This is a genomic window from Prolixibacter sp. SD074, assembly GCF_009617895.1.
Classification (GTDB): Bacteria; Bacteroidota; Bacteroidia; order Bacteroidales; family Prolixibacteraceae; genus Prolixibacter.
This window is the reverse complement of sequence record NZ_BLAW01000001.1, coordinates 634043-691713: the sequence shown is the minus strand read 5'-3', so window position 1 is coordinate 691713 and position 57671 is coordinate 634043. Positions and strand designations below refer to the sequence as shown.

The window sequence follows — 57671 nt, the reverse complement described above, 5'->3', positions numbered from 1 at the left end:
CGCCAGGAAATATTCTTCCGAGTCCTTTCTCTTGGCTTTTTTGAGACCATAAATGATGATACCAACAATGTAAACGATGATGATACCAATATCAAGCGGGCTCAGACTTAAGTCTTTCATTACTTAGTTTTATATAAGGTCCAGATTTTGTTCTCCGTTGGGAGAGGAATAGTTGATTGACATTTGCATATTGTTCAGTTCGACCAATAATTGCGTGAAGTCGTCCCCTTTACTCCAGCGCAATTTCAATTCATCGTTTCCCCCTTCCACAATTTCAAATTCCCCATTGAAAGCAGGATGGGTATTGCGGAATTCAATCAGCTTCCTCAGATTTTTTACAATAGGTTTTTGCAACGACTCGTCCACTTCGTTCGCTGTGTAATAATGCCGGTTGATATCCCTGCCAACATTTGTTTTTTCAAGAAGTTTCATGTCGTTGCATCCCGCGAACAGTCCCATATAATAAACTTGTGGGATCCCGGGTGAAAAGAATTGAATGGCGCGGGCGATGAGGTAACTGTTTTCATCGCATCCCATCGCATTAAAGTAGGTACAGTTAACCTGGTATAAATCGAGATTGGAAGCAGCAGCGCCCGTGGCTTTTTTGCTTTGTTCCCCGGAATTCTCATGAATTTTCCGGACAATATGGTCAATGTCTTGGTCGTCAATCAGGCCTGGCTCTCCCTGTTCCGAGGCTACATCCACAATACCGATTCCGTCATGTGTGTCCAGCACGGTAAAAGCATTTCGCGGACTCATCCGCAACCACTTTTTCAGATTGGCTGCATTTTTATGAAACAGTGTATCGAGCACCAGCACCGGTAGGGCAAAGTCATAAATATAATCGACCTTCTCTGCTATACTGATTTGTGTTTTGTAATGGGAATGAATTTCCACCAATACGTTCATCCCCCGCTTACGCGCCTTCTGCGTCAGCGATTCGATAAACTCAAACGTTTTGTCAATCATAAAGCAGGATGTTCCCGGCAGCTTGATGGCATATCCTGCAGCATCGAGACGGATCATGCGGATACCTGCTTCCTGGAAGGTATCGAGAATACTTTCCAGATAAGCTTTGCCTGGCTCGCTGTTGACATCTATATCAATCTGGTTGCTGGTAAATGTTGTCCAGACAAACCGTTCGGCGCCATCTTTAAACTGAAAACGGGAGAATGGAAAACCAGGGCGTGGCCGGTAAATTTTCAATAAATCCTCATCGGTAGCCCCTTGTGGGAAAATCTTCCGGTAGGTAAGAAACATATCCGCATAAGGCGATTTCTCCCCTTTTTCCAAATAATCGAGAAACTGTTGCGATTCAGCGGAAACATGGTTCACAATTAAGTCGGCCATTACATCAACATCCCGGCTCAACGCTTTGATATCCTCCCAGGTTCCCAATCGGGGATCCACCTTTCGGTGATCGATGGGATCGAAGCCGGCATCTGCCCTATCGATGGGATAAAAAAACGGTAACAAATGAACTCCGCTGAATAGCGGCTTCAACTCTTCCCGAAGTAATTGTTGATGTAGTTCATTTATATTCCGGCAACTGAACCGGTCAATATACGTAATCAGCTGTACTTTGTTCTCCATATCAGGGTATTCAATCTCAATTCGCGTTGGTTTTGGAGGGAAGAAAAACAAACGCCATCCTTCCCTCCTTTCCAAACTTACCTATGCAATTTCAAGTAATCCCTCATTACATCAGAATGAATAGGTAACGGTCATTGTTGTTGCTCGTCCGGTAATCGGCCGCGCACGCATGTAATTGACTGAATTATTGGTAAAAGGATCCGCTTCCATTTCGGTAAAACCAAGTGTATTGGTTAAATTATTCACATTTACCCGCAACGATAATCCTTTCGTGATAGCGTAGTTTGCAAATGCATTCACATATGCAAACCCGGGTAACACAACAGAGTTATCATCTTGCGAATATACCTTGGTTGTTCCGACCAGGCTCATTCCCAGGGCACCTTTTCCGATGGTGTACGACGGACTGATGTTGTACATCAGAGTCGGAACACGGCGTGGTGTATTACCTACGTTATCAGCAGTAAGACTCTTCGTGATTTCTGCTTTGGTGAACGTACCACCTGAATTGATATTCAGGTTTCCGGTTCGGATAACCATTTCCAGTTCAGCGCCATAAGATTTGTACTTGTTATTGATAATCTTGTTGAATTCCGTATTTTGCTCATCCACGTGGTTATAAAATCCGGTCAGGAAGATACCGGCCACTGGTGAGTTGTATTTGAATCCTAATTCAGCTTGCTTGATAGCATCGTTACTCAAGCCTTTAACCGTTTTACCTGCAGCGGTAATAAACGGGGTGTACAACAACCGGTCGGCATTGGCGCGCCCTCCTTTGCTGTAACGGGCAAACACAGCCTTGTGTGCATCGAATTTATAGTTGGCACCAACCGAATAAGACACATAATCAAATGAATAATCTACCGGATGCGGATTCGAGTTGTCCAGAATGGTCACGCTCTGTTCTACCGGCGAAATATTACCGTCTTTGTTCACATCAACCTGTGCCTGCTCATTACCAAGGTAATAACCAAAGGCCTCGCCTATGTCGTAACGAACACTTGCATCAACATTCAACTTATCAGTTACGTCTACACCCATGTTGGCATACGGTGCATCGATGGTATAAGTCATATCGTATCCTTCAGTACAGCAGTTACCCCATGCCGGAACGCCATGTGCCGTTAGACCGCCCTCGCTGTAGTATGAATTATTAGCGCTGGCAACATTCATCAGTCGCGGCTGATTCTGAACATCGGTCAGATATGTTTGCCACAACCAGGTCATCGCAATACGCTGCGAAGCGTGATAATAACCAGCAGTTACGTGGAAGTTGTCCAGCTGTTTCGAGATATGTATATCGTTGGTGAAATTGTTCAGGTTGTTCATTTCCACATCGAACGTGTGCAACAGCATCAACAAGCCGTTTCCATTCAGATTGGAGAGCTGTGACTGTGTCAGGGGCGTACCGGCATTGGCACCGTTTGCATAACTCAATGTCGCGCCGGCACCTGCTAAACTGGTAGCCATTTCGTCAGCTGGCTTAATGCTTACCGGGAAAGGCGAGTTGAATGAACCATGGTTGAACGCCAACTGTCCTCTGTCGTGAACCATCCAACCGTTACCCAGATCGAAATTAAATTCAGCTCCTACAGCATCAGAAATTGGATGCATTCCATCGGCCATATTAAACGACTTACTGTTTCCGTTGGCATCAACAGACAACTGATGAAGGAAGTAAGGGCTTTGCAAGGCATCGTGTTTCACATCAAACCCGGGAATGGATTTGTAAGTAGGATTCGAACCGGTACCAGTTACCATTACCGGCATAGGCATGTACGAAATAGCACGATCGTTCAGGTGCTTCAGGTATAACCGAACAAAGCCTTTATCAAACTCCTTGGTGAAATTAGCTTTAATCTGACCACCTTTATTGGCTGTAAATCCAGCTTTACGCGGCCCTACACCTTCGCGGTAGAAACCACCAATATTAAAACGGAGCCCATCACCAATCGGTGCCCCGTAATCAAAATCGGTACGAAAAGATTGGTAATCAATGCCAACAGTTGTTCCGATGCTTCCACCCTTTTTTACACCAGTTTTGCTGATGAAGTTGATGATACCGGCTGGCGAATTGCTGGCAAGTGTCGATGCACTGCCGCCTTTCAGCGCCTCGATACGGGCAACAGTTTGATCGGCGCGCAGGAAAATGTCGGCGTTACCAAAAGAAATATCACCAAATTGCATCACCGGCATACCGTCTTCCTGAAGTTGCAGGAATTTTGCACCTCCGGTTGAAATCGGTACACCACGAACCGAAATGTTGGCGTTTCCTTCACCTCCGGTTGATTCGGAGTGCACACCCGGAATATTCTTGAATAATTCAGCAGTTGTGGTGGCGCTAAACTGCTCCATCGCCTTTGGTTTCAGACTCGTCAACGAAACACTTGAGTTGATGGCAGATTTAGGATTTACCACACCGGTTACAACCACCTGATCCAAGCCGATAAGGTCCTGCGATAAAGCAAAATCAACACTTGCCGTTTTTCCATCAGCAACAGTAATGCTCTTCTGCTCTTTGCTGTAACTGATAAACTGAGCCACGAGGTCATAACTTCCGGCCATTACTTTGGTAAGTTGGTATTCACCGTTCGCATCGGTAATTGTTCCGGTGTAAGTACCTTTAATTAAAACACTGGCGCCCACCAGCGGCTCACCGGTCTTTTTGTCGGTGATTTTCCCTTTAATGATTCCAGTTCCCTGTGCAAATGAGATAACAGGGACCATTAGCAGCATCAGGGTGAGCTGCATTAATTTCCGTTTCATAGTTTTTGGATTTATGTGATTTCAAATACAAATTTTCAATCCGAAATTTCTCGAAAACATGTTTCCATTTGCACCAATCATATAACAAATCTACATTCCCAATTTTCCAAAAACAATAGATTTACAGGTAGTTGAAGCCCGTTTTTCATTTCAACCGGTTTCGCAACCGGTTGCGGTTGATAACTTTTTTATTGTTCTTTAACATTTATGTTACAAAGAGTTAATACTGGAAGAAATTTCTACCTTTGGAATATCATCATCTAAACCAAGCATGAATCAGAGTATTACGATCAAAGACATCGCACAACTCCTGGGATTATCCAAATCAACGGTCAGCAGGGCACTGAAAGACCACCCTGACATTAGCCCTGAAACCAAACGAGCCGTTAAGGAAATCGCTGAAAGGCTGCACTACAAACCCAACCATGTGGCCATTTCGCTGCGCCACCACAAAAGCCGGATGATTGGTTTGCTGGTTCCCAATATCTCCTACTTCTTTTTCCCGTCGGTTATCGAGGGCATCGAAGAAATTGTGCATCAGCACGGCTACCAGCTGATGATTCTCCAATCAAATGAATCATACGATCGGGAAGTCAACAGCATTGATACCATGCTGGCCAATAACGTGGAAGGTATTCTGGCTTCGGTTTCCCGGAAAACGGAAGATTTCAGCCATTTCAAAAATGTGATTGGCCTTGATATCCCCATTGTATTCTTCGACCGTGTTCCCGAAGACATAAAAGCTGATATGGTTCTGGTGGATGACATCCGCGGAACCTACGACGGAGTAAAACACTTACTGAAAACCGGAAGAAAGCGTATTGCCATTTGTATTGGTCACCCCAATCTGCTAATCAGTAAAAACAGGCTGAAAGGATACAAGATGGCTTTGCATGAAGCCGGAATGGAAATTAACGACGAATACATTATTTCCGGACAGTCAATTGTTGAAGTGGAGAATGCAACCCATCAGTTATTGAATCAGGATACGCCACCCGATGGAATTTTTGCCATTAGTGATCTGACCATGACGGGCATAATGAAATCCATCTACGCAAACCAACTCCAAATCCCAAATGATATTGCCGTCATTGGCTTCTGTGAAGAACCATTTAGTACGATGTATAATCCGCCACTATCAACCATTCAACCAATGGGCTTTGAGATTGGTAAAATGGCCACTGAAGTGTTGTTTAGCCGTATCCAGGCGGAACATAGCTTGATGATAACGCCCGAAATTCACAACATTACCACTAAAATGGTCATCAGGGGGTCAACCTGATTTGATTTCACAATCGATTTTTCTTCACTTCTACTGAAATCCCCACTCTATTTGCCTTTTAACGCTGCCGGCGAGGTCGAAATGTTTATACATAACTTGAGGAAATCTTGTTTCATTCTTTCCAATTCGGCCAGCCAGTCTTCAATTTCCTGCTCGTGTTCCAATGCTTCATTCAGAATGGCACTCTTCACTCAATGCTTCGTTTAATGTGTCAATCAGTTTTTTTACATCCAGGCTTAGGATGTCAAAACAGTAATGTCTTCCGAGGGTTGTCAGCCCTTTTTTCTTTTTTGTTATTAATGTTACGCTCTTCGTTTTTATCCAAAAAGTCATCCAGCTTATAGCGTTTCCAATATTTTAACGTTTCACTTTTCAGGAATTCACTCTTGGCTTCGCCGTAATATTCGTTGAAATACTTAGCCGCCAGTTTAAGATTTCTCCGTGCAACATCGCCCAGCACATAATTCATAGCGATATAAAATTTGGCCACCACGTCTCCATTTTCACTGGCTTTCTTATAATAACTAAGCGCTCTTCTGTGATTCTTCTCCACGCCCTGCCCTTTTTCATACATGGTACCAATATTGTACAATGCAGCATGTTCATTTTGTGCAGCTGCTTTCTTGAACCAATCCATGGCCTGTCCATAGTCTTTTTCCCGACCGATACCCATCAGGTAGATATTTCCCATCTCAGTTTGCGCCAACCGATATCCAGCCTCAGCAGATTTCTCATACCAGTCATATGATTGGGTATCTGCGTCTTTCTCACCAAATTCCTTATCAGCATAAGCTTTGGCCAACAAATACATGTACACGCTGTCTCCGTTTTGGGCACATCTCCTCATCCAGTAAAGAGCAGCTTCTCTTTCAGGCTGTTCTTTGTCGAAATGATGATATAACTCCTTTTGTGCATCCAGGTTTCCGTCATATCCGGCCTTCTTTTGCCAGTATCGCGAACTATCAACATTTTGCGAAAGGCCCAGTTTTCCGAATTGATATAATTGACTTAACCGGTATTCTGCCTTTTCATATTCTCCCTCTGCCGATTTGAAATACCAATACCTCGCAGCTTTAGGGTTTCGGGTTATTCCATGGCCTGCTTCGTAGTACGTTGCCAGCGTAAATTGGGCTACCGGATCATTGGAAACAGCTTTATGCTGAAGTTGTGCAATATCGACATCCTGAGCTTCTACTAACCCACTTGCCCCAAGAAGTAAAATAATGAGACTTATTCTGAACTGATATTTTTTCATAATCACGCGGTTTTTCGGCGAAGAAGGAATTTCTTTTCTTTCAAAGATATTACGTTTATTTGAAAGTTTTATTGTTTAGTTTTCAGGTTTTTTTATTTATCCTAACTCATTCACTGACAACCAATGCTGCTTCTTCTGCAAATGGAAATAGAATAATATGGTATGATAGTTTATAAAAATAGAAAAAAAAAGTCCGAGTTAAACAACTCCGACTTTTCTGTGATCCAGGCGGGACTCGAACCCGCAACCGGCAGCTTAGAAGGCTGCTGCTCTATCCAGTTGAGCTACCAGACCATCCTTTATTTAGCGGTGCAAATATATAAAATATCCCCGTTTCCTAAACGAAAACGGGGCCTTTTTGCCTGATTTTATTCATTAAACCAATACAATATTATGCCCGGCACATTGCTGCACCATATCTTCCGGCCACAAACTGGCTTGCACCTCACCGATATGGGCTTTTCGGAGGAAATACATGCACAACCGTGATTGTCCGATGCCTCCACCAATGGAAAGTGGCAATTCCCCTTTTAGCAACTTCTTATGAAATAACAATTGTTTCCGCTCTTCCGTACCTGTCAGTTTCAGCTTCGGATAGTTTTCGTACACCATAAACTCGGTCCGCAACAATACAGAATAAATCTGCCGAACCACTTTTTTCAGAAAATTCAATGTACGCTGGCCGGAAGTGATTACCTTTTCCCAGTCCCACTGATCGACGTATAGCGAATGAATATTTGAAAGCTCTTCATCGGCCCGGATGGCATTCATATCGGTATAGATACCATACCCTACCGGAATGCCGTATTTAGCCAACATCATCCGTTTCCATTTGGCCAGCGACTGAACGACTTCAGCCTCTTGATCATCGAATTCCTTTACCGGAAAAGAAACAGGGCGTTCAACGCCGTTCAGGTCGTCATTCACACCAGTTCCTTTCAAAACGAAAAGCGGAGCAGTTACCCTTCTTAATCTCAGTTCTGCCGATAGGTTCTCCTGGAAAAAATCCTTCATAAACTTGATGGCCTTCTCCGTATTCTTCAAATCAAGAAGTGGCTTGTAATTCTCGGGCAAATAAAGATTCATACGGTTTTTATTTTATTATCAATCGACACACGAAAAGCAGGTACAGCGTTCCTGCTTCGGCTAAACATGTTTGGATTTATTAATTTTGTTTTGGCAAATGTAACAGATTTCAACATTCGGTCGGTTCAAAATATTAGTTTCAAAAACATATCCGGACATTTGCTTATTATCAGAAAACTTCTCCTGGAATAATCAGCCTAATCCTTATTTCCCATCGAATCGTACATGTAAACAGCAAAAGTGGCCAACCAGTGTGAACCAACATAGTTTTCCGACAACACATGTGGCAAGGCATCGGCAGCATGTTGGTGCGCCAATTGAATCAACTGCCTGGCCATTACACTTTCCGGAGGAAATGTTTTGGCAATATCGAACATGCACCATGCCCGGCTAAGGTTCAGTCCATCAAGATGAACACCTTTCGGATCCTGCCGATCACTCACAACTGCTGGTTTTTGCAGCGATTCCGGTATGCGTGGCATAAAATATCTGAACCAATCCTGAAATGCTTCCCTGTCGAGAACGCGCAACATCAAATCCGCTTCGATGAGCGATGGCGAAAGAAAATCGTCTCCTCCCGGCTCCCACCCTCCCGGAATGTTTTTATCGTCGCCATAATAAAACAGCGCTCTTTCTTTCAGTAAGTTCCCAAATGTCGAATCCCGGGTTACTTTGGCATAATCGAGTGCCAGCAGCAGCCCCAACGCTGTATTTTCATGGACACCCCTCCGGATGGGATAATACAATCCCGGCAGGTAAAAATAATATCGCTGAACGATTTCATCTGCCAGCGGAGCCAGTGCCTTCGCCCACTGTTTTCCGTTTGGCTCATCCCAGGTCAATAACTCTGCCTGAAGCTTGAGCAACCAGCCCCATCCGTAAGGCCGCTCGAAACTTTCGCGTCCGGGAGCCTGAAAATAGGCTATCTCGGTTTGTATATTTTCCGGGGTAAAATGCCGGCTCAGCACATCGATAACCTGTTTCCGCTGAGGTAAATTGGGATACATTTTCAACAAACGGACCAACAACCAATGTCCGTGCACGGCCGAGTGCCAGTCGAAACAACCGTAAAAAGCCGGATGCAACCGGTTAGGTGTTTGTGCATCCTGGGGCCCGTTCATGGTATGACTGATTTTATTCGGGTAAATTTTATCGGCATTCTTCAATACCAGGTCGGCAAATTGAGCGGCTTTTCCCGGGGTTAACTCCGGGATCACCGGCGTTTGTCCGCTTGCCGGGTAGATAAAACTTGCCGGAAACAGCAGGAGTAAAATTATTTTTCTCATAATCAATAGCTTTATGTCGGTTAAATAAATTGAATCGTCTGGCTATCGGACTTCCTTTTCACGAGAGAAGAGATAAAGATGCGGAAAAATTAAACTTTTTTATCACAGCGTTAAAGTAAAACACCATATTTAATCCAAAAAAAAGATTTATTTGCACCCGCTAATTTACCGTTACGAAACGGCTGTAAAAAACAAGTTATCAATCAGGTGAAGAGCGATATTTAACTACACTCAGATAAGAAGAATTGAATATCGCATGAATATTTAACATGATAAACGAAAACAAGATCATTGTCGGAAGCGAAGAGTGGTGTTCCCTTCCGGATTTAAACATTCCTGCTATTAAAGCCCGGGTTGATTCCGGTGCTAAAACTTCCTCCATTCACGCTATCAATATTCAGCCTTTCAAAAAAGAAGGTGTGCCGTGGGTCAATTTTGACATTCCCCCCATTCAGAATGATGGAAAAACGTCGGTGCATTGTGAAGCCGAAATTATTGACCGCCGGACCGTGAAGAGTTCGAGCGGTATAAGCGAACGACGCTATGTTATCAAGACAACGGTCGCTTTGGGCGAAGCTTCGTGGGAGATTGAACTGACGCTGGCCAACCGCGATTCGATGGGATATCGCATGTTGTTGGGACGGGAAGCTATGAGTGGCCGTATGCTCGTTGACCCGGAGGCTCGTTTTCTGTTCGGACAAAAATCGACAGCCCATTTGAATGAACTGTACCAGCCCAACCAACCAGCACGGCAGGGACTGAAAATCGGACTGCTGGCTTCCGACCCAAACCTGTACAGCAACCAGCGTATCCTGGAAGCGGGCGAATCACGCGGCCATGAAATGCACTTCCTGAATATCCGGCATTGTTATATGAAGCTGGATGCTACCAACCCGGAAATTCACTACCGCGGAGGACGGATTTTGAATGATTTGGATGCCGTTATTCCGCGTATCCGCCCCAGCCAGACTTTCTATGGATGTGCTTTGACGAGGCAGTTCGAAGCGTTGAAGATTTTTACGCTCAATTCGGCGTCAGCTATCAGCCAGTCGCGCGATAAGCTTTTCTCGCTGCAGTTGCTGTTGCAAAACGGTTTGGAGATTCCTACCACAGGTTTTGCCAATTCACCGCTCGACACATCCGATTTGATTAAAATGGTAGGCGGCTCGCCACTGATTGTGAAATTGCTGGAGGGAACGCAGGGCAAAGGAGTCGTTCTTACCGAGACGAAGAAGGCTGCCGAGAGCGTCATCAATGCATTCAAGAGCCTACATGCCAACATCCTCGTGCAGGAGTTTGTCAAGGAAGCCAATGGGAAAGATATCCGCTGCTTTGTGATCGATGGCAAAGTAGTGGCCTCCATTCAACGGGAAGCAGCGCCAGGCGAGTTCCGGGCCAACCTGCACCAGGGCGGAACAGCTTCAGTGGTAAAAGTAACGCCTGAAGAAAAGCGCATCGCCATCAAAGCAGCCAAAACCATGAACCTGAAAGTAGCAGGCGTGGATATCATTCGTTCGGCAAAGGGACCATTATTATTGGAAATCAATTCGTCGCCCGGACTGGAAGGTATCGAATCGGCAACCAACAAGGACGTGGCCGGGAAAATGATTGCCGCCATTGAAAAACACGTGGGCTGGAAAACGGAAAGGTAACCGTCCGGGTATAAACAGGAACGGATGCCATGCGGACGTGATATGACATCCCTTTATCATCTGTTTATCATCTCAGACACCTGACGTTGTCGAGTTGTTCAAAAAATAATTGTGATTTTTTAACAAATTTGAGTTCATATTATTCCTCTGTCAAAGAATGATAGCTTATTTTTGCGTTTTACATATTATATCATTAAAAATGACTAAATGGACTGATTGGACGCATTAAGATCACAAAGCCGTCGACAGTCAACTGTAAACAGCAGACATGAGACGGTGTATAACGCATAAAATAAACTGGTGGAAGAAAATAGCTCTCTCCGGCATCATTCTTTTCATTTCTGATGTTGTTTGGGCCGAAGGGGCAACCTACAATACCGTCCCGGCTTGCAAAGCCGATACGACCGCTCGCTTTCGCAACGTTCCCCAAAAACCACATAGCCTTCTCCACCAAATTGGCGTCGAAATTGATCCGAATTGCATTTTACCAACCAATTCTTTTCTGAATGGTGAAAATGTGAGCGGCCAACCCTACAAAAAATCGTTCTCGGCACATCTGAAATATTCATTCCGATTCGATCCCCGCTCGGCTTTCAGCCAGATTTACGGAAAACCCTACCAGGGAGTCGGACTCTCCTTGTACACCTTTGGCGATAAAACGTATTTGGGAAACCCGGCGGCACTATACCTGTTTCAGGGAGCGCAGATAAGCCAGTTCACCCGGAGGCTCTCGCTTAATTATGAATGGAATTTCGGATTATCGTTCGGGTGGCAACCTTACAACAGGGAAAACAATCCGTACAACACCGTGATTGGCTCAAAACTCAATGCTTACATCAATGGCGGCGTGTACTTAAACTGGATGCTTTCTCCAAAATTCGATCTGATCGGCGGGGTCTCATTCACTCATTTTTCCAACGCAAACACAAAGTATCCCAACGCCGGACTGAATACCACGGGATTGAAAACGGGACTGATCTATCGTGTAAACGGGGCTCATTCTCCTTCTCTTCCGGGAACATATCGACCGCTTGTTCCTTCATTTCCACGCCATGTTAGTTATGATTTGGTTTTTTTCGGCTCATGGCGCTGGAAAGGGGTGGCAGCCGGTGAGATACAGGTTCTCGCACCATATAAATACACTGTACTGGGCTTTAGTTTTGCCCCCATGTACAATTTCGGATACAAACTCAGGGCCGGGCTGTCGGTCGACGGTGTGTACGATGGCAGCGCCAATATCTATACTGTAGATGTCACCAACAACTCATGGTCCGGAGCTTCATTGTCCCGTCCCGAGCCGCCGTCTCAAGTGTTCGCATTCATCACTCCCCCCTTTGACCGGCAATGGTCGGTGGGAATTTCCGGACGGGTTGAGTATGTAATGCCCTACTTCTCCATTAACCTGGGTACAGGCGTGAATGTACTGAACAATGTGGGTGACCTCAAATCGTTTTACCAGTTGCTGGCACTAAAAATTGCTGTTACCCGCAGCTCATTTATTCATATTGGATACAATCTGAAAGACTTTCATGAGCCCAACTACCTGATGCTGGGCATTGGTTTCCGTTTTCATAACAAATATCCCCGCTTACACCGCTGATTTTTCCCTTAACGGGAAGAATAATACAGACAGGCAGGCTGATAGTCATACTTTGTTGGGGTATCGCCATCCTGGTGGTCTTCTACTTTGTGAGGGGAATTGCTACGCCAATTCTGAAGAATTATATCATCCGGATAAAGCGAACAAACAATCGATAACATCAATCGATTTCCAGCACCTCTCCGTCGAACCCCAGCTCCACTCCTTCCGGCAACTCTTTCTTCACTTCGCTGTGCAGGCCCATTTGGTGACTGATGTGTGTGATGTACGCTTTGCGCGGATGAATTTTCCCGACGATATCAATGGCTTCGCCCAGGCTCAGGTGCGAAATGTGCGGTTCTTTCCGCAAGGCATCTATGACCAGGACTTCTACCCCTTCCAGTTTTTCCAGTTCTTCGTCAGCAATCGTACTGAAATCAGTGAGGTAGGCAAATTTCCCCACACGAAAACCATAAACCGGCAACCGGTGATGAAAAACACGGACCGGAACGATATCCAAAGCCCCAATACTCAGAGCATCGCCATTGATAGGAACCAGGTTCATTTGCGGAATGCCAGGATATTTTTCTTCGCTGAAAACATAGTCAAAGATGATCCGTAAGTTCTTATCAACACGAGCTTCGCAATAAATATCCATCGGCGCTTTTCGAACCCAGTTGAAACTGCGAATATCATCCAGTCCGAAAATATGGTCGGCGTGTTCATGCGTCAGCAAAATAGCATCGATGTTATGGACCTTTTCACGTAGCATTTGCTGCCGGAAGTCGGGACCGGCATCAATTACCACACAAGTTCCCTTGTCTTCAATCATGACAGAACTCCTCAGTCGTTTATCCCGTGAATCAGTCGAACGGCACACTTCACAATTGCATGCAATCACCGGTACTCCCTGCGAAGTCCCGGTCCCAAGTAATGTTATTTTCATGTTGAGTTTTCTTTTTACGCTCCTTCCGGCTTTTCGCGGTAGCAGGATGACAGGTACATCAGGTACGGTACCATCATCATCCCCATCGCAGCCGGAGGGACTCCGCCCCGTGGCGGCAGCAATGTCAGGCTTACGGCTAGGGCAAATCCGTTAATCTTCAACAAAGCCGGCAACATGCCGCTTATTTGCCCGGGGGCATTCAATCCCTTTGCCCAGCCAGCGTTTTAGCGCCGAATCCGCCGCGATGCTGATTCCAAAAGTAGCAAAAAAAGTAACCACGGCGCAACATTGGGCCGGTAAGAAAAACATCCTGGTTGGAACCGATAACGGTATAAATAACCAAGGCGAATCCCCGGTTAGTCAAATTGCATCAAACCAGCCGGCAAAAATATTGTTTTTCGCTACCTTTGCTCAGATGGGAAAAATAGCAAATCTCTACCTCATACCAACGACGCTTGGCGACACCGGGCCCGGCAATGTCGTTCCCGCCACGCTCGTTGAAACCGTGCGGTCTCTTCGTTATTTTATCGTTGAAAACGTTCGTACGGCACGCCGCTATCTGAAAATGCTGGATCGCGATATCGACATTGATGCGCTGGAGTTTATGGAACTGAACAAACATACCGACCGGAAACAGTTAGAACGTTTCCTATATCCCGTTTTAAACGGAAACGATACCGGCATTATATCGGAAGCCGGTTGTCCCGGGGTGGCCGATCCCGGTGCTGAGGTAGTTAAACTGGCTCATGAGAAAGACATTCGCGTCATTCCCATGGTCGGGCCTTCATCTATCCTGCTTTCGCTGATGGCTTCCGGGATGAACGGGCAGAACTTCGCCTTTGTGGGTTATCTCCCCATCCCGAAAGGAGAACGGCAACGAGCCATTAAAGATTTAGAGCGCCGTTCGGCAAATGAACACCAAACACAGATTTTCATCGAGGCCCCTTACCGCAACATGAAACTGCTCGAAGATATTTTGCAGGCCTGCCACGACCAAACACGGCTTTGCATCGCTGCTGACATTACGCTGGAAAGTGAATACATCCGGACGCAAACCATTTCGGAATGGAAAAAAGGAGTGCCTGAATTGCACAAACGGCCAGCCATCTTTCTCCTTCATAAAGACTAATTTAGCCCGCTGTGGCCCGACAGATATTAACGACAATCGTTTCTCAATTTTATGAGCAAGATTTATCGCTACTCCATCGCATATGATTTCGTTCGCGCACTGGTAAAAACGTCACATCGGCTGTTTTACAGGAAAGCAACTGTAACCGGAAGGGAGAGGATTCCCAAATGCAGAGTTCGTTCTATTTTGTTTTGGGAATGCTGGCCTTTTCAGCCATGTATGTGGTAGGACAGTTGACGATGGGAAGACTATTTCCCGGCTGGTGGAAAGCGCTCTATCTTTTCGCTATGCCGGTGAGCGGTATATTTGCTTACCGATTGATTCGCAGCTGGAAAGTATCTCGAAACCGGCTTCGTCTGCGTTTTGGAGTATCGAAAGAACAAGAAAATCAGTTGCTCAACTCCAGGCAGGAAGTTATTTCCGCTTGTCAAAAAGCATTTTCTTTACCAGAAGAATAAAACTAAGCCAATGCGCTGTTTTGGTCACGCAATTGATTCATCATTTTAAACTCAAACTCGAAGTTAGGTGTAAATATATCTTTACCAAGATTCTTCTCAATCTGAGCGCGACTCCAGAATTTCCCTTCGGTGACTTCGTCTGAATGCAAATGGATTTTCTTGTAATCATATGAGAGGTAACTGTACACCAGCTCGGCTTCAACTTCGGTCTCCCATTTGTAACTGGCCACCGGGCGCGCCTGAAAACCGGTCAAACCAATTTCCTCATATGCCTCGCGCTTCAAGGCTGTTTCGACAGATTCACCGAAAGAAATATGACCGCCAACAGCGGTATCCCATTTACCGGGCTGTACCAATTTATTTTCCGGCCTTTTCTGCAGGTAAATATGCCCCTTCGGATTAACAACATGAAGATGAACAACCGGATGCAAAATCTTTTGACCGCTGTGACAAGCATGCCGGGGTGCTTTCCCAATCACTTTCCCTTCCTCATCAACCACCGGCAACCATTCCTCGTCTTCGGCAACAACCGGCGTTTCTCCCTGGTGGCGCTTGTTGCGAAACCATTCAATCACAAAATAGACAGCAAAAATAATGTAAAACAACCCGCCGCTAATGAACGCCCAGGCTGCTTCGCTCATGTAAAAGGCAGCGAAAACAATCAGTCCGGTATGCACCAGGAAAATCCAAAACATGTTCCGGAGATTCCGCTGCATCTGCACCTTTTGCTGCTCGTTAAACGAAACATCCTTCATGTAACGCCCGGCCATCATCTGAACGATATTCAATTTACCAAAGGCCGAAACACCCAAAACAGCACAAAGAATCAGTTCGATCAATGCGGGCTTCAGTTTGAAGAAGATATCGTTGTCGAGCAGAATGGAAATCAGCGAAAGGACCACCAGCAAAGCCGTATCAATAAGCACAAACTTTTCGAGCCGGCGCTCTTTGATTCCGGTTGCTATTAATTCGATAAGTCCGACGCCTACAGCTACTGCAATACCAACCTGCGTTCCCCAAATTTCATCCGCAAGGATAAAAACAAAAAGCGGGATAAAACCCGGCAACAGTTTTTTGATGAGCTCGGTGCGCGTCACGTCACTAATTTATTGATTGAAAAAAACCGCGGTGAAGTTCCGCGGTCCGTATTTAAAATTGTCGTTCGATTATCACCGGATCGGAACTGTTCTTTATCACTTTATGGACCGTGACATGGAACACAAGCGTCGAATAAGCGGGGACACCAGATTGAGGTGTTCCGCTATATCCCAGAGTTGATGGAATAATCCACACCGCTTTTTCCCCTTCTTTCATCTGCAGGATGGCTTCTTCCCAGCCTGAAATTACAGAGCCGGCGCCAACTGTAAAAGTGAATGGTTCAAAATTGCCAGAAGTATCAAATACATAACCATCATGAACTCCGGTTGAATCTGTACCTTCAATCAAATTTCCGGTATAAAATACCTTTACCTGATCACCATAAGCAATCGAATCGGCACCCGCCGGAGCATCTTGTTCTTTGATGACATAAAGTCCTGAGGGGGTTGGTTGTGCATCCGGATAATACTTAGCTATGTATTTATCCCGTAATTCCACTTCCAATTCCCTGGCTTTTTGGCGGCTTGTCTTACTGCAGGAAACAAACCCCACACCCAACACAACAACCAGTAATAGAAAATTTAATCCCCTACGTTTCATATATTTTATACGTTAACTATTCAAACTTACATGTGCCGGCCTTCAAATACCCTTATGCTCCGACGTTTTTGAAATTTCAGCGCTAATTTATTAAAATTCGGTTCACCTTGCCCATTCCTTTTCCGAATTCATTGTCTGAGTTTCCGGTGCTCATCTTTTAGTTTTGCAGAAAACTCAGGTAACAACTCTTCAAACTTCTTAATGGTTTCGGCGAGCGATAACCTTGATTCTCCCCCGGAAGCGTTTATATGACCTCCGCCGTTAAAATGCATATCGGAAAATTCGTTCGTTGGGAAACCTCCTTTTGAGCGGAAAGAGATTTTCACCAAATCGTCCTTTTCCATAAACAAGGCCGTAAATATCACATCACTTATCGAGAGCGGATAATTGACGAAACCTTCTGTATCACCCGGCTCAAAATGGTAGCGCTCCAGTTCTTCCCTGCTCAATGAGATATAGGCTGCATGGTATTCAGGAAGAACTTTCATTTTTTTATCCAGACTGTAACCTAAAAGCCGCATCCGTTGTGCTGAAAAGTTGTTGTAAACACGGTCATTAATTCGATCCTTATCGACTCCTTTCTCCAACAACCTGCTAACCACTTCGTACATATCGGGAGATGAAGCATTGTAACTAAAAGAGCCGGTGTCGGTAACCAATCCGGTGAACAATGCTTCGGCCGCATCCTTGTCGAGGTATTTATCCAGATCCAGACTTTCTACAAACCTGTATACCAATTCAGCGGTTGAGCTGGCCTCGGTATGCGAAAACATCAATTCTGTCACGTCAGCCGGATCGGGATGGTGATCAATCAGGATAATGGGTTTAGTTACCTTTTCAATAAGTGCTCCTAACTTATCACCAGCCCTGTCGGATGCGTTAAAGTCGAGCAAAAAAAACAAATCGGCATGATTGATAATTTTTTCACAAACGGCGGGTCCATGCTCGAACACCTTCACTTCATCCGTTCCGTTCACCCACTTCAAAAAGGCAGGATAATCTGTCGGCGAAATAACCGTTGGTGCATATCCGGCTTTCTTCAGCACCCGCCACAACCCCAAACTTGAACCAACAGCATCACCATCCGGATTCACATGTGGTATGATAACAATGTTCCGGACATTTTCACTCAGCGCTTCTTTTACTTTCGCTATAGTTTCGGGGGATAATTTTCTCAAAATTGATCGCTTTTTAAACGTAAGATGCAAAGATAGGAATATTGGTTGTTTCGCACCTGAACATTTTTAATTATTTCCCTGTCCCTTTACCGGAAGAAATTATAAAGCCTGAGACGGATCCAATTTCAGAAAAAACTGATACGATGTTTAACAGCAACTAATTATTAGCGGTCAGTCTATTCAATTTCCTAATTTTGATTGAAGAGAAATCTATGTGATTTTCGCACAAAAATACTGTTTGCCATCCGTTATAAACAAACAACCCCGATGAACTCATCGGTCCAACGGATGTTTCTGTTTGCAACTAAATTTATCAACATGGCTGGAAATACAACGCTAACGATGATTAAACCCGGAGCCGTTCGCCGTAACCTGATGGGGCCCATTCTCGGCATGATTACGGAACATGGTTTCAAAGTGGAAGCGCTTAAATTAACGAAATTATCGGCAAGGCAAGCCGCCAAATTTTATGAAGTCCACAGAGGAAAACCCTTTTACGATGGCCTAGTCAACTACATGTCTTCTGGTCCCATCGTGGCTGCCATCCTAAGGAAAGACAATGCTGTGGCTGAATTCCGGAAACTCATCGGCAACACCGATCCGGGAAAAGCCAGCGAAGGTACCATACGAAAATTATTTGCCGAGTCGCTTTCGCACAATGCTGTTCATGGTTCCGACAGTGACGAAAATGCGGTTAAAGAAGCTGCTTTTTTCTTCTCGGAAACGGAAAGATTTTGCCCGGAAGAATGGCATTGCGATGAAGAAGTGGAAGATTACCCGCAATAAAATAGTTAATCCTTTCGGATGAAATAAAACCTGCTTCAATTGAGGCAGGTTTTTCTTTTGCAATAATCATTCATCTGAAAATCAATCCCATCAAAGTGTTCTGCCCATTGTACAGAAAATCATTATATTGAGGCGCTTAATCAATAGATCTATCCGAATCATGAGAAATCACTTGTACTTCGTCACCTTTGTGGCAGCCCTGGGCGGACTGATGTTTGGATTCGAGACTGCCGTCATCAACGGAACAATTTTTTATGTGCAGCAGTTCTTTGGCTTTTCCGAAGCGATGAAAGGTGTGGTCGTGAGTATGGCCCTGGTTGGCTGTATCATTGGAGCACTTTTCGTTGGGAAACCCGGCGATATTTTTGGCCGTCGGCAGATGCTGAAACTAATGGCTGTTATGTTTCTCCTTTCGATGATTGGTGCCGGATTGGCTACCAACCTGACCGTTTTCATTACGGCCCGTTTAATTGGCGGAATTGCGGTAGGTGGCGCATCGGTGCTAACTCCCATGTATATCTCGGAAATTGCCCCGCCCAAACTGCGCGGACGTCTGGTTGCCACTAACCAGCTGGCAATTGTTTCCGGTATTTTGATGGCATTTTTCTCCAACTACATTATCGACAGCATTGGGCACAGCAACTGGCGTTGGATGTTTCTGGCCGGGACCATCCCTTCAGGCGTTTATTTCCTTCTACTATTCTTTATCGACAGGAGTCCGCGCTGGCTGGTTAAAATGAACCGAATCGAAGAAGCACTCACTGTTATCCGGAAAGTGAACCCTTACGAAAATGCTGAGGTTTTGATGCACCAAATCAAAGATTCGCTCAACCAGGAGGTAATGAAGAAATACTCTTTCATGTTCAAGCCACCCTATCTGAAACTGGTGCTGATTGGCATTGCCGTCGGGATGTTTAACCAAATGGCCGGAATCAATGTCATCATGTATTACTCGACAGATATCTTCCGGGTTGCCGGTTTCTCCGCCGAATCCGCCATGTACCAGTCGGTGTTGATTGGAGTAACTAACCTGGTCTTTACCATTGTTGCCATGATTTTTATCGATCGGTTCGGGCGTAAATTCCTGCTTTATGTGGGGGCTACCGGTATGTCTGTATTTCTCGGACTATTTGCCTGGTCGTACATTACCGGCAATTATGCAGGATACCAGTTGTTGGCATACCTTGTTGGGTACATTGCGTTTTTCGCGTTCTCACAAGGAGCCGTTATTTGGGTTATCCTGTCGGAAATGTTCCCCAACAATGTTCGTTCACGTGGAGCAGCCATCGGATCTTTCTCTCACTGGTTTTTCAACTTTGTGATTGCCCTGTTGTTTCCGGTGGTATCGGCAAAAATTGGCGTCGGATGGGTTTTTGCCTTCTTCTTCGCCGCGACATTGTTAAGTATCCTGTTTTATCACTTTGCATTAGTCGAAACAAAAGGCAAATCGTTGGAAGAATTGGAAATAGAAACCATTGGCCGAAAAGTTTCTTCCTGATTTCCCCGTAACAGATAATTTTTAAATTTTTCATATCCATGATACACGAAACCCTTAGGAAATACTTCGGTTACGAAACCTTCAGGCCTTTACAGGAAGAGATTATCCAGGCAATACTTGATGGTAGCGATTGTTTGGCCATTATGCCTACCGGCGGTGGAAAATCCCTTTGTTTTCAGCTTCCGGCTTTAGTACAGAAAGGAACAGCCATTGTCATTTCGCCGCTCATCTCCCTGATGAAAGACCAGGTAGATGCGCTACGTGCCAACGGAATCGGCGCAGCCTACCTGAATTCGACCATATCAGCTTCGGAATCGGTTCAGATCTTCCGGGATGTTATTTCAGCGAAAATCAAATTATTGTATGTTTCTCCTGAAAAACTGCTTTCACAGGATTTTTACCGCCAAATCAAAACCATCGATATCAGCCTGTTTGCCGTTGACGAAGCGCATTGTATTTCCCAGTGGGGGCACGATTTCAGGCCCGAATACACGCAGCTAAACTTTCTTTCGCGCGAATTCAAGGTTCCCATTATAGCACTGACAGCAACAGCCGACCGTATCACCCGGAACGATATTATACGGCAATTGGGTTTGCGGAAGCCTCAGACATTCATTAGTTCGTTCGACCGCGAAAACCTGAGCATCACCGTTCTTCCCGGAAGGGAAAAATATGAAAACATCAAACGGTTTGTTGGCAAACGAAAAAACCAGGCCGGCATCATTTACTGTCTGAGCCGAAAACAAACTGAGCAACTGGCCAACAATCTTAATAGCGAAGGGCTTGACGCCGTAAGTTATCATGCCGGCATGAAAGGTTCGGAACGGCAGGCTGCTCAGGATGATTTCATCAACGATCGTGTTCAGATTGTTTGCGCCACGGTAGCATTTGGGATGGGTATCGATAAGCCGAATGTCCGCTGGGTAATTCATTACAACCTGCCGAAAAACCTTGAAAGTTATTACCAGGAAATCGGACGGGCAGGCCGTGACGGACTTCCGGCTGATACCCTGCTTTTTTACTCCTACCGGGATGTACTAACACTGAAACGGTTTATTGAAGAAAGTAACCAGAAAGATTTGCTGACCCGGAAGCTGGAACGAATGCAGCAATTTGCCGATGCACGGACTTGCCGGCGAAGGGTTTTGCTCAACTATTTCAACGAAGGTTACGATAAGGATTGTGGAAATTGCGATGTTTGCCAGAATCCGCCGGAAGTTTTTGATGGCACCGTCATTGCACAGAAAGCGCTTTCTGCCATTGCGAGAGTAAAAGAACAGATATCTTCGGGATTGTTAATTGACATTCTGCGAGGTTCTGCCCGAAAGGAACTGGTTGATAATGGCTGGTCCGAAATCAAAACGTACGGTGCTGGTCGTGATATTTCTTACCGGGATTGGCAGGAGTACCTGTTACAGATGCTCAACATAGGGTTATTCGAAGTAGCTTATAACGACGGAAACAAACTGAAACTAACGTCGCTGAGCCGGGATGTCCTTTTTGATGGAAAGAAAATCAACCTGGTTTCACCCGAAGAAGCAGAAAATCGCTGGAAGCAGCAACAGGAAAAGAAGCAGCCACAAAGCAAGGTGGAAGAACTGGACAATGCGCTGTTCGAGCACCTCCGAAGTGTTCGGAAAAACCTGGCGACAGAACGGAATGTCCCACCCTACATCATCTTTTCCGATGCCACGTTGAAGCAAATGGCAACCACTAAACCAACCACCGAATTTGCCATGCGGCAGATTTCCGGTGTTGGCGAATTCAAGTATGAACAGTTTGGCATCATCTTCATACGGGCCATCATGGATTTCAACCAGTTTGGCAATACGAATGACAAGAAAGCAGCCAATCGGTATCAAACAACCTACAATTTCCTGAAAAAGGGATACACACCTGAAGAAATTGCCGAACGGTTAAACCTGAATATTGTTACGGTTTGCTCGCACCTGGCTTATTTGTACCAAAGCGATTACGACATCTCGTTGCAGGAATTTCTCGAAAAGGAAGAGCTACAAAAAATTGAAGAAGCGTTACGGACACCCGGTTTAAAACATGAGTTAAAACCAATTTACGAGCACCTGAACGGTAAAATTCCATACCATAAAATTCGGCTGGGATTGAGCATTGCGAAGAAGGAACAATATTAATTCGGTAGAATATGTTCGCGAACAAATTCCTTCCATTCGTCTAGTATGAGTGTGTTGGGGGCACCGTAAACAGCTTCGATATCAGTCGTACTGTTCTTTTCCGCCAGGTAACCACTCCAGCACATAAACCAACAATATTCCGGCTGATTTGCCAGCGTATCAGGTGGTGGCAATTTTCCCACTTCGCCCAAACCAATTGGTTTTCCATTGGCCAGCGTCAGTAAATCCTGATAATCGGAGCGCTGGAAATTTTCGCTGTATACGTCCGTTGCCAATACATCTACCACGTCGTCACCCGGATAAAAATCAGAATAAGGCTTTATGTTATTCCGGATTTCTGTTCCATTGAAAACCCAGATAAGGTTATTTAGGTGATGAAGATTAACGAAGCGGTCGAACAACATCCTGTAGAGCTTTTTGTACCGGTCCGGATTGCCACACCACCAAAACCAATCACCATTTGGTTCATGATAGGGGCGCCACAAAACAGGTACGCCGGCATCGCGCAGTTCGGCCAGATAACCGGCAATCACATCAACCTGATTGCACCAACGTTTATGAAGACGTGTTCCGGGCGTGAGCAGCTTGTTCCATTGCGCCCCGGTCAACCTGGCCATCACATTGTCGTCGAAGGTTCCCGGCTCATCATCAATCGGGCGGATGGCATGCCACATCAGGGTGATTACAAATCCCTGATGATATTTGCGAACCGCTTCTTCCATATTCCGCTGTCTGAAATTAATGCCATCGAGCGAATTGGCCAGGCTTTGACCAAATTCCTGTCCCCAAACAGCCGGATAATAGCCGGTCAGCTGTTTCGCCTCTTCGGTTCGTCCTGAAATAAAAACCGGTTGATTATGCTGCCCCGTTAAAGTATATTTTCCACTAACATCGTACAGCAATTGCAATAATTGCTTCGCCCCGGGTGAAGCATCCGGGTCCACCGTAAATGCACCGGGTGCCCACTCAAAAGAAAACTCCTCTCCCCTTTCACAACCTGAAATGAGACTCGTCAGCAAAAGCAAAAGAAATAACTTGCGCATACCCGTATAGAGTTTTGCACCATATTACCAAAAAGTCCTTATGGCCCAGGTGGTGCAGGTTTAGTTTCCTGTTAAGGTTACCATTTTACTATGGCCGGTGAAAGATAGGAAATTAATGCATTTCATTGAAGAGGCAGACTACTGCAGCAGTAAGTTCTCAGGAAAACTATCGGCATAATGTAAACCGATTCCCCGTGACCTTAATTCCTCCGTGACTTCATCAACAATCAGCTGATTTTGTTCACTCTCCACAACCCGGCGAATCACAATTTCGACAATCTGCTTAGGATAATCAGTAGCAGCCTGCATATAAATACTCAGGTCATTTTGTGTATTATCTCCGACCAACACAAAATTTTTAGCCGGGAAAAGCATAATAATTTCTTCGAGAATTTTCAGCTTATGTAAATCCTTACGTGGAAGCTTTCTTCCGGTTAATACATGGCGCATTTTCCGGAAGTGTTTCAGAAAGACCGGCCCGGGCGGTAAGTTATTCTGGCGAAGGAAACGGTAAATCAACGGGTAAAGGTTTTGTTCGCTGTTCGATAAGTAAAACAGTGCTGCCCCATCTTCGTGTAAACGGTTCACCAACCGGACCATGTTATCAACGGTTTTCCGCTTTTCAACACGGGTCAACATTAAGGTTTTAAATTTCAGAAGCTTTTTCGAAATAAACGAATGGAGTAACGTATCATCGATATCTGAAATGACCAGCGTATGTGCATCCAGATGACGGACCTGCCGGGTATACAAATTTTCCGGGATGTGTACTTCCTTATTTCCGAAAATGCGAACTTTCTTTAAGCAAACCGGTGTTTTCTTAAAATTTCGCTTACCGAAAAAAAGACCGTTCCCGTCTGTTTTCATTTCGATGGCGGCAGAGTCAAAAATCAACTCGACCCGGCAATTCCGACATCGGCTGGCCAGATACAAAGCGGATAATCGCCGGAAGGTTTCCATCCGGGAATAATCCGTGAATGAAAATTTCCGGTAACGGGTATAAATCAACTGCCCGAAAACCAATGTTGTACTGCCGTTTGAAATGGCATGAAAACTAAGCAATAACGGTTTCTTATTCCTCATCTTCACCTCCTGCCACAATGATCTTTACAGCCGATTCAACCATCGATATTGTCAGATGATCCAATTTGCCAATGTATTCACCGTCAATCTGAAAATCAACTTTCCGGTCGATGGTAATCTCAGCCTCCTTGCAGCTAATAACATCGGAATACATCTCTTCGTCGAGAAACAGTTCGAACTTGCTCAGCCCCAAATTGATCAAGTCCTCGGGCTCTATTTTCCGAAAATTGCATATTTCGAAAAGACCGTCCGACATGGAGCCATTCCGTGAGAGATAAATGCCGGTCCCAAATTTACGGGCATTGGCAAAAGCCAACATGTAACCTTCTTTTTGATACTCACCTTCGGGCGTTTTGATGGTATACCGCATCAGTTCACTTTCCTGAAATGCGCGAAACAGATGCCTGGCGTAACCAACCATTCGCCTATCGCCCGATTTGGCATAGTTTTTCACAATCAACGCATTGACACCAATGTCTCCCAAATGTATCCCCAGATATTTATGGTTAAATCGAAGCAAATCAATTGGCCGTGAAGTCTGTCCATTAACTGCCAACTCTACTGCTTCGGGCAAAGTACCTGGAATAGCCAGTTCGGTTGCCAAACCATTGGCCGATCCCAACGGCAAAATGCCTATCGGGATCTCTTCATTGAGCAGGTTTCGGGCTACCAGCAAAACAGTACCGTCCCCGCCACATGCAACCGCCCTGTCAGGACGGTACCAATCGATTTCATGACGCAAAGCTTCATCATCATTCACCCCGGTCGTATATCGAAATTTGAAATCAAATTTCTCTCTCACCGCGAGCCAGTGAATCCGGAGGACGGCTTCATCCTTATCAATGCCTCCGGAAACAGGATTTATGACAAACAGAATTTTTCCCATTCAGCCAGGTTCAATGATCTCTGATAACACTACATCTATCGATTATAAAGGGAAAATAAGGATTGTTTGCGATAAGAACAAATTTTTCATCTACAGCCGATTCTAATTCCCCGACCCCTGTTATTCTCTAAAATGAATATTTTCAATATCTGTGGCCCTTTTTACGGATACAACATCCTTGATGTCGTTCCATTCCCACGCAACAACCAGCAGAAATACAATCAGCACACCTGCCAGAAAAAACAATAGTTCACGTGGAGTTGCCCGTTGAATCTTCATGGTCGATTAATTTTTTAAATATCACTTCATATAAACACAAAAAGGAAAGCTTACCTAAATAACAGGTAGCTTCCCCTTTTCACGCCAATAGTAAGATAGGAACATAGTATGAACTGTACAAGAATTTTAAAAAGTTATGCCTATTATATGAACATATTTCTATTAGATGATGAAAACAGATAGAAAAGGGACGCCATTACACTATCTGTTACTTTTCACTTATTGCACAACGAAAACCAGTATTGAACAGCGACGTTTCAATCCGAGTAAATTTATTGACATAATAATGCAATATTCTTCTTCCAACTCCAAAAAGTAATGAACAATTTACCCCTTCATTATTCGCTGATTTCCTTATTATTAAACAATTTATTTACAAAAAACAGCCAAAATAGTTAATAACTGTTAATCCAATTCCTGGCATTGTCCCCCCCTTTAGCCGTAACTTTTTCGAAACCTAAGAAAACTAAGTGGCTATTATTAACTACGCTAATCATTCTAACGGGCATCTTTTAAAACCCCATTATGAAAAAAAGAGCCATATCCGGGATAATGATTTTTATATTTCTTTTTGCTTCCCCCGGGGGAGCAGGTATTGTGGATGACTATTCTTCCCCCGAAAAGCTGATCAAAATCGAGACATCCCTTAAAAACAGCCCTGCTACCCAGCAACTGGTCAAGCACTGGCTGATTGGAGGTACCGAAGGTTACATAACTGCCTGGTATTACCACGATAAACTGTTCCTCCTCGAGGAGTCCAGCTCTGAAGAAGGAGGCATGATGAAGCAGTCATATTTCATCGATGATCAGCAATTGCTGATGGCTTCTTTCATACGGATGGAATACGGATACAGCCCGCAGCCGGATGAAGTAAGGTTCATCGACATACGCCGTTGCTACGATGACGGAACATTGCAAACGATGTTCCGTCGATCTGACTTCCTCAAGCATCTAACCCGTAACTGGACAATGGCTCTTAACGAAGAAACGAATGTTCCTTTCGAGAAGGTCGATTTCCAGCAAGGCGCTTATTATGCAATGGATTTAAGACAATTGGAGTATTTGCGCCTCCGGTGGGAAAAGCAAGGAGTTCTTTTACTAATGGAGCACGCGTCTAACATGCAGCAGGACCAACCCCTGGAAGCTACGGCCCCTTTACTGGCGCAGAAGTGAACAAATTACAGTTCGCGCAAATAACGGCATAAATGATAAACCGAATAAAATGTCTCTTCACTGTCCGTTGTCCGGACCTGCCAACATGATGGTTCTGACCGGACGGTGATTTCAATATTGGTATCCGCTCCGTTTGTTACTTCCAGTCCGTTTCTCTCCAACGCTTTTTGTGTCCACAATAACCCTGAACCCGTTCCGGTCAATCGTACCGCTTGCTTTAGATGCCGTTTGATACGAAAATCACCCTTTTCCATATCGAAAGTCAGGTCGGACTTTTGGAACAGTAACGGAAATTGACCATTCAAAATCAGATCTTCCGGCGCCCCCTGAACCACATCATCCTGTAACATCAACCAAATCATATCGACTTCGCTGACAGCAATATTCAAATCGTGCGTGGAAAAAATGATGGTTTTATTTTTCTCACGTGCCAGATGATGGAGTATACTGACAATTTCATATTTATTCGGAACATCCAGAAAAGCGGTGGGTTCGTCGAGAACAATGATATCGGTGTCCTGGGCCAGTGTACGGGCAATCATGCCCCGCTGACGTTCGCCGTCGGAAATTTGGTTGATGGGCCGTGTTTGGTAACCGTCCAATCCCACCATCCGAATGGATTCATTGACAATCTGCAGATCTTCCTCCGTTAATTTGCCAAACCAGTTGGTATGCGGAAACCGTCCCAATGCCACCATCTCGAAAACGCTGAGATTCGCGACGCGGATAATTTCGGTTGAAACAAAGCTGAGCATCGTCGCTAATTCCTTTTCCCGGTAGGCACTGATGGACTTTCCGGAAACAGAAATATCGCCACTAAGGGGGGGCTGAAATCCGGCAAGCGTTCTCAGTAACGTACTTTTACCAATCCCGTTTCCACCAATAAGAGCAACGAGTTCTCCTTTTTCAGCGCCTAGCGAAATCCCGCTTTTTACAATACGCTCTTTGCCTCGCGAATCGCGGTAACCTACCGATACATGATCCAGTTTTATGGTCGTGCCCCCGCTCATATCAACTCAGGGCTCCTACTGTTTTCTTCCGCAAAATAATCCAGACAACCACCGGAATTCCCAGCAACGCAGTAACTGAATTAATCGGCAAAGTTGACTCTGAACCAGGAAGTTGTGAAATAATATCGCTGAAAAGCATGGTAACCGAACCAAGCAAAATGGAACCTGGAATCAAGCGTTGGTGACGTGCTGTTCTCAACGCCATCCGGACGATGTGCGGAACGGCAATGCCAATAAAACCAATGGGACCGCAAAATGCGGTTATACTACCAGCCAGGATACAGGTAGAAATAAAAATCAATACCCGGGCTAACTGCACATTCATTCCCATGCTTCGGGCATAATCTTCGCCCAACAAAAAGGCATCCAGTAACTTGGCAGAAATAATGGCCAAAAACAATCCCAACAAAACACCCGGCAACAGCACATGAAGTTGTGCATTGGTTACACTTCCCAAACTTCCCATGGTCCAGACCACAAATGACTTCAACATCGATTCGTTACTGAAATATTGCATGATATTAACAATGGCCGATGTGGCACTGGAAAAAAGAATGCCTAATATCAAAATGGTCATGATGTCTTTTACACGAGCTGAAACAGCAAGGATCAATAGAAGAATGATAGCTGCTCCAATCCAGGCTGCTCCGGCAACCGACCAGGCACCCATTATGTTGAATGCCCCGGCAGCAAATAAATTTCCAGTGCCTAACACCAGAAGTGCCACCCCCAAACTTGCCCCCGAACTAATGCCCAACACATAGGGTCCGGCTAATGGGTTGCGGAAGACAGTCTGCATTTGCAATCCGGCAACTGACAATGCTGCTCCGGCCAACAAAGCTGTTAACGCTTTAGGCAAACGGAATTGACGAACGATGGTCACCAATTGTGAATCGACCTGACCTGGAGCAAAAAGCGCTTTTAAAATATTACTGAGCGAAATATGATAGGAGCCAATAAACAGATCAAGTACGAAAAATATGACAACCAAAACAGCCAGCAGGAAAAGACTTCCTTCCGGACGATAACTTCGTTTTGATTTTGCTGGGCCCGTTTGATCCATCTGTTAGTTTAATTGCCGGTAAAAATACAATTTCCCATCGGTCACTTTATCGGAATGAAAGATGGTAACCAAATCTTTCAGAATCAAATCAGGCCGGACAACCCCTTTTTCCCAATAATCATTACCTCCTCCGGCACTCGTTCGGGCGTTATTGTTGTATACCGCATGCTTTTTCACGGGTGGCAAAGATGAAAAGCGCCCGTCGACTGACCGCAAATCTTTGATTGAAGCGGCCGTCCCACTGTTAATCCAGAAATCAGCTGATTTCGCTTTCATGAAAACATCTTCGATTGACACGACAAAAGCATCGCGGGAGGTGTTCCCATGCCAAAGATACTCACCACCAGCATCGCGAACCAGGTTAGCCAGGTTGGATTCTCCTCCGGCCATCCACCAACTGTCCTTCCAGGGTAAACCAGCTAATATTTTCGGACGATAATTCACATCTGCCACTTCATCCTTAATTTGACGGTAGCTGCTATCAATCCGGTTGAACCACTTCTTCGATGCCGCTTGCTTTCCATAGATAGCACCTACGAACTTTATCCATTCACATTTCGCCATTGGGGTACTTTCGAGGTATTCGCCCACCAGCATGACCGGAACGCCCAAATCGTGAAGTTTATTTAATTGAGCGCTTACCTCTCCGTCAACACCGTAGGTTAACACCAAATCCGGTTTCAAACTCAGTAACAATTCATAATTCAGGCTCTGCGCATATCCTACTTCCGATAATTTATTATCATGATATCGTTGAATTATTGATGAATCGGAAACGAGATTGATATCGGGAATTCCCACCAACGAAGAAGTTTCGTTTAATGCTTCCAGGAATCCAAGTTGTGTTGTGGAGAGACAAACGACCCGCCGGACAGGTATCCGCACAATGTTCTTCCCTTTCAGCAATGACGGGACCTTTTGATTTCGGGGCACCAGATAGTAACTGTAGGAGATACCGGACGACTTCTGCCATGGGTTGAGCACCGTCAGTTTTTTATACGTTTTAAAATCTTCGATGGTAAATCCCCGCGCATATTTCACTGAGGTTGATACAGATGTAGATTTCCCTTCAGGTGAAGAGTGTTTTTTCGATTTGCATCCAAACAAAAAAAGTAGAATGGATAAAGCCAGAAATAAGAGTTTACGAACCATCCGGTGAAAATTTTCTCAAAGGTAAGCCTAACTTTCGTTATCGAAAAATCAACGCCCGGTTCTTAACCGGACTTTCATCACTTCTCTGGCCTTATCGGTTTTTACCGCAATGAAATAGATTCCCGAATTGTGATTTCCAATGGATACCCTTACCGGTTCGTTCGTCAGGTAACGTACTTCCTGATGTAACGTCCTTCCCATTATATCCATAATAGATACCACGGCATTTGCCTCCGGTCCGTTGTTCAGCAAATACACATAGTTGTTCAACCCGCCGGTCGGGTAATAAACTTCAAACTGTTTATCATGAAGGTTGGTACCGACGACATCCATCCCCAACACATTGCAGGCGTGCGCTTTGATCAGCAACGACGTCTTAATACCAATATCAGGAATCTGATCGAACGGAACCCAGCCATTGTTATATAAGGCGTAGGCAGTGTTCACTGGATTGGTAACCGCATCCCGGGCGGGCGCATTAAAAACGGCAATACTGTCCTGAAGATTATTGTAATCGAGATCGTAACCGACGTAAAATGTACCGGCGGTTGTTATCGGATTTGTCAACGGAATGTAATTCATCGATGAATCCTGTAAAGTCTTTATCGAAACCGATTGTGTTGCAATGATATGTTTGGGCAAACCAGTCGCCGGATCGGCATCGTACACATTCAGATTGAAATATCGTCCCGCGGATATCGGACTGGTAGCCGCCTGACTGAAAGCGATGGCCACAGCCTGCAATTCCGTCTGAGCCGATTGATCGAACTTTTCAGCGTAAGCGGTGATACCCAACGAATTTTTCCCGGTTATATATCCGGAATTGTCAGACAGCTTTTGTTTCACGTACTTTTCGCCGTACTGCACATTCGAAAACAGCTCGCAGGGATTGGGATTTGTTACATACGGATCCAAGCCATTGACAAAGGTACTACCGGTATTGTTCGGGTCAAGCCAAACTGCCAGCTGCATGGTGTCGGCGCTATAATAACTCCACTGCCTGTTCAGCATGGCGAAGTAATCGTTGATCGGATCTTCACAAGTCGCTGCTCCACCGGTTAGTGTTCCGATAAACTGAAAACTATTGCTAATCAAACCACTTCCGGAAGAGCCTGCTTCGGTCGTTCCCACATCCCAACGATGGATGTGCCAAAAAGCATTGGAAATGTACTTGGTCGAAAAGGAACCGACGCCTGGTGAATCATAGTCACGCGATATCTTCTTCACATCTCCGTTAGGATGATGGATGGCAAAAGTTGATGCAGGAACGGAAGCGCTGTTATTCCAACCGGAAAGATACGGACGATATTCTGCAGGCGGTGGAGTATTCATGACAACCAAAGCAAAATCCAGCGAATCGGAACGTGCTTTCAGAATGGAACCCGAAACAGTTTGATCGACGTATCCGTCAATGCTCCCCAGGTTTTGACCGCAATCGGGACTTTCGTAATTGAAATAGAATACGGTTTGCTCGGCATCGGTTTTTGAGCCTATGCAATGTCCTGCGGTTATCAGATAAGGAGTTTTATCTTCAGTAACATTATTCACCATTGTTCCGGAGCAGAGTTCACTCCCTGATATAATTAAACGTACTTCAGATTGTTTTTGCACGGCCAAATCTTCTGCCGGGGTGCAATAGACGTCAACATTACACAAGCCGGCTTGCCCCAGCGGCCGGTCGCCAAATGCATTCTTGTAATCGTGATTGACCTTGGTGATATGCAGCTGTCCCGGAAATTCGGCATCTGCCGGCTCATCATACTCTACCACCATCTCGTCTCCGGCCAAAGGCCGAACGGCAAGAGTTCCATACCCCGACTCATTATTCGCCGTAAAGGCGCCCAACACTTTTTGATGATCAGGACTGTAGATAAAAAGTTTAGCGTGATCGGGCAGCTTGAATTGATCAAAAATGATATTGAGGGAATAAGCTCCCAGCGATAAAATCTTCACCCTCCAGATTTTCGTCCCATCATCAACCACCGTCCAGGTTCCCGAATTCTGCGGAGTAATATCGACGTTGAAGGTATGAGCAAACTTGTAGGGTTTAAGCCTTAAGCCACTTTGCGGCTCTGCTTTTATCAACTGCCTGCCAGATACATGCTCCATCCGGACAACCGGAACCACGGTAGCCGCTTTTTCTTTTAAGGAAAAGGAAGCGGGCCGACCTCCATAGGAAATCTGTGCAGTCATAACCTCCGGGAAAAGAGCCAATCCAAATGCCAACAAAATGAAAATCACATACCTGTTCATAGAAGGGAAAGTATTTATAAAAGTAAATATAAGAAACTTCGTTAATCAAAAACGGTCGCTTTTCATGGGCATAGCTATTTTGTTTCCCGGAATCGTTAATTTTATCGTCCAAATCGTACTTATTGGTGAAATATTTTCACTGGTAGTAAAAAGCACAAAATATTTATTATGAAAGTCTTGGTTATTTATGCCGACCGGTTTGCTTACGAGCCTGCCATTAAAAATTTAGAAGAAGTAGAAACCATTGAAAAAGGGTCAGCCTACGAAAATTGCATTGTTGCTTTTATCCATATGGAAGAAGGTGACGAAGAGAAGACCGTGGCCAGCCGGGAGAAAAAACTGGTGAACCATTTGAAATGGACAGCCCGGAAGAATGATACACAGCATATCATCCTGCATTCATTTGCCCACCTGTCGGAATCAAAAGCTTCGCCCGAATTTGCCAGGGCCATTTTCGACGCAGCCGAAAAACGCCTGCAGAATGCTGAATACCAAACAGCGCAAACGCCTTTCGGTTATTTCCTCGATTTGGATATCAAAGCACCGGGCCACTCACTGGCACGCATCTGGGCTACGTTGTAAGATCAACTTTTTCTTCGAAGCAATACCACCCAATCGTTATCGCGGTCGGAAGGAGCACGTCCGAAATCAATCCAGCCGTCTCCGGTGGTCGTTTCCACTGTTCCCTTTTGCAAAGCGCCACCGGTACGTGGATTGAACCAGGAAACGCTGTAGGTTTCCCCGGGATTGTTCACCTTAAAGCGTGACCATGTTGTTTTTTCCGCCAGGTATAAAACATAGGTTTTTCCGGGATATGCCAGACAATAGGATTGTTCTCTGTCGTTGGTGATAACCAGGTTATCGGCAGGTTGCATGTTCTGGAATGGCACATATTGTTGGAAAAAATCCGTTGCAATTTTCGTCTGTTTCCACAGATTCTCGCGCGAGCGCCAGTTTTCACAGTTCAAATCGTTATTCAGAAACTTATATCCGAAGTACCACTCCACTCCTGCCCCGCCAGCCATTAAGCCAGCCCAGAGACATTGGTGGCGTATCGTATCGTGCTGCGCATCGTTTTGGTCGGGCAAAGCACCTTTCCATGCCGGCCCGATTTCATCCATGGTTAAGACCCATTTGTGTTTCGTGGTATCGGAATTCTGCCACCACTTTTTCGTTACCTGATGGACATCGTACGGATTGCCCACCTGCAACGAAACGCCGTTCAGCGATTTGAACCCGAGCATAGGAATGAGCACTTTGTCACGATTCGTATTATCGGAATGTGTATGAATAACAATGGGATGATGATACGGATCGATTCCGGCCAAATACGATGCCATCGCTTTCCGCTGCGCATCATTTTGTCCGTTAGGCGTCCAGTCTGCCGGGCCGTTTTCCTCGCCTAAATTCCAAATCAAAGCCGGATGATAACCAAACCGGGCGACCAGTTCACGGTAGTAAAGTTTTCGTTGTGCATCGGTATTTCCGTTATCGAGCAAGGTCTCATTCTCGGTTTCCTGCGTTACTAAGTGTTGCGAAATTCCCATCGAATCCATGTAGTTGAAAACGATTTCCCATTGGTCAAGCTTGGAGCAATCGAAACGGTAACGCTCGTTTCTGCGCGACCAGGGCCATACATCATCGCCATCACCCTGCACATTCATGGTCAGGAAATAGACCGAATTCATTCCCTGGGAAGCGAGATAGTTTAATGCGCCGATAATTCCTTTCCCCTTGTCTCCGTGCCAAACGGGATCGCCTGCATGCCAATCCTTAACATGCGGTCCGTACTCATGCAATTTCGGACCGGAGCCTGCTTCCCCTTCCCGTTTTTCCTGCTGTCCCGGCTTGTAGGTATCGTCAAATCCGGCATACGCCAGAAAATTCTCCGGACTGTCAGCTCCAGCTTTTAAGAAGTATTTGCCGGAACCGGCAAATTTCAAATAATGTCCGCCGGTATATTCAAGCCTACCTTGTGCCCGGAAGTCGCGTCCTGATTTATCCGATGGAGCCACTTCAAAACTACCTTCGAATCCATCGGGATTCACTTTCTCACCTTCCAGTTCCAATTTGTCGGCAATGGCTACATTTAGGCCTTTCACAAATGAAATCTTGTAGTTCCACGTGCCGGTTTTATCCGGGCAAAACCTGATTTCCCATTTGTTACCATAATTTGCTCCGGTTTCGGCAGCACGACCATCGGCAGCAAAAAAGCCGGGTACCACATAGGTTTTATTCCCATTGGTAAAGGTTGCTTCCAGCCGGTAATCAAGAAACGGATTGTCTGCCGAGAATTCAGCGACTAACGGCCCTGTGATCATTAAAGTAACAGTATGCCAGTGTTTTAACTGTCCGGTGACTTTTACGTCGGGTTCGCGGTGGTGGTGGCAGCTTGTCAACGAAAACACAGCAATTGCCAGGTAAAGCAAGAATATTCTCCGCATATTAAATAATACTTATTTAGTACAATAACCTGAAAAATAGCTGTTTTATTGTTTCAGCCTACAGCTCATAACGGTATTATCCCGTTCTTTTCTGCGTTCAATTTAGAAAAAGAGATGCTAATCATCAACCAAACAGTAAATTATATTCAACAAACAGGATCTATTCTTCCATATCAACATTCATGCGATTACGCCATTGTGCCAGAGCCCATCCCATGACCAGGCTGGTGACCAGAATAGCGACCCCAAGAATTCCACTCTCTATTTCATGCACTTTGAATTCTTCAGGGATATCGAAGAAAAGAAGAATAGATATCAATCCGCGGGGAGCGATGAAAACTTCAGGAAAAATATCTTTCCCTACTACGGTCCGGAATATGACAAAACGTATGAGGTACAGAATTACCAGAAAGGCGAAACTGAGCAACAATACCTGCCAGTTCAATACATCGCCTATGGAAATGGCCATGCCGAAGACCACAAAGAAGAAGGACCGGACCAGAAACGAAGTTTCTTCTGTGATCATCTTAAAGCTGTCGAACAGAACGCCAATGGCTTGATGGTCGAAGTATTTGGATAGCTTCCCACGGATAAACAAAAACTGGTTGCGCAATACCAGACCGAATACGAGAATAATGAGCAATGAAGAAAGGTGAAAGATTTTTCCTTCAGCATACAGAAGAATCAACAGCGACAGAAACAGAAAGAATTTCGTCTTGATAACGACTAGTTTCTGAAAAATGTAGAGCAGGATAAAACTACCGATGAATGAGATCAACACCGTCAGGCTAAGATTAGCCGTCACATTTCCGATAATCTCCCAAAATCCGTTGGCATTGGTATTTTCCAGTAAAATATAAAAAGCCATGATCCCGAAAATATCGGAAAGCGTACTTTCATAAATCATAAACTCCCTGCGCGAACGCGTCATTTTATGCACGCTGGGAATAACGATGGCTGAACTAATAATGGCCAGTGGAAGCGAGTATACCAATGCGACCATAAATTCAAGTCCCTGAACCACCATCATCATCATTCCGGCAAAGCCGAAAGTGGTAATATTCAATGTCAGAAACGCCACAAGGGTTGATTTCCAGATAACCGGCCATCGTTCCGGCGACAGCTTTAAATCGAGTGCCGCCTCCAGTACAATCATGATGAGACCTACGACCCCCAGCAGCTCCAGTGTTGGCATAAATGCCTGTTGGAACCCGGAAAGGTCGAAAAAATATTTCACAACCATACCCAACGTAATCAGCATTAATACGCTGGGTATATTAGTTTTATTACTTAATATATTAAATATAAATGAAGTAATAACAATCAAACAGGTGACTATGATGAAATGATAGGTATCCATGTTGGTAGCGTATCGTTTGGTCCTAAAATAATATGAAACCATGTAAATATAAAAAAGGTTGTCACGAATTAACGAAGCGACAACCTTTTTTTAGTGTATAACAGGTATTCCTTAACTTATCGGCTATAAACCCTCACTTTTGCTTCTCCTCTTGCCACATTCAGCGCATTCATAGCTAACGCCTTCATTTCATCCTGTCCCGGATAAATGTATACCTGGCTAATGAAATCGACCCGCTCGCGAATCAGCGACATCAGGGTTTTATCGTATGCCATTCCGCCGGTAATCAGAATACCATCCACCCGTCCTTTCAGCACCGTGGCCATTTCTCCGATTGCTTTCGATACCTGGTAAGCCAGCGCATTATGATAGAATATGGCACGCTCATCACCCTCGTTAACTGCCATTTCCACATCGCGGGCATCGTTGGTCCCCAGATAGGCAACAAAACCACCTTCACCGGTAATCATTCGCTTGATTTCCTCCTTGGTGTATTTATTGCTGAAGCACATATCAACTAACTGGCCTGCAGGCAAGGTACCGCTTCTTTCGGGAGAAAATGGTCCTTCACCATCGAGTGCGTTATTTGCATCGACTACACGGCCGTTGTTGTGCGCACCGATGGAAACTCCACCGCCCAGATGGACCACAATCAGGTTCATGTCGCTGTAAAGTCGTCCTAATTTGGCTGCATGTTGCCGGGCAACTGCTTTCTGGTTCAGTGCGTGGAAAATCGAACGACGTTCGAAGTTAGGATGTCCGCTCACTCGGGCAATATCATTCATTTCATCGGTTACAACCGGATCGGCCGTTAGGGCCAACGAATTGGGGATTTCCTTTGCCAGCTCGTAGGCAATCATCGAACCCAGGTTGGAGGCGTGCATTCCGCTAATGCCTATTTTGCAGTGCTCCACCATCCGCTCGTTGATTTCATAGACGCCTGATTCCAACGGATAGGTCAAGCCTCCCCGACCAATAACCGCTGACATGCTATTCAAATCAATGCGATCGGCTTTCAGTTCTTCCAGAATCGCATTCTTCCGGAATTCGTACTGCTCGGTTACCGTTTTATACTGCTCAAGCTCTTCTTTTGAGTGCCGTAGCGTTTTCAGAAAAATACACCGTACATCTTCGTACACCGCAATTTTTGTAGAGGTAGAACCGGGATTGATAACCAATATATGTATATTTCTCATAAGATTAATTAATTACTTAGCCAGCATCGCTGCCAATGCAATAGAATATAACTTAGTTTCGATAGAATCTCCGCGCGAAACGAGGACTGCAGGAACTTTAGCTCCAACAAGCGAAGCTGCCGATTCAGCACCTGCCAATTTTGTGTTTGTCTTATAGAATACGTTACCGGCATTCAAATCGGGGAAAAGAAGGCAATCGGCTTTTCCAGCCACCTCACTTTTAATGCCTTTAATTTTTGCAGATTCCTCGTCAATCGCGGCATCAAGGGCCAACGGGCCATCCACTACGCAGCCTTTAATCTGTCCGCGTTCGTTCATTTTCGACAGGAGTGCCGCTTCGGAACAGGATTGCAGCCCCGGCAATACCAACTCAGTTGGAGCGATGGCGGCCACTTTAGGGTTGTCAATTCCCAAAGCTTTAGCGGTCTGCACCATGTAATTAATCATTTGCACTTTCTGCTTTAAATCCGGCTCGGGAATAATCGCCACATCACTGGCAATAATCAGTTTATGATAATGTGGGTTCTGGAGCGCCGTTACATGACTCAATACCGCTCCCTGAGGTAACAACCCGTTTTCCTTATTGAGAATGGCACGCATGAATTTATCGGTGCTGACCAGCCCTTTCATAATAATGTCACCTTCGCCATTGTTGATCATGGTGATCGAGTCAGTAGCAGCCAACTGCTCATTAGGCTGATGGACAATTGTAAATTTGGCCGGATCAATATTTTCATGACGGCAAACCCCTTGGATGACTTTCTCATCTCCCACCAAAATTCCTTCAACCAATCCCAGATCAATAGCCTTGCTGATGGCTACAATGGTATGTTCGTCGTTGGCATAAGCGGCAATTAATTTGCGCTTTGGACGGCCTTGTACCGCATCAAAAAGATCTTCCAGTCGATTAATTCCCATAGGATAATCTGTTTTATAAAATTCATTTAACATGTTCGCTTCGAAACGGCGACAGCCGGTGTCATTCTTCGCTATCCACTATAACAATCAACTGCACAAAATGACTGTGGAACTTATCCATCCGTTTACACATGTTGAAATTACGAAATGAAATATTCCCAAAACCTATGAAATGTTAGGATTTGGCTTGATATAATATACTCTTAAACTATTACTTTCAGGATGATAGAAAAGCCCCGTCAAGATAAGAAAATTCATCTTATGCCATGGCGGGGCTTTACAATTCAAAACTTTCGCTGAAAATTTCGAAAGGAACTATCTTTAATTTGAATTCATTCTACATTAACAAGATTATAGGTTTCGCGGGCAATAACCAGCTCCTCGTTGGTGGTAACGGTCATCACAGTTACATGCGAGCCCGGAAGCGAAATGATTTCATCCTGACCATGTAATCCTACATTCTTCTCGTCATCGAAGATGATTCCCATGTATTGTAGATTCTTACAGACTAAATCCCGTACGTAATCGTTATTCTCACCAATTCCTCCCGTAAATACGAGAATATCAAGCCCATTCAATTCAGCAGCATATGCCCCAATGTACTGCTTTACCCGGTGAGCATACATCTGCAATGCCAAACGGGCCCGCTCGTTTCCTTCGCGGGCAGCCGTCACCAAATCACGCATATCAGATGAAAGTTGCGAAACGCCTTTCACACCACTTTCCTTGTTCAGCATGTTGTTGAGTTCGTTGCTGTCCATCCCTTCATGGCAACCGATGTACAACAATGCTCCCGGATCGATCGAACCACTTCGCGTTCCCATCATCAAACCTTCGTTGGGTGTGAATCCCATCGAGGTATCAATCGATTTACCACCATTGATGGCAGTAATAGAGGCGCCGTTTCCTAAGTGGCAGGTAATAATTTTCTGTTTTTTGATGTCTCTTTTCAGAAACCGACAGGCTTTCTCAGCAACATATTTGTGGCTGGTTCCATGAAAACCATACCGACGGACCCGCAAACGCTCATAATAATCGTATGGTAACGAATAGAGGTAAACATCCGGCGTCATGGTTTGGTGGAATGCCGTGTCGAAAACGGCTACCTGAGGTACGCCGGGAAGCAGTTCTTCCATTGCCTTAATTCCATCGTAGTTGGCCGGATTATGTAGTGGCGCCAGTTCGAAACAGTCGCGAATCCCCTTCTTTACATCTTCGTCGATAATACGCGCTTCGGTAAATGTTTCGCCGCCATGTGCTACCCGGTGCCCTACCGCCTCGATATCTTCCAGCTTATTCAAAACACCTACCTCCGGATCGGTAAGTATCCTCAGGATAAGCCCAATGCCAGTTTTGTGATTTTTAATTTCGGCCTTCACCAGGTAATCTTCCTGGTTTGGGACTTTGTGCAACAAACAACTTCCTTCGATACCAATGCGGTCTACAATGCCTTTGGCCAGCAAGTCGTCGCTTCCGCTAACCGAAAGCAGCTGGTATTTGATAGACGAACTTCCACAATTCAGGACAAGGATGTTCATTTTGGCTTGATTTATTGGTTTGAAAAAAGCGCTGGTAATTTTACAACCAACGCTTTTATATTGCATTCAATTAATGACTCTTAACAATGGTTTCGGTGTCAATCGCAATCACAAGTTCTTCGTTGGTTGGGACAACAACCACTTTTACGCGTGAGCCTTCTTTGCTAATTACCTGTTCCTTGCCCCGAAGACCATTATTCAGGTTTTCATCGAGTTCAATTCCCAGAAATTCCAAATCTTCGCAAATACCTGAACGGGTAATGTCGGCATTTTCGCCAATTCCTCCGGTAAATACCAGCACATCAATTCCTCCCATAGCCGCGGCATACGAGCCAATGTATTTCCTGACACGGTAATCATACATTTTCATGGCCAGCTGAGCGCGCTCGTTACCATTTTCCAGGGCAGCAATTTCAATATCACGTGCATCGGACGAAACGCCGCTGATTCCCAGCATCCCTGCATGCTTGTTGAACAACGTGGATGCCGACTTGGTACCGATTTTTTCCTTATCCATGATAAAGGTTACCGCACCCATATCAATATCTCCGCTTCGGGTTCCCATAATGAGACCTTCAACCGGAGTGAATCCCATGGAGGTATCGACTGATTCTCCGTTTTTCACGGCACAAACCGAAGCGCCGTTTCCAAGGTGACAGCTGATAATCTTTGAATTTTTTTGATCTAATCCTAATATTTCAACTACTCTGCGGGTTACATACCGGTGACTGGTTCCGTGAAAACCGTAACGACGAATACCATATTTAGTATACAACGCATAAGGAATTCCATACATGTAGGCATGTTGCGGCATGGTTTGATGGAATGCCGTATCGAATACGCCTACCTGCGGAACATCGGGCAATAATGCCTGCATCGCATAAATTCCTTTCAGGTTCGGCGGGTTGTGCAAGGGAGCCAGCTCTACGCATCGCTCCATCTCTTCAATTACCTCGTTGTTGATGAAAACACTGCCTTTGAAGGCTTCACCCCCGTGAACCACGCGATGGCCCACAGCATTGATTTCCTCGAGGCCCGTCAGGCATCCGTGCTTCTGACTGGTCAAAACGCCCAACACGTATTCAATCCCGATTTTGTGATCGAGAATTTCACCTTCGAACTTCACTTTGTCGCCCGACTCCTTTTCATGTTTCAGGAAGGAGCCCTGCATCCCAATCTTTTCCACAACACCTTTGGCCAGCACAAGCTGATCAGCCATGTTGAAGAGCTGGTATTTAATGGATGAACTTCCGCAATTAAGTACTAATATCTTCATTTAATTGTTTTCTTTTTATTCCGGCAGCAGGAGGTTCATGCCTGGTTTCCGGTAAAACCCCGCCGCAGCGAATTAAACATTGAATGTTTTGAAATGCTCGTTATCAATGATATTCCCGTCCTCGTTGTAGGAATAGAATCCTGCGCCAACTTCACGGCCCATGCGCTTAGCACGAACCAATCGTTTCAGAATCGGGGAAGGTTTGTATTTTGCCCTGCCAAATTCGCTGTACAGGTTGTCCATCCAGCGAACCATCTTATCCAGTCCGAGAATATCGGCGAGCTCGAACGGACCAAAACGCATTCCAAAACCGATTTTCATCACCTTGTCAATGTCGGGAAGCTCTCCGACGCCTTCCATCAGTACCTCACAAGCTTCATTCAGCAACGATGAAAACAGACGAATGGAAATCAATCCGGCAGCTTCTTCTACCGGAATCACCAACCGGTTCACCATCGTCACAAACTTCTTCACTTTCTCATACACATCTTCCGACGTGTACAGTCCTCTTACCACCTCACATACACGGGCTTCGGGCGATTGCACAAAGAAATGCAGGCTCACACAACGCTCCCGGTATTTTAGTTCCGAAGAAAGCTCGGTGATAATAATGGTCGTTGAGTTGGTACCAATGATACACTCCGGGCTTACCACTTCCTCGATGCGACGGAAAACGTCTTTCCGCTCATCCACTTTGCGTTCTTCATGAGACTGCGAACGAATCGCTTCGATCACAAAGTCACAATCAGCCAGTTCTTTGTAATCCAGAGTTCCCTTGATGCGGGCCATGATTGCTTTCTTCTCGCTTTGGGTCATCCCCCAGTTGTTGATGCGCTGATCGAGTACCTTGCTCATCTGGTCGTACGCTTCCCGAATCTTTTCTTCCGAAAGCTCAATGAATACCACTTCAATACCGTAAACACTGGCAATCCGGGCAATATTCTGTCCTACACTACCGCATCCAACAATTCCAATTTTCGAAAACAGTGTTTTAATTTGCTGCTTTTTACTGAGTCCAAAAAGTTCTATGGGCTCGACCTGAATCTCTGCCATTTTTATATCGAAATCAAATATGAAATATCTCTGTTCGTATTTTCCTTTCAGGAAAAATCAATTGTATTCGTTTATTGTGCCTGGTTGGCAGTAATGGCGACCATATTCACAATGTCACTTACCGAACACCCGCGCGACAAATCATTGATGGGTGCAGCCATTCCCTGCAGTACCGGTCCCACAGCTTCAGCGCCAGCCAAACGCTGCACCAGCTTGTAACCAATATTACCGGCCTCCAGTCCGGGAAAAACCAGCACATTGGCCTGACCGGCCACTTCACTTCCCGGAGCTTTTAATTCGCCAACCTCTTTTACCAGGGCTGCATCCAATTGCATTTCGCCGTCGATTTTCAACTCGGGTGCCATGGATTGCGCCAGCCTGGTTGCCTGAACAACTTTGTCTACCAAATCGTGTTTGGCGCTACCTTTTGTCGAGAAGGAAAGCATGGCTACTTTTGGCTCCATACCCACGATTGCTTTGGCCGTTTTGGCTGTGGTTACCGCAATTTCGGCTAATTGCTGTGCATCCGGATCGGGCATTACCGCACAATCAGCAAATACCAGTACGCCATCGTGCCCAAATGATTTATCCTTCAGGAACATCATGAATGCCCCGGAAACAACACTAACACCCGGCATGGTTTTCACAAACTGGAAAGCTGGACGCAACACATCGCCAGTAGCATTAATCGCACCGGCAATCTCTCCGTCAGCATCGCCAGCCTTGATCATCATCGGTCCGTAGGTCAACGGATCATTCAGCATATCCAATGCCTCTTCCCTGGTCAACCCCTTCTTCTTCCGGATTTCCACCATCATATCAGCGTAAGCGTCACGACGACCGCTGGTTTGCGGATTGATAATCTCTGCACCATCAATATTGGCGCCGCATTTCTTTGCTTCATGAGCAATCATATTCGGGTCACCCAGCAAAACAATGCGCGCAATACCTTCCTTCAGAATAATGTCGGTGGCTTTTAATGTCCTAATCTCCGCTCCTTCCGGCAGGACAATCGTCCGGTTCAACTTCCGGGCCTGCTCTTTAATCTGATCCAATAATTTCATTTACTATATGTCGTTTAAAACTTTTGACTTCAACCTTCAAAAATTATCGCAAAATTACGGAAAATAGCCTATTCTTAAAATGTAACAAAGTCATGTTTTCGTTAACGAATGATAACTTACTCTAATTTTACATCCTTAGGCGATTCGCGACGCCCTGGTAGGTTGTATGACAACTTCAGGATTAAAACAAAACTACCAAAACAGCGCTCTAATCCCTAATTTACAAGGCGTTTAATGCCTATAAATAAATTGATAGCCGCATTCCCGATCTTTTGTATCTTAGCTTCACCAAATCATTAAAACATGTCAAGTACCGAACGATTCGAATCACTGGCCCGTGAACTGGAGGGCGAACTCTTTACCGACCAGGTACACCGCATCATCTACGCAACCGATGCATCATCCTATCGGGAAAAGCCCGTGGCCGTGACCATTCCCAAAAATAAATCCGATATCATCCGCATTCTGAAATATGCCCGCGAAAATCGGCTCTCGGTTATTCCGCGTGCTGCCGGAACATCATTGGCGGGACAGGTAGTAGGAAGCGGCATCGTGATGGATATTTCCAAGTACATGGACCGCATTCTGGAATTTAACCAGGAAGAAAAGTGGGTGCGTGTGGAGCCGGGCGTTAACCTGGCGGAGTTGAATATCTACCTGAAACCTTACGGATTACAATTCGGACCGGAAACCTCAACAGCCAATCGTTGCCGCATTGGCGGCATGCTGGGAAACAACTCCTGTGGACTGCATTCGCTCATCTACGGAAGTGTACGTGACCATATATTGGAAGTGGAAGCTTTCCTGGCCGACGGTTCGGAAGTCACCTTTGGCCCTTTATCTAAAGAAGAATTTGAGGCCAAATGTAACGGTGATCCGGAAAAGCTGGAAACGAAAATCTACCTCCAGTTGAAAGAGATGCTGGAGAATGAAGATACCCGCCGGAAAATCGAGGAGGTTTACCCTGAAAAGAGTGTGACCCGCCGTAACATGGGCTATGCCATCGACATCCTGATGGACACTGACCCGTTTATTGGAAACGGGGTGCCATTTAATATCGCCAAGCTGTTGGCAGGCTCCGAGGGAACCCTTGCCTTCTCCACTTCCATCAAGTTGAACCTGATTCCGCTTCCGCCGAAAGTAAAAGGAGTGATAGCTGCGCATTTTGCCTCACTGGAGGATGCTTTTCGCGGGAATATCGTAGCGCTTAAACACAATCCGGGTGCCATCGAGATGATGGACGACATTATTATTGAGTGTACCAGGGAAAATATTGAACACAGTAAAAGCCGGTTTTTCCTGCAAGGCGGGCCAAAAGCCGTGCTGGTGATTGAATTTGCCCGCGATACGAAGGAGGAAATTGAAGCGATTCACAGGGCGCTGGTGAAAGATATGGAAGAGGCCGGTTACGGCTATCACTTCCCCCTCATCTTTGGTGACGAACAAATTCAGCGGGTCTGGAACCTGCGTACGGCCGGTCTCGGATTGCTATCCAATATTCCGGGCGACCGGAAAAGTACTACGGTTATCGAAGATACAGCGGTAAGTCCTTACAAACTGCCGGAGTACATGGCCGAATTCCAACAGGTACTCGACGGTCACGGATTACAATGTGTTTTTTACGCGCACATTGCTACCGGGGAAATCCATCTGCGTCCGCTGTTGAACCTGAAGAAGAAAGAAGACCAGGAGCTGTATTCTACATTGGCACAGGATGTGGCCGGCCTCGTAAAAAAATACCGGGGTTCCCTTTCGGGAGAACATGGCGACGGCCGGTTGCGCGGTTCATTCATCCCGTTTATGTTCGGAGAAGAAATCTATGATCTTTTCAAGGAACTGAAGAAAACCTGGGATCCGTGGAATATCCTCAACCCGGGTAAAATTACCGATGTGCCGCCCATCACCCAAAATCTTCGGTACAACCTCAACAACCATTATCCGGAAGTGGAAACCGTGAGCGATTTCTCTTCCACAAAAGGATTTTTGCGGGCGGTGGAAAAATGCAACGGTTCGGGCGACTGCCGCAAATCGGAGGTGGTGGGCGGAACCATGTGCCCCACGTTTATGGCGACGCGCGATGAAAACAAATCGACACGCGGAAGGGCCAATATTTTGCGCGAATTTCTGCACCATTCCGAGAATGACAAACCGCTCGATCATCCGGAGGTTTACGAGGTGCTCGATTTGTGTATTTCGTGTAAAGCATGTAAAGCCGAATGTCCGTCGAACATCGACATGGCGAAATTCAAAGCCGAATTCCTGCAATATTATTACGACGAACACGGTGCGCCGCTTCGCTCAAAGTTGATTGCCTGGTTGCCCCGGATGAGCGGATTGATTTCCTTCTTCGCTCCCATTTCCAACTGGAATATGAACATGGGCCTCACCAAACGGTTAATTGGATTTCATCCCAAACGTTCGATGCCGGCCTTCACGAGTAAAACATTGAAAGGCTGGGCAAACAAAAACCGGCAACCGAAGGGTTCGAAAGGCAAAGTATACCTCTTCGCCGATGAATTTACCAACTACCAGGAATCGGATATCGGCATCAAGGCCATTCTGTTGCTGACGAAATTGGGCTATTCCGTGGAAATACCGAAACATCGCGAAAGCGGACGGACGTTCCTGTCGAAAGGATTCATGCGCGAGTCGAAGAAAATAGCCAATGACAATGTGCGTATGCTGAAGGATAAGATTTCGGTGGAAACACCGATGATCGGTATTGAGCCATCGACCATTCTTACCTTCCGGGACGAATACCCCGAACTGGTAGACGAACCGTTACGCGAAGCTGCCGTATTATTGGGCGAAAATGCCCTGCTGTTCGAAGAGTTCTTCGTGCGAGAGATGGACAAGGGAAATATCACACCGGAATCATTCACCACGGCCCAACGCGAAATCAAATTGCACGGACACTGTCAGCAAAAAGCGGTGGCCTCCACGACGCCAACGAAACAAATGCTTTCGCTGCCGCCCAATTACCAGGTGAGCGAAATCAAATCGGGATGCTGCGGGATGGCCGGTTCGTTCGGTTACGAAAAGGAACACTACGAACTGTCGATGCAAATCGGCGAGATGGTACTTTTCCCGGAAGTACGGAAATCGGCGGGCGGAACCATTATTACGGCCCCTGGAACCAGTTGCCGTCACCACATCAAAGACGGAACCGGCCGGAAAGCCATCCATCCCATCGAAATCATGTACGAAGCGCTGGCGTAAGCCCGATGAAAATATACTGTTCCTAATTGGGCGTATCACAATTGCGGTGCGCCCAACCTTTTTTCCGGTTGACCATAATCAACAGCCTGATGGAGCCCAAAGGATATCATCCCTTTTTGAATGTTATGATGAGAGATGACATCCATGGCATAAACTTTCTATCCCTAATTATCATACCGGAACACGCCTCTTCCTTCTTTCCTGCCCTTCCTCTTTTCTGGTAATATCTTTCACCCTGTTGGTGGTGTTTTACACGTTATTCTGCGCTGACTGACAAATTATCGACTTCTATCGCATGAACCTTTTTCCGCCTTAATCTGCTCGTAACAGTAAATCCAATTAATTACACTACCTTAGCCGCCTTGATCTACATATAATATATGACATTTAAAGAATTAGAGATTATCGAACCTATCCTGAAAGCACTTGCTGCTGAGGGATATTCAAAACCCACCCCGATTCAGGAACAATCCATCCCCATTTTATTGAAAGGAAGAGACCTGCTCGGTTGTGCACAGACTGGCACCGGCAAAACTGCCGCTTTCGCCATTCCCATCCTGCAACATCTATATCAAAAAAGGAAACAAGATAATGGTCAGCGCAAAATCAAGGCGCTCATTGTAACACCCACAAGGGAACTTGCCATTCAGATTGCAGACAGTTTCTCGACGTACGGCAGATATACCGGCATCAGGAATACCGTTATTTTTGGCGGCGTAAAACAAGGCCCGCAAGTTCAGACGTTAAAGAGAGGTGTCGACATTTTGGTCGCCACGCCGGGCCGTTTACTCGACCTGATGAACCAGGGATATGTTTCCTTAAAAGATATTGAATACTCAGTGCTGGACGAAGCCGATCAAATGCTTGACATGGGCTTCATTCATGACATTAAAAAAATTATTGCCCAATTGCCGGCCAAACGGCAATCACTGTTCTTCTCGGCTACCATGCCGCCTGACATTGTCAAGTTGTCGAACAAACTGTTGGGCAGCAACCCGCAGAGGGTAACTATTCAGCCCAGGCAAACCACTGCCGAAAAGGTAGAGCAGTCGGTATACTTCGTCAGCAAACAGGGCAAACCGAAATTGCTGGTGCACCTGCTCAAAAATGAGTCAGTGAATTCGGCGCTCGTTTTTACCCGCACCAAGCACGGAGCAGACAAGATTGTCAGGATACTGGAAAAAGCAGGCATCAATGCCGGAGCCATTCACGGCAATAAATCGCAAGGTCAGCGTCAACGGGCACTGGGAAGTTTCAAAAGCGGCCGGATGGGCGTTCTTGTGGCAACCGACATCGCCGCACGCGGTATCGATGTGGAAGAATTGTCGCATGTCATCAACTATGACCTGCCCAACATTCCCGAGACCTACGTTCACCGCATTGGCCGGACCGGACGGGCCAGCGCCAGTGGTATTGCCATGTCGTTTTGCGATACAGAGGAAAAGGCCTACCTGAAAGATATTCAAAAGCTGATTGCTCAAAATATTCCGGTGGTAGCTGAACATCCTTATCTAAGTGATGGATTGGAAGCCCCTGTATTGCATCAGGCGAAACCACAAAGGTCTTTTAAGGGCCAGCGGCAAGCTAATCGGAATAGCAACGAAGGAAGAAACAGTCGGCCAAAACGGCCACGCATTTATTCGCAGAAACGAAATTCGTAAACAACCGAGGCTGTTCCAATGGTTGAGTTAATAAGATTACTTACCCATTGGAAGCAATCTTCATTATACCACTTAAAAGACTTCAGCCATCTTAAGTGTCATCATTCTGGCGGGATATACCGGATTGGTCAATATAAACAAAAATAGTATTTTCGGTTACATAAACTTTGTTCTCTTTCTTTAAAAAAAGACCATTATGGACATGGTTAGAATATTACGAAAAGAATGATGAAAGGAACGAGGAGTCATAAAATTATTTAATCTAATAAATCAAAAAGATGAAGAGACTACTACTTGTGGCTATCGCCGCCTTCGGAATGTCAGTATCCAGCTGCACCATGATGAACTATGGCATGAAGCGTCAGGAAAATTATGTGCATTTTGACCGGACCGATTTGGATTTATCTGCACAATTCAGCGCCGAAGGAAAATCGGTAAAAATACTCATGATAGATTGGTCAAGACTATTTGCTCCCGGTCATCATCCCGATGGATACTTCACGAAAAGTGGAGGTGTTCCCATCATTGGTTCGCCGAGTGCCGATTGTGCCAGCAGAGAGGCTTTGCACAAAATCATTAAAGACCATCCAGATTATGACTTTATCATCTATCCCCGCTATGAAGAAAAAATTAGTGGCTTATGGCCCTTCTATTCAAAAAGAACCGCAAAAGTCACTACTCGTTTGGCAAAAATAAAATAAAAAATATTGGGAAAGACGAGAAAATCTTAACGACATTAACAGATGCAATATGAAAGAGGGTGTCCGAAAAGTCCAAAGAGCATTTTCAGAACTATCAAATTGTAAGTACAGCTTTAGTTATTTACCCCTAAATCCCCTGAAGGGGACTTTAAGCCTCACCTTTAGGGAGTCCCGATGTCCATCGGGAGGAGGGGTAAATCCAAGATTGCTTTCAATTTGAAAGTAAACACTTTTCCAATTCAACTTTTCGGACACCCTCTTTCATTATCCCGTTATGGATGTTTTATTGCCTAATGTTTAATAACCGATTCCCAATGCGACCAGTTTTTTTTCGTCGCTACCTCACGAGTGGAATTATCATACAAATCCTTCTCTCCCATTGAATCTGATGCTGATTCATTCACATCATTCGAATTCATTGTTATATCCTCCTTAGTAGAAAAATCAGCTTGGCTGTTTAGTGGCTTTGAATCCACATTACTGGAAGCTGAACCGCTAGCTGCAAGTGGATTATTTTGACTGACCACTATTCTATTTTCTCTAATAGCAATGATAAACGAATACTTGTCAATCTTTCCTTCGCTAATAAAATTACGCATCTCGTCTTTGGCGTTATGCAACGAGGAATAACTTCCAACTTGCACATGATACATTCCATTTTGAGTATGATCAACAATAGCTAACTCACCATTTTGTTTTAATCTATCTTGCAGACGAATAGCATTGCGATAAACCTGGAATGAGCCGACAACAATTGAAAACGATGCAGAACGAGAATCTGAATCAGTAGCATCTAATGCAAATTGACCGAGATCCAAAACCCATGATTTGGGAACAATGTCTTTCTCTAAAACCAGCTCATTTCTTTTGCTAATGGCTTGTCCCCGGCTGGCATAAGGCCCCAGTCCAACACGATAAAAAGTGTGATACGAATAAATGTTACATGGATAACCTTTGCGAACCATCTTCTTCTTCTGCCGGACAGCATTGGCTTTGTGATGAAAAGAACCAATAATGATCAGATTATTCGATAAATTCGATGCGCTTGCCTGCCAGGCAAAAAATCCGGTCAGGATCAACATGTAAATCCGTTTAAACTCCATTTTTGTTGATATTTAAAATTATAAGTTATTTTTTCCAAACTGCCACGGTGGCCTCCATTTCGACAGTTGAGCGGAATTAAAACTGCAAATTAACAAGAATAAAGATAGATAAAAAACACAAGTTATTATCATAAAAAGGAAGTTTCTATATTCAGTCAAAAATACCAACAAAGTTTACAGGAATTGGAAAACCTGTATGGCAGTTTAAGCCAAAAGGCATTTAAAGGTAAGTTGACTTTGAATGATGAAGGTTTGTTAATGGCGGCGGAACCGGAAACGCAATATAAACCGTCAATATAAAATCATGTACCACGTTTCCGACAATGCCATTGCCACCCGTCTGCGTAATCATGTCAATCTTCGCCATCCTGGTTCAGACAATTATCCCATCCTGAAAAACATGCGATGTGCTGGGACACGTTTTCGTGTATTTAATTAACCGCCGCACCCGGGAACTTTCGGGTGACGATATCAAAAAAATTGCCGATACCTACCGCAACCGGCGGGCCTCAACAAGCTCGGCCGCCTATAAATTACACCGAAAGCACAAAAGATTTGGAGCAAAGGCTTGCACAGCACCAATCAGGCGAGGGAGCTAACCATACCCGGAAGCATTTGCCTGTACGCCTGGTTTATTATGAAGAATACGCAAGAATAGACGATGCCTTTTATCGCGAAAAACAGGAACAAGGCTGGAGCCGGAAAAAGAAGGAAGCGCTGATAAACGGAAACATGGATATGCCTCCGGAGTTGGCAAAGGCATATCGGGATAAGGGTGGCTCCGGGAAGATGAAAGGTGCCTTCGAGAACCTCACCCACCCGAAAGACAACCAACCGTTGCCTGAGGCTCTCGAAGGCAACGCTAAAAACAAAACACCAATGAGTGAATGGAAAACATATAAACTAGATAATTTTCTCGAAATTAATCCCTCTGAAAGTATCCCAAAAGAAATTATTGCGAAGAAAAACGCAATGGAAGTTTTACAACCTTTTTCTAAGAAGATTTCGGCGTATAGATTGGAAGAGTTGGTGCATATTGCGGTAGTTTGTATTTTGAAAATCAAAAGGTCTGAATTTCAGATAATGCAATGAAACTCGGACATACAACGACCGTCTCCGGACAAATATCGACCGTCAGTTGCAATACAACGGCCGTCACCGGTCACACAAAAGGGGCCGTTTGCTTCAATGGGCTGGAATGCAACGGATAACCACCACCAGAACCGGTACACCGGGCAATACCATTCACAAATACGCGGAGCGTGTGTAACGAAGCGGGTACCCGGCTGTCTAATGGGGAAACAAGCAGGTAATGAAGGGGCCAGCGGGCCAACAGCATTTTTCAACTTCTACCTGATAAATAATAAAACAAATTGAGTACTTTAGTTCCGGTGAAAGGCGCACCGTTGGCAGAGCCTGACGACAAAAAGGGTACATCATAACGACGCAGATATGACAACATTACTCTTTAACCTCACATGGTTAAAGCATTTTCTCGCAATATTCTTCTTAACCTTTATTCACGAGGATGCTGCCATACTGGCGGCCGGGTTCTCGCGTGTCGAACACCATGTGCCCCTCGTGTTGGTGTACACCGCCGTTTACACGGGAATTGTGGCCGGCGATGTGCTGATTTACCTGCTCGGACGGTTCGCCCAGAAGAACGCCTGGCTGCGCCGGAAAATCATCGGCCCTAAGGTCGAACGGCTCCACAACTGGATTGAATCGAACCTGACGAAGGTACTCGTCATGTGCCGCCTCACTCCCGGCCTCCTCTTCCCTACTTTCGTGGCATGCGGCTGGTTCAAAATCCCGCTGGGACGGTTCACCCTGCTGTCGACCATTATCGGCGGCGTGTACACCTCCATCGCCCTTACGCTGGTGATTGTCTTTGGCGATTTGGTGCTGGTCCACCTGAACTACTGGGCGTGGATACTGGTCGCCATCATCGTTATCGTATTCGCCTCCACCAGCCTGCTGAAACCGAAGTTTGCCAAGGTGACCGAACGGGCACTCGACGACGGCGAAGCTCCCTCATTTTTGAAAATGATGAAAACCTATAAGTCCGGACGGAAAAACCGGCATACCGGGATGCCGTCACCCGACGGGCTGAAACGGCTCGTTTCGTTGGCCGAACGCCTCCCCAACGGATTATTTTATATCCCGGTAGGATTACGCTGGTTATTCCTGTCGGCGCGTTATCGTTCACTGACCCTGCCCACTGTGTCGAACCCCATGATTGAAACCGGTGGTTTCTGGGGCGAGTCGAAGAGCGATATCATGCAACAGGTTGGCGGCAACCACCAGCAATGGGTAGCCGAGTTTGTGACCTTCGAACGAAACGGCAAGGGCGTGGATGCCGATTTGCAGGACGCGCTTTCGCTGATGAAGGAAAAAGGGCTGGAGTTCCCGGTAGTGGTGAAGCCCGACGTAGGCTGGCAGGGCTACGGCGTACGCCTGGTGGAAGAGGATGCCCACCTGCTTCATTACCTGGATGAATACCCTACCGGGGAAAAACTGCTGCTGCAGCGCCCGGTGCAACACGACGGCGAAGCGGGTATTTTTTACGTCCGTTATCCGGGCGAAGAACACGGTAAGGTGATTTCGGTGACGTTGCGCTATTTCCCGTATGTGTACGGCGACGGGACATCGCCCCTGCGGGACCTTATCCGCAACAACCCGCGCATGAAAACCCGCGCCAATTATTACCTGGGCGGGAAAACAGAACACATGAGCCTCGAAAAGCAGTACCTCGACATGGTGCCGGCCGATGGTGAGCTGATTCGGCTGTCGTTTATCGGGAGCATCCGCGTAGGCGGCCTCTACCGCGATGCCAGTCATTTGATTACCCCGGAGTTGACCGGGCGCTTCGATGCCATCGCGAAAAGCATGCCGGAGTTCTACTTCGGCCGCTTCGATGTGCGCTTCGAATCGACCGAACTGCTGCAAAAAGGCGAAGGATTTTCCATCATCGAAATCAACGGCGCAGGCTCGGAAGCCATCAGCGCCTGGGATCCCGAGGTTTCCATCTTCAAACTGTACAAAGCGCTGTTCAAATCGCAAAGCCTGCTTTTCAAAGTCGGCGACCTGAACCGTTCGCGCGGCTACAAACCCATGACGATCATCGATTTCCTGAAAGCCGCCAAAAAACAGAACAAACTCATCGATCAATATCCGCCGGCGAGCTAGAAAGACACCATCTTGTTATCAATGTATGGGGGCGAACCTTTTGATTGTTTGATGAAATCGGATAAATAGGCTTTCGACAGAGATAACCCGATGAGGAAAAGCTGCAATGAAAATGATGCCCGACAGGAAGGGCCAATTGTTAAAAAAATGATTTTAACGCCATCTCACTCTATTTCATGGTCTTCAGCTCTTCCATTCCTGATCTAAATTTCTTAGCTTTAGGATATGAAGGAATTTCCCCCCCAAAACAGCCACCAGCAGGAAAAGCGGGTCGCTAACGAAGAACTGGATAATTTCCGGTTGATATCGAGGCACCACTCCCTGAAACTTCTGAAGCAGACAGAACGGGAGCGACAGATAATACTGCAATGTACCATCCTACCCGGAACACTTTCGGGCGTTATTGGTCCGGTTCGTATCTGGCCAACAACCTATCTCATCGACCGCGAGAATAATTACCGCAGCCAATTGATGGCTGCCTGGAATATTTCGCTGTATCCTGATTGGTATCCTGTTCCTGACAAAAATAAACTTCACCGTATCACGCTCGTATTTTCGGGACTTCACCAAAATTGCAAGCAGTTCGATTTGGTAGAGGATATTCCTGAAACTGGAGCATTCGTGGTGAGAAACATTCCCCGCAACCAGTTGGGGATTTACGAAGTGCAGATTTAACTAACTGAAAAGAGAATTCCTGAGAGCTATCAGTTTCGAATATGCTCATTTTCGACAAAATGGCCCATGCAATAGTTAGCTGAATGAATTGAACAATAATATAATGTACATAAAGCACCGCCGAAAATTGATGAATACAAAAAATTACCTCCGACGCATTCACTATAACGGTCAGACCTCCGTATCCCTTCAAACGTTAACGCAACTACAAAAAGCACATTTGCTCCATGTTCCATTCGAGAACCTGGACATTCACCGGAAAGTTTCCATCCATTTGAATACGGAGGCCATTTATAACAAGGTTGTCCTCCAACACCAAGGAGGGTTTTGCTACGAGCTGAATGGCTTGTTTTATGAACTCCTCAGCGAACTTGGCTTTAAAACACGGCGCATTTCCGTCCGGGTACTTCACCACGGTAAATATGCACCGGAATATGATCACCTGGCCGTCGTTGTTTCCATTGATGGCACCGATTATCTCACCGATGTTGGATTCGGAGAATTTGCTTTTGCGCCGCTTCAACTTGATACAACGGCACCACAACATGATGAAAGAGGAATATTCCGGATTGACCGCTACAAAGAAATTTACTACCGGGTAAACAAACAAGAGAAAGAGGTCTGGCAGCCGGTTTACATTTTTGAAAACAAACACCGGGAATACCAGGAATTTGAGGCCATGTGCCAATATCATCAAACCAGCCCCGATTCACACTTCACGCAAAAGCGAATGATTACCCTTCCAACCGATGGTGGACGCATTACCTTAACCGATGACCTGCTCACAATCAGTCGAAAACAGGAAATGACGCAGGAAAAACCAGTGAACAGTAAAGAGGAATTCAACACGCTTCTTTTCACGTATTTCGGACGGTATTTGAATAAGTAGCCCTTCAGTCAGGCTCAAAAAAGAATTCCGGGATAAAGTGTATGCAATAAAACATTACCCTGCTGATAATTACCACATCGGCCAGGAAGAAATTGCCATTGACCAATGAACGAAATCCAGCCATGGTTGTTTTCAGGACGAAAAATGTTCGATCAATTCTTGTATTTATGGTACGATTGGGTCGAATATTAAGTGAAGAAATCGGTTATAAAGGTGAAAAAATTAGGAGGGCGTGATATAAATCTCTTTTATTAAGATTAAATCTTTATAATTTTCACGTCGAAAGAAAATACTAAGCAAGCTCATATGTCAACATTAGAAATCCCTTACGGGAAAGTTCTTAAAAATTTGTCCAAAGAAGATATCCTGAATGACTACAAGCTGGCGCACATCAGTCGGCAAATCAGTTTTATCGGACGCAAGGAGGTGTTAAGGGGTAACGCCGACTTCGGAATCTTTGGCGATGGAAAAGAGATCGCTCAGTTGGCCATGGCCCACTTTTTCAGAGAGGGCGATTGGCGTTCAGGCTATTATCGCGACCAGACGTTTATGCTGGCCGCCGGGATGACGACTCCCGAAGAACTATTTGCACAATTGTATGGCGACACGGATGCAAAAGCCAATCCGGGAAACGCCGGCCGCTCGATGGTGAACCATTATGGTACGCCCAACGTAACACCCGACGGCCAGTGGCTCAACCTGGTCGAACAAAAAAACACCGCCTCCGACATTGCTCCCACTGCCGGTCAAATGCCTCGCATGGTTGGACTGGCATACGCATCGAAACTTTACCGGAACAACAAAGATTTACACGAGTACACACAGTTTTCCGATTTGGGTAACGAAGTGGTTTTTGGCACTATTGGCGATGCCAGCTCTGCCGAAGGCCATTTCTGGGAAACCGTCAATGCATCGGCGGTATTGCAGGTCCCGCTGGCACTCTCGGTATGGGATGATGGATATGGTATTTCCGTTCCCGGAAAATATCAGATTGCCAAAGCCAACATTTCAGAAGTGCTGAGTGGTTTTGAAAAGCACAAGGGCGATGAAAACGGTATTTTGATTTACCGTGCAAAAGGATGGGATTATGCACGCCTGCTGGAAATGTATGGCGAAGGCATTGCCCGTTGCCGGGAAAAGCATATTCCGGTTCTTTTCCATGTAACGGAATTAACCCAGCCGATGGGGCACTCTTCGTCAGGTTCGCATGAACGTTACAAACCGAAAGAACGCCTGGAATGGGAAGCCGAGTTCGATGCTATTCTGAAAATGAAAGAATGGCTGTTGGTAGAAGGAATCGCCACTGAAGAAGAACTAAAATCGTTGGAAAAAGAGGCGGAAGACATCGCGCGAAAAGCGAAGGACAAAGCCTGGAAAAATATCAAGACTCCGGTACAAAAGGAGCGCGACGAACTGGTTCGTATAGTGGAAGGCCGTTCCTGCAGTTGCGTAGATGCCCTCAGTGATGAAGTGGACGCCATTGCCGGCACATTAAAAAAAATCAAGTACCCCATCCGAAAGGATACCGTCAGCTCGGTCCGGAAAATCATGCGGAATGTTTGCCGCACCTGCCCGGCCAAACGGAGCCTTCAGCTTCAGCTTTCCAACTGGTTGAAAGAACAGGCGGTACAGAACCACGAACGATACAGCAGCAAACTATACAGTGAAACGGATTTTGCAGCCGTAAAATCAACCGCTGTTCCGCCGGTCTTCACCGCAAAATCGGAAACCATTCCCGGCCGTGAAGTACTGCTGAAAAACTTTGATAAGCTGTTTGCCAAATACCCGTTATTGGTCACCTTTGGCGAAGATACCGGCGCGTTGGGCGATGTCAACAAAGGACTGGAAGGCATGCAGGCCAAATATGGCGAACTCCGGGTAACCGACACCGGTATCCGCGAAACAACCATCCTGGGACAAGGAATTGGTCTAGCATTGCGCGGAATGCGCCCGATTATCGAGATACAGTACTTCGACTATATCCTGTATGCGCTGCAAACGCTTAGCGACGATTTAGCCACGCTGCACTGGCGTACCGCCGGCGCACAAAAAGCACCGGTCATTATCCGCACCCGCGGGCACCGGTTGATTGGTATCTGGCATTCCGGTTCACCACTTAGCATGATCATCAACTCGCTACGGGGAATACACGTTTGTGTACCGCGCAATATGACACAGGCAGCCGGTATGTATAACACGCTGTTGGAATCGGATGATCCGGCGCTGGTAGTTGAGTCGCTAAATGGTTACCGAATCCGGGAGAAATGTCCGGAAAACCTGGGCGAGTTCAAAGTGCCGCTCGGTATTCCCGAAATCATGCACGAGGGAACAGACGTAACGCTGGTTACTTATGGTTCCTGCGTACGCATTGCCCAGGAAGCGGTAAAACAACTGGAAGACTTTGGCATCAGCGTGGAACTGATTGATGTGCAAACGTTGTTGCCGTTCGATACCACCGGCGTTATTGGGAAATCACTTTCGAAAACCAACCGCATTGTCTTCTTCGATGAAGACGTGCCGGGCGGAACAACAGCCTTTATGATGCAACATGTGATGGAGAAACAGCACGGGTATTTCCAGCTCGACTCCGCACCAAAAACTATCACAGCCCAATCGCACCGTCCGGCCTATACAACCGACGGCGATTACTTCTCGAACCCGAATGCCGAGGATGTGTTTGACGCCATTTACGAAATAATGAATGAAGCCGATCCCAAACAGTTCCCGCCCATCTATCCGGAATAGAGAGCCATTACAGCCTAGGAAGCCTTCCTGCCCGACAGGAACACCGCGAAAGCCGGCCGGACAGACGAAAAACGTAACAGGGACACGGACTGTGATAAAAGGATTGTTTTTCCGGGAAACCGGAAAATAAAAACCGGCCCTTGAGATATTGAAAGAGATAAAGAAAACAGGTTGAAACCGGAAAGTTCCAACCTGTATAATCTAAACCTGATGATTATTAATTATAATCACTAACTGGATACCGAAGTCCTGTCAGACTCCACTAAAACACGTTTCTTTATTTCAATACCGAAAAACGGTAGATGCACTCGTGACGATACGTTTGTCCCGGCTTTAATGTCGTAGTCGGGAACTGT

At 45.7% G+C, this 57671-nt stretch carries 48 protein-coding genes, 1 tRNA gene and 1 pseudogene (2 of these 50 running past the window's edge); 19 read left to right on the top strand and 31 right to left on the bottom strand.

All coding sequences use genetic code 11. The features are described from left to right. The 3 genes from GJU82_RS02925 to GJU82_RS02915 all read right to left on the bottom strand — a co-directional run. A protein-coding gene (locus GJU82_RS02925) for a sodium:solute symporter (RefSeq protein ID WP_153630781.1) crosses the window boundary here: on the bottom strand, positions 1-120 show its 5' portion. The gene continues 1578 nt to the left of window position 1, outside the view; 120 of the gene's 1698 nt are visible here — the first part of the coding sequence; it begins with the start codon at positions 118-120; its stop codon lies beyond the left edge, outside the window. A 9-nt stretch (positions 121-129) separates the two neighbouring features. Then, positions 130-1593 (bottom strand): sucrose phosphorylase, encoded by a 1464-nt coding sequence (gene gtfA / locus GJU82_RS02920; RefSeq protein ID WP_153630780.1) that lies wholly within the window; start codon positions 1591-1593, stop codon positions 130-132. Between the two features lie 111 nt (positions 1594-1704). Continuing rightward, the gene (locus GJU82_RS02915) at positions 1705-4359 is read right to left on the bottom strand and encodes a TonB-dependent receptor (RefSeq protein ID WP_153630779.1); all 2655 of its coding nucleotides are present in this window, start codon (positions 4357-4359) and stop codon (positions 1705-1707) included. Between the two features lie 271 nt (positions 4360-4630). Here GJU82_RS02915 and GJU82_RS02910 point away from each other — a divergent pair, with 271 nt between their 5' ends. After that, positions 4631-5641, top strand: a complete 1011-nt coding sequence (locus GJU82_RS02910; protein WP_153630778.1) for a LacI family DNA-binding transcriptional regulator — start codon at positions 4631-4633, stop codon at positions 5639-5641. Between the two features lie 47 nt (positions 5642-5688). Here GJU82_RS02910 and GJU82_RS02905 read toward each other — a convergent pair whose 3' ends face one another. The 5 genes from GJU82_RS02905 to GJU82_RS02885 all read right to left on the bottom strand — a co-directional run bounded on the left by GJU82_RS02905 (position 5689) and on the right by GJU82_RS02885 (position 9268). After that, a complete protein-coding gene (locus GJU82_RS02905) occupies positions 5689-5832 on the bottom strand; it encodes a hypothetical protein (RefSeq protein ID WP_153630777.1) in 144 nt (47 codons plus the stop codon). Positions 5833-5885: 53 nt separating this feature from the next. Then, the gene (locus tag GJU82_RS02900) at positions 5886-6896 is read right to left on the bottom strand and encodes a tetratricopeptide repeat protein (RefSeq protein ID WP_153630776.1); all 1011 of its coding nucleotides are present in this window, start codon (positions 6894-6896) and stop codon (positions 5886-5888) included. A gap of 220 nt (positions 6897-7116) precedes the next feature. Beyond that, positions 7117-7190, bottom strand: a tRNA-Arg gene (locus tag GJU82_RS02895). A gap of 81 nt (positions 7191-7271) precedes the next feature. Further along, on the bottom strand, positions 7272-7982 hold the full coding sequence (locus tag GJU82_RS02890; RefSeq protein WP_153630775.1) for a hypothetical protein: 711 nt from the start codon (positions 7980-7982) through the stop codon (positions 7272-7274). Positions 7983-8179: 197 nt separating this feature from the next. Then, complete coding sequence (locus GJU82_RS02885) at positions 8180-9268, bottom strand: DUF2891 domain-containing protein (protein WP_153630774.1); 1089 nt, start codon at positions 9266-9268, stop codon at positions 8180-8182. Between the two features lie 269 nt (positions 9269-9537). On the opposite strand from GJU82_RS02885, the pseudogene GJU82_RS17855 reads away from it, so the two are divergent. The 3 genes and pseudogenes from GJU82_RS17855 to GJU82_RS02875 all read left to right on the top strand — a co-directional run. After that, positions 9538-9948 (top strand): annotated as a pseudogene (locus GJU82_RS17855) (ATP-dependent zinc protease); the annotation flags it as partial. 78 nt (positions 9949-10026) lie between these two features. Continuing rightward, on the top strand, positions 10027-10920 hold the full coding sequence (gene rimK, locus GJU82_RS17850) for a 30S ribosomal protein S6--L-glutamate ligase (protein ID WP_373921447.1): 894 nt from the start codon (positions 10027-10029) through the stop codon (positions 10918-10920). Positions 10921-11188: 268 nt separating this feature from the next. Continuing rightward, positions 11189-12520, top strand: coding sequence for an acyloxyacyl hydrolase (locus GJU82_RS02875; protein WP_153630773.1), 1332 nt, complete (start codon positions 11189-11191; stop codon positions 12518-12520). 160 nt (positions 12521-12680) lie between these two features. Here GJU82_RS02875 and GJU82_RS02870 read toward each other — a convergent pair whose 3' ends face one another. Together GJU82_RS02870 and GJU82_RS02865 are read right to left on the bottom strand one after the other, a co-directional pair. Next, complete coding sequence (locus GJU82_RS02870) at positions 12681-13445, bottom strand: MBL fold metallo-hydrolase (protein WP_153630772.1); 765 nt, start codon at positions 13443-13445, stop codon at positions 12681-12683. Positions 13446-13459: 14 nt separating this feature from the next. Further along, on the bottom strand, positions 13460-13621 hold the full coding sequence (locus tag GJU82_RS02865) for a hypothetical protein (RefSeq protein ID WP_153630771.1): 162 nt from the start codon (positions 13619-13621) through the stop codon (positions 13460-13462). A 68-nt stretch (positions 13622-13689) separates the two neighbouring features. Here GJU82_RS02865 and GJU82_RS02860 point away from each other — a divergent pair, with 68 nt between their 5' ends. Further along, positions 13690-14574, top strand: coding sequence for an SAM-dependent methyltransferase (locus GJU82_RS02860; RefSeq protein WP_228488539.1), 885 nt, complete (start codon positions 13690-13692; stop codon positions 14572-14574). Positions 14575-14741: 167 nt separating this feature from the next. Then, entirely contained in the window at positions 14742-15032 is a 291-nt protein-coding gene (locus GJU82_RS02855; RefSeq protein WP_153630770.1) for a hypothetical protein, read from the top strand. Between the two features lie 2 nt (positions 15033-15034). On the opposite strand, the gene GJU82_RS17345 is transcribed toward GJU82_RS02855, so the two are convergent. The 3 genes from GJU82_RS17345 to GJU82_RS02840 form a co-directional block, all read right to left on the bottom strand. Continuing rightward, positions 15035-16129 carry an NUDIX domain-containing protein gene (locus GJU82_RS17345; RefSeq protein ID WP_153630769.1) on the bottom strand — a complete coding sequence of 365 codons (1095 nt, stop codon included), beginning with the start codon at positions 16127-16129 and terminating at the stop codon, positions 15035-15037. Between the two features lie 52 nt (positions 16130-16181). After that, complete coding sequence (locus GJU82_RS02845; RefSeq protein ID WP_153630768.1) at positions 16182-16730, bottom strand: FKBP-type peptidyl-prolyl cis-trans isomerase; 549 nt, start codon at positions 16728-16730, stop codon at positions 16182-16184. Positions 16731-16858: 128 nt separating this feature from the next. Next, entirely contained in the window at positions 16859-17908 is a 1050-nt protein-coding gene (locus tag GJU82_RS02840) for a bifunctional oligoribonuclease/PAP phosphatase NrnA (protein WP_153630767.1), read from the bottom strand. A 267-nt stretch (positions 17909-18175) separates the two neighbouring features. Here GJU82_RS02840 and ndk point away from each other — a divergent pair, with 267 nt between their 5' ends. The 3 genes from ndk (at position 18176) to recQ (ending at position 22342) form a co-directional block, all read left to right on the top strand. Then, a complete protein-coding gene (ndk, locus tag GJU82_RS02835; RefSeq protein ID WP_228488538.1) occupies positions 18176-18694 on the top strand; it encodes a nucleoside-diphosphate kinase in 519 nt (172 codons plus the stop codon). Between the two features lie 160 nt (positions 18695-18854). Further along, entirely contained in the window at positions 18855-20192 is a 1338-nt protein-coding gene (locus GJU82_RS02830) for a sugar porter family MFS transporter (RefSeq protein WP_153630766.1), read from the top strand. A 38-nt stretch (positions 20193-20230) separates the two neighbouring features. After that, positions 20231-22342 carry a DNA helicase RecQ gene (recQ, locus tag GJU82_RS02825; RefSeq protein ID WP_153630765.1) on the top strand — a complete coding sequence of 704 codons (2112 nt, stop codon included), beginning with the start codon at positions 20231-20233 and terminating at the stop codon, positions 22340-22342. Here recQ and GJU82_RS02820 read toward each other — a convergent pair. The 4 genes from GJU82_RS02820 to GJU82_RS02805 all read right to left on the bottom strand — a co-directional run bounded on the left by GJU82_RS02820 (position 22339) and on the right by GJU82_RS02805 (position 25633). Beyond that, complete coding sequence (locus tag GJU82_RS02820; protein WP_153630764.1) at positions 22339-23385, bottom strand: glycosyl hydrolase; 1047 nt, start codon at positions 23383-23385, stop codon at positions 22339-22341. The two genes, recQ and GJU82_RS02820, sit on opposite strands and share 4 nt — an antisense overlap. Before the next feature lie 138 nt (positions 23386-23523). Next, positions 23524-24468, bottom strand: a complete 945-nt coding sequence (locus GJU82_RS02815; protein ID WP_153630763.1) for an App1 family protein — start codon at positions 24466-24468, stop codon at positions 23524-23526. Beyond that, a complete protein-coding gene (locus GJU82_RS02810) occupies positions 24458-25354 on the bottom strand; it encodes a diacylglycerol kinase family protein (protein WP_153630762.1) in 897 nt (298 codons plus the stop codon). The genes GJU82_RS02815 and GJU82_RS02810 overlap by 11 nt, the downstream gene beginning before the upstream one ends. A gap of 120 nt (positions 25355-25474) precedes the next feature. Beyond that, positions 25475-25633: a hypothetical protein gene (locus GJU82_RS02805; RefSeq protein WP_153630761.1), complete on the bottom strand. Its 159-nt coding sequence runs from the start codon at positions 25631-25633 to the stop codon at positions 25475-25477. Between the two features lie 525 nt (positions 25634-26158). Between GJU82_RS02805 and GJU82_RS02800 the strand changes: the two genes are divergently transcribed. Then, the gene (locus GJU82_RS02800) at positions 26159-26806 is read left to right on the top strand and encodes a hypothetical protein (protein ID WP_153630760.1); all 648 of its coding nucleotides are present in this window, start codon (positions 26159-26161) and stop codon (positions 26804-26806) included. Between the two features lie 5 nt (positions 26807-26811). Here the strand turns inward: GJU82_RS02800 and GJU82_RS02795 are convergent, their stop codons facing one another. The 4 genes from GJU82_RS02795 to GJU82_RS02780 are packed head-to-tail and all read right to left on the bottom strand — an operon-like array spanning position 26812 to position 32284. Then, entirely contained in the window at positions 26812-27816 is a 1005-nt protein-coding gene (locus GJU82_RS02795; RefSeq protein ID WP_153630759.1) for an ABC transporter ATP-binding protein, read from the bottom strand. A gap of 1 nt (position 27817) precedes the next feature. Further along, positions 27818-28879 carry an iron ABC transporter permease gene (locus GJU82_RS02790; protein ID WP_153630758.1) on the bottom strand — a complete coding sequence of 354 codons (1062 nt, stop codon included), beginning with the start codon at positions 28877-28879 and terminating at the stop codon, positions 27818-27820. Positions 28880-28882: 3 nt separating this feature from the next. Beyond that, positions 28883-30031, bottom strand: coding sequence for an ABC transporter substrate-binding protein (locus GJU82_RS02785; RefSeq protein WP_153630757.1), 1149 nt, complete (start codon positions 30029-30031; stop codon positions 28883-28885). Between the two features lie 48 nt (positions 30032-30079). Beyond that, entirely contained in the window at positions 30080-32284 is a 2205-nt protein-coding gene (locus tag GJU82_RS02780; RefSeq protein ID WP_153630756.1) for a T9SS type A sorting domain-containing protein, read from the bottom strand. Between the two features lie 168 nt (positions 32285-32452). On the opposite strand from GJU82_RS02780, the gene GJU82_RS02775 reads away from it, so the two are divergent. Beyond that, positions 32453-32866, top strand: a complete 414-nt coding sequence (locus tag GJU82_RS02775; RefSeq protein WP_153630755.1) for a threonyl-tRNA synthetase editing domain-containing protein — start codon at positions 32453-32455, stop codon at positions 32864-32866. Between the two features lie 2 nt (positions 32867-32868). Here GJU82_RS02775 and GJU82_RS02770 read toward each other — a convergent pair whose 3' ends face one another. The 8 genes from GJU82_RS02770 to pta form a co-directional block, all read right to left on the bottom strand. After that, complete coding sequence (locus GJU82_RS02770) at positions 32869-34728, bottom strand: DUF5060 domain-containing protein (protein ID WP_153630754.1); 1860 nt, start codon at positions 34726-34728, stop codon at positions 32869-32871. Between the two features lie 160 nt (positions 34729-34888). Beyond that, the gene (locus tag GJU82_RS02765) at positions 34889-36088 is read right to left on the bottom strand and encodes a cation:proton antiporter (protein ID WP_228488761.1); all 1200 of its coding nucleotides are present in this window, start codon (positions 36086-36088) and stop codon (positions 34889-34891) included. A gap of 116 nt (positions 36089-36204) precedes the next feature. Continuing rightward, complete coding sequence (gene buk / locus GJU82_RS02760) at positions 36205-37284, bottom strand: butyrate kinase (RefSeq protein ID WP_153630752.1); 1080 nt, start codon at positions 37282-37284, stop codon at positions 36205-36207. A gap of 12 nt (positions 37285-37296) precedes the next feature. Next, a complete protein-coding gene (locus tag GJU82_RS02755) occupies positions 37297-38202 on the bottom strand; it encodes a phosphate acyltransferase (RefSeq protein WP_153630751.1) in 906 nt (301 codons plus the stop codon). 332 nt (positions 38203-38534) lie between these two features. Then, positions 38535-39740: an acetate/propionate family kinase gene (locus GJU82_RS02750; protein ID WP_153630750.1), complete on the bottom strand. Its 1206-nt coding sequence runs from the start codon at positions 39738-39740 to the stop codon at positions 38535-38537. A 70-nt stretch (positions 39741-39810) separates the two neighbouring features. Beyond that, on the bottom strand, positions 39811-41016 hold the full coding sequence (locus GJU82_RS02745) for an acetate/propionate family kinase (RefSeq protein WP_153630749.1): 1206 nt from the start codon (positions 41014-41016) through the stop codon (positions 39811-39813). Between the two features lie 72 nt (positions 41017-41088). Further along, positions 41089-42069 (bottom strand): 3-hydroxyacyl-CoA dehydrogenase family protein, encoded by a 981-nt coding sequence (locus GJU82_RS02740; protein WP_153630748.1) that lies wholly within the window; start codon positions 42067-42069, stop codon positions 41089-41091. A gap of 71 nt (positions 42070-42140) precedes the next feature. Beyond that, complete coding sequence (gene pta, locus GJU82_RS02735; RefSeq protein ID WP_153630747.1) at positions 42141-43133, bottom strand: phosphate acetyltransferase; 993 nt, start codon at positions 43131-43133, stop codon at positions 42141-42143. Between the two features lie 303 nt (positions 43134-43436). Here pta and GJU82_RS02730 point away from each other — a divergent pair, with 303 nt between their 5' ends. From GJU82_RS02730 to GJU82_RS02720, 3 genes are all read left to right on the top strand, one after another. After that, a complete protein-coding gene (locus GJU82_RS02730) occupies positions 43437-46352 on the top strand; it encodes an FAD-binding and (Fe-S)-binding domain-containing protein (protein WP_153630746.1) in 2916 nt (971 codons plus the stop codon). A 380-nt stretch (positions 46353-46732) separates the two neighbouring features. Continuing rightward, the gene (locus GJU82_RS02725) at positions 46733-48013 is read left to right on the top strand and encodes a DEAD/DEAH box helicase (protein WP_153630745.1); all 1281 of its coding nucleotides are present in this window, start codon (positions 46733-46735) and stop codon (positions 48011-48013) included. A gap of 278 nt (positions 48014-48291) precedes the next feature. Continuing rightward, positions 48292-48714 (top strand): hypothetical protein, encoded by a 423-nt coding sequence (locus tag GJU82_RS02720; protein ID WP_153630744.1) that lies wholly within the window; start codon positions 48292-48294, stop codon positions 48712-48714. 290 nt (positions 48715-49004) lie between these two features. Here GJU82_RS02720 and GJU82_RS02715 read toward each other — a convergent pair whose 3' ends face one another. After that, positions 49005-49796: an SPOR domain-containing protein gene (locus tag GJU82_RS02715; protein WP_194830948.1), complete on the bottom strand. Its 792-nt coding sequence runs from the start codon at positions 49794-49796 to the stop codon at positions 49005-49007. 483 nt (positions 49797-50279) lie between these two features. Here GJU82_RS02715 and GJU82_RS02710 point away from each other — a divergent pair, with 483 nt between their 5' ends. The 5 genes from GJU82_RS02710 (at position 50280) to GJU82_RS02690 (ending at position 57315) form a co-directional block, all read left to right on the top strand. Further along, positions 50280-50909, top strand: coding sequence for a GIY-YIG nuclease family protein (locus GJU82_RS02710; RefSeq protein ID WP_228488537.1), 630 nt, complete (start codon positions 50280-50282; stop codon positions 50907-50909). 360 nt (positions 50910-51269) lie between these two features. Beyond that, positions 51270-53006: a VTT domain-containing protein gene (locus GJU82_RS02705; protein WP_153630742.1), complete on the top strand. Its 1737-nt coding sequence runs from the start codon at positions 51270-51272 to the stop codon at positions 53004-53006. Positions 53007-53231: 225 nt separating this feature from the next. After that, positions 53232-53681 (top strand): hypothetical protein, encoded by a 450-nt coding sequence (locus GJU82_RS02700; RefSeq protein ID WP_153630741.1) that lies wholly within the window; start codon positions 53232-53234, stop codon positions 53679-53681. 130 nt (positions 53682-53811) lie between these two features. Further along, complete coding sequence (locus GJU82_RS02695) at positions 53812-54570, top strand: arylamine N-acetyltransferase (RefSeq protein ID WP_194830947.1); 759 nt, start codon at positions 53812-53814, stop codon at positions 54568-54570. Between the two features lie 306 nt (positions 54571-54876). Then, positions 54877-57315 carry a thiamine pyrophosphate-dependent enzyme gene (locus GJU82_RS02690; RefSeq protein ID WP_153630739.1) on the top strand — a complete coding sequence of 813 codons (2439 nt, stop codon included), beginning with the start codon at positions 54877-54879 and terminating at the stop codon, positions 57313-57315. A gap of 277 nt (positions 57316-57592) precedes the next feature. Here the strand turns inward: GJU82_RS02690 and GJU82_RS02685 are convergent, their stop codons facing one another. Then, positions 57593-57671: the 3' end of an aldose epimerase family protein gene (locus GJU82_RS02685; RefSeq protein ID WP_153630738.1), read on the bottom strand. 1073 nt of this gene lie beyond the right edge of the window; the window shows 79 of its 1152 coding nt (coding positions 1074-1152); its start codon lies off the right edge, out of view; it ends in the stop codon at positions 57593-57595.

Excerpts from the sequence above, each read along its gene's own strand:
- gtfA (WP_153630780.1), bottom strand. The coding sequence starts at position 1,593 with ATGGAGAACAAAGTACAGCTGATTACGTATATTGACCGGTTCAGTTGC.
- GJU82_RS02915 (WP_153630779.1), bottom strand. The coding sequence starts at position 4,359 with ATGAAACGGAAATTAATGCAGCTCACCCTGATGCTGCTAATGGTCCCT.
- GJU82_RS02910 (WP_153630778.1), top strand. The coding sequence starts at position 4,631 with ATGAATCAGAGTATTACGATCAAAGACATCGCACAACTCCTGGGATTA.
- GJU82_RS02900 (WP_153630776.1), bottom strand. The coding sequence starts at position 6,896 with ATGAAAAAATATCAGTTCAGAATAAGTCTCATTATTTTACTTCTTGGG.
- GJU82_RS02890 (WP_153630775.1), bottom strand. The coding sequence starts at position 7,982 with ATGAATCTTTATTTGCCCGAGAATTACAAGCCACTTCTTGATTTGAAG.
- GJU82_RS02885 (WP_153630774.1), bottom strand. The coding sequence starts at position 9,268 with ATGAGAAAAATAATTTTACTCCTGCTGTTTCCGGCAAGTTTTATCTAC.
- GJU82_RS02875 (WP_153630773.1), top strand. The coding sequence starts at position 11,189 with ATGAGACGGTGTATAACGCATAAAATAAACTGGTGGAAGAAAATAGCT.
- GJU82_RS02870 (WP_153630772.1), bottom strand. The coding sequence starts at position 13,445 with ATGAAAATAACATTACTTGGGACCGGGACTTCGCAGGGAGTACCGGTG.
- GJU82_RS02865 (WP_153630771.1), bottom strand. The coding sequence starts at position 13,621 with ATGTTGCCGGCTTTGTTGAAGATTAACGGATTTGCCCTAGCCGTAAGC.
- GJU82_RS02860 (WP_228488539.1), top strand. The coding sequence starts at position 13,690 with ATGCTGATTCCAAAAGTAGCAAAAAAAGTAACCACGGCGCAACATTGG.
- GJU82_RS02855 (WP_153630770.1), top strand. The coding sequence starts at position 14,742 with ATGCAGAGTTCGTTCTATTTTGTTTTGGGAATGCTGGCCTTTTCAGCC.
- GJU82_RS02845 (WP_153630768.1), bottom strand. The coding sequence starts at position 16,730 with ATGAAACGTAGGGGATTAAATTTTCTATTACTGGTTGTTGTGTTGGGT.
- ndk (WP_228488538.1), top strand. The coding sequence starts at position 18,176 with ATGAACTCATCGGTCCAACGGATGTTTCTGTTTGCAACTAAATTTATC.
- GJU82_RS02830 (WP_153630766.1), top strand. The coding sequence starts at position 18,855 with ATGAGAAATCACTTGTACTTCGTCACCTTTGTGGCAGCCCTGGGCGGA.
- recQ (WP_153630765.1), top strand. The coding sequence starts at position 20,231 with ATGATACACGAAACCCTTAGGAAATACTTCGGTTACGAAACCTTCAGG.
- GJU82_RS02820 (WP_153630764.1), bottom strand. The coding sequence starts at position 23,385 with ATGCGCAAGTTATTTCTTTTGCTTTTGCTGACGAGTCTCATTTCAGGT.
- GJU82_RS02815 (WP_153630763.1), bottom strand. The coding sequence starts at position 24,468 with ATGAGGAATAAGAAACCGTTATTGCTTAGTTTTCATGCCATTTCAAAC.
- GJU82_RS02810 (WP_153630762.1), bottom strand. The coding sequence starts at position 25,354 with ATGGGAAAAATTCTGTTTGTCATAAATCCTGTTTCCGGAGGCATTGAT.
- GJU82_RS02805 (WP_153630761.1), bottom strand. The coding sequence starts at position 25,633 with ATGAAGATTCAACGGGCAACTCCACGTGAACTATTGTTTTTTCTGGCA.
- GJU82_RS02800 (WP_153630760.1), top strand. The coding sequence starts at position 26,159 with ATGAAAAAAAGAGCCATATCCGGGATAATGATTTTTATATTTCTTTTT.
- GJU82_RS02795 (WP_153630759.1), bottom strand. The coding sequence starts at position 27,816 with ATGAGCGGGGGCACGACCATAAAACTGGATCATGTATCGGTAGGTTAC.
- GJU82_RS02790 (WP_153630758.1), bottom strand. The coding sequence starts at position 28,879 with ATGGATCAAACGGGCCCAGCAAAATCAAAACGAAGTTATCGTCCGGAA.
- GJU82_RS02785 (WP_153630757.1), bottom strand. The coding sequence starts at position 30,031 with ATGGTTCGTAAACTCTTATTTCTGGCTTTATCCATTCTACTTTTTTTG.
- GJU82_RS02780 (WP_153630756.1), bottom strand. The coding sequence starts at position 32,284 with ATGAACAGGTATGTGATTTTCATTTTGTTGGCATTTGGATTGGCTCTT.
- GJU82_RS02775 (WP_153630755.1), top strand. The coding sequence starts at position 32,453 with ATGAAAGTCTTGGTTATTTATGCCGACCGGTTTGCTTACGAGCCTGCC.
- GJU82_RS02770 (WP_153630754.1), bottom strand. The coding sequence starts at position 34,728 with ATGCGGAGAATATTCTTGCTTTACCTGGCAATTGCTGTGTTTTCGTTG.
- GJU82_RS02765 (WP_228488761.1), bottom strand. The coding sequence starts at position 36,088 with ATGGATACCTATCATTTCATCATAGTCACCTGTTTGATTGTTATTACT.
- buk (WP_153630752.1), bottom strand. The coding sequence starts at position 37,284 with ATGAGAAATATACATATATTGGTTATCAATCCCGGTTCTACCTCTACA.
- GJU82_RS02755 (WP_153630751.1), bottom strand. The coding sequence starts at position 38,202 with ATGGGAATTAATCGACTGGAAGATCTTTTTGATGCGGTACAAGGCCGT.
- GJU82_RS02750 (WP_153630750.1), bottom strand. The coding sequence starts at position 39,740 with ATGAACATCCTTGTCCTGAATTGTGGAAGTTCGTCTATCAAATACCAG.
- GJU82_RS02745 (WP_153630749.1), bottom strand. The coding sequence starts at position 41,016 with ATGAAGATATTAGTACTTAATTGCGGAAGTTCATCCATTAAATACCAG.
- GJU82_RS02740 (WP_153630748.1), bottom strand. The coding sequence starts at position 42,069 with ATGGCAGAGATTCAGGTCGAGCCCATAGAACTTTTTGGACTCAGTAAA.
- pta (WP_153630747.1), bottom strand. The coding sequence starts at position 43,133 with ATGAAATTATTGGATCAGATTAAAGAGCAGGCCCGGAAGTTGAACCGG.
- GJU82_RS02730 (WP_153630746.1), top strand. The coding sequence starts at position 43,437 with ATGTCAAGTACCGAACGATTCGAATCACTGGCCCGTGAACTGGAGGGC.
- GJU82_RS02725 (WP_153630745.1), top strand. The coding sequence starts at position 46,733 with ATGACATTTAAAGAATTAGAGATTATCGAACCTATCCTGAAAGCACTT.
- GJU82_RS02720 (WP_153630744.1), top strand. The coding sequence starts at position 48,292 with ATGAAGAGACTACTACTTGTGGCTATCGCCGCCTTCGGAATGTCAGTA.
- GJU82_RS02715 (WP_194830948.1), bottom strand. The coding sequence starts at position 49,796 with ATGTTGATCCTGACCGGATTTTTTGCCTGGCAGGCAAGCGCATCGAAT.
- GJU82_RS02705 (WP_153630742.1), top strand. The coding sequence starts at position 51,270 with ATGACAACATTACTCTTTAACCTCACATGGTTAAAGCATTTTCTCGCA.
- GJU82_RS02700 (WP_153630741.1), top strand. The coding sequence starts at position 53,232 with ATGAAGGAATTTCCCCCCCAAAACAGCCACCAGCAGGAAAAGCGGGTC.
- GJU82_RS02695 (WP_194830947.1), top strand. The coding sequence starts at position 53,812 with ATGAATACAAAAAATTACCTCCGACGCATTCACTATAACGGTCAGACC.
- GJU82_RS02690 (WP_153630739.1), top strand. The coding sequence starts at position 54,877 with ATGTCAACATTAGAAATCCCTTACGGGAAAGTTCTTAAAAATTTGTCC.